General features: G+C 63.8%; 56 protein-coding genes (1 of these 56 only partly in view). 16 read left to right on the forward strand and 40 right to left on the reverse strand.

The genetic code is table 11. From position 1 onward, the window contains the following. Positions 1-259: 259 nt before the first annotated feature. Positions 260-487 (reverse strand): sulfurtransferase TusA family protein, encoded by a 228-nt coding sequence (locus Q8R75_RS00045; RefSeq protein ID WP_069039466.1) that lies wholly within the window; start codon positions 485-487, stop codon positions 260-262. A gap of 68 nt (positions 488-555) precedes the next feature. Continuing rightward, positions 556-2,007: a M48 family metalloprotease gene (locus Q8R75_RS00050; protein ID WP_305626948.1), complete on the reverse strand. Its 1,452-nt coding sequence runs from the start codon at positions 2,005-2,007 to the stop codon at positions 556-558. 182 nt (positions 2,008-2,189) lie between these two features. On the opposite strand from Q8R75_RS00050, the gene Q8R75_RS00055 reads away from it, so the two are divergent. From Q8R75_RS00055 to Q8R75_RS00070, 4 genes are all read left to right on the forward strand, one after another. Next, entirely contained in the window at positions 2,190-2,660 is a 471-nt protein-coding gene (locus tag Q8R75_RS00055; RefSeq protein ID WP_069039464.1) for a response regulator, read from the forward strand. 10 nt (positions 2,661-2,670) lie between these two features. Beyond that, the gene (gene moaC / locus Q8R75_RS00060; protein ID WP_305626950.1) at positions 2,671-3,177 is read left to right on the forward strand and encodes a cyclic pyranopterin monophosphate synthase MoaC; all 507 of its coding nucleotides are present in this window, start codon (positions 2,671-2,673) and stop codon (positions 3,175-3,177) included. 94 nt (positions 3,178-3,271) lie between these two features. After that, on the forward strand, positions 3,272-4,759 hold the full coding sequence (locus tag Q8R75_RS00065) for a CYTH and CHAD domain-containing protein (protein ID WP_305611990.1): 1,488 nt from the start codon (positions 3,272-3,274) through the stop codon (positions 4,757-4,759). A 78-nt stretch (positions 4,760-4,837) separates the two neighbouring features. Next, positions 4,838-5,299 carry a histidine phosphatase family protein gene (locus tag Q8R75_RS00070; RefSeq protein ID WP_305611989.1) on the forward strand — a complete coding sequence of 154 codons (462 nt, stop codon included), beginning with the start codon at positions 4,838-4,840 and terminating at the stop codon, positions 5,297-5,299. A gap of 216 nt (positions 5,300-5,515) precedes the next feature. Here Q8R75_RS00070 and Q8R75_RS00075 read toward each other — a convergent pair whose 3' ends face one another. From Q8R75_RS00075 to Q8R75_RS00140, 14 genes are all read right to left on the reverse strand, one after another. Further along, positions 5,516-6,904, reverse strand: a complete 1,389-nt coding sequence (locus tag Q8R75_RS00075) for an O-antigen ligase family protein (RefSeq protein WP_305611987.1) — start codon at positions 6,902-6,904, stop codon at positions 5,516-5,518. Positions 6,905-6,908: 4 nt separating this feature from the next. Continuing rightward, complete coding sequence (locus tag Q8R75_RS00080; RefSeq protein WP_336623609.1) at positions 6,909-7,547, reverse strand: prepilin-type N-terminal cleavage/methylation domain-containing protein; 639 nt, start codon at positions 7,545-7,547, stop codon at positions 6,909-6,911. Between the two features lie 18 nt (positions 7,548-7,565). Then, on the reverse strand, positions 7,566-9,197 hold the full coding sequence (locus Q8R75_RS00085) for an HD domain-containing phosphohydrolase (protein WP_305611985.1): 1,632 nt from the start codon (positions 9,195-9,197) through the stop codon (positions 7,566-7,568). 28 nt (positions 9,198-9,225) lie between these two features. Beyond that, positions 9,226-11,601 (reverse strand): GspE/PulE family protein, encoded by a 2,376-nt coding sequence (locus tag Q8R75_RS00090; RefSeq protein WP_305626953.1) that lies wholly within the window; start codon positions 11,599-11,601, stop codon positions 9,226-9,228. A gap of 69 nt (positions 11,602-11,670) precedes the next feature. Next, positions 11,671-12,438 (reverse strand): 3',5'-cyclic-nucleotide phosphodiesterase, encoded by a 768-nt coding sequence (locus tag Q8R75_RS00095; protein ID WP_305611981.1) that lies wholly within the window; start codon positions 12,436-12,438, stop codon positions 11,671-11,673. Between the two features lie 22 nt (positions 12,439-12,460). After that, on the reverse strand, positions 12,461-14,698 hold the full coding sequence (locus tag Q8R75_RS00100) for an adenylate/guanylate cyclase domain-containing protein (RefSeq protein WP_305611979.1): 2,238 nt from the start codon (positions 14,696-14,698) through the stop codon (positions 12,461-12,463). A gap of 117 nt (positions 14,699-14,815) precedes the next feature. Beyond that, positions 14,816-15,601: an FHA domain-containing protein gene (locus Q8R75_RS00105; RefSeq protein ID WP_305611977.1), complete on the reverse strand. Its 786-nt coding sequence runs from the start codon at positions 15,599-15,601 to the stop codon at positions 14,816-14,818. A gap of 12 nt (positions 15,602-15,613) precedes the next feature. Then, entirely contained in the window at positions 15,614-16,387 is a 774-nt protein-coding gene (locus Q8R75_RS00110; protein ID WP_305611997.1) for a Stp1/IreP family PP2C-type Ser/Thr phosphatase, read from the reverse strand. Between the two features lie 113 nt (positions 16,388-16,500). Beyond that, positions 16,501-19,113 (reverse strand): serine/threonine-protein kinase, encoded by a 2,613-nt coding sequence (locus Q8R75_RS00115; RefSeq protein ID WP_305626956.1) that lies wholly within the window; start codon positions 19,111-19,113, stop codon positions 16,501-16,503. 213 nt (positions 19,114-19,326) lie between these two features. After that, positions 19,327-20,280, reverse strand: coding sequence for an ornithine cyclodeaminase family protein (locus Q8R75_RS00120; protein ID WP_305612215.1), 954 nt, complete (start codon positions 20,278-20,280; stop codon positions 19,327-19,329). A 6-nt stretch (positions 20,281-20,286) separates the two neighbouring features. After that, a complete protein-coding gene (locus Q8R75_RS00125) occupies positions 20,287-21,030 on the reverse strand; it encodes a TerC family protein (protein WP_305612214.1) in 744 nt (247 codons plus the stop codon). Positions 21,031-21,157: 127 nt separating this feature from the next. Further along, positions 21,158-22,051: a succinate--CoA ligase subunit alpha gene (gene sucD / locus Q8R75_RS00130; RefSeq protein ID WP_305612212.1), complete on the reverse strand. Its 894-nt coding sequence runs from the start codon at positions 22,049-22,051 to the stop codon at positions 21,158-21,160. A 14-nt stretch (positions 22,052-22,065) separates the two neighbouring features. Beyond that, positions 22,066-23,232: an ADP-forming succinate--CoA ligase subunit beta gene (sucC, locus tag Q8R75_RS00135; RefSeq protein ID WP_305612210.1), complete on the reverse strand. Its 1,167-nt coding sequence runs from the start codon at positions 23,230-23,232 to the stop codon at positions 22,066-22,068. A 190-nt stretch (positions 23,233-23,422) separates the two neighbouring features. Continuing rightward, positions 23,423-24,121 carry a fumarylacetoacetate hydrolase family protein gene (locus Q8R75_RS00140; protein WP_305612208.1) on the reverse strand — a complete coding sequence of 233 codons (699 nt, stop codon included), beginning with the start codon at positions 24,119-24,121 and terminating at the stop codon, positions 23,423-23,425. Positions 24,122-24,332: 211 nt separating this feature from the next. On the opposite strand from Q8R75_RS00140, the gene Q8R75_RS00145 reads away from it, so the two are divergent. Then, a complete protein-coding gene (locus Q8R75_RS00145) occupies positions 24,333-26,486 on the forward strand; it encodes a hypothetical protein (protein ID WP_305626958.1) in 2,154 nt (717 codons plus the stop codon). 15 nt (positions 26,487-26,501) lie between these two features. On the opposite strand, the gene Q8R75_RS00150 is transcribed toward Q8R75_RS00145, so the two are convergent. Continuing rightward, on the reverse strand, positions 26,502-27,248 hold the full coding sequence (locus Q8R75_RS00150; protein ID WP_305612204.1) for a Nif3-like dinuclear metal center hexameric protein: 747 nt from the start codon (positions 27,246-27,248) through the stop codon (positions 26,502-26,504). Between the two features lie 27 nt (positions 27,249-27,275). Here Q8R75_RS00150 and Q8R75_RS00155 point away from each other — a divergent pair, with 27 nt between their 5' ends. Beyond that, a complete protein-coding gene (locus Q8R75_RS00155) occupies positions 27,276-28,478 on the forward strand; it encodes a Do family serine endopeptidase (RefSeq protein WP_305612202.1) in 1,203 nt (400 codons plus the stop codon). Here the strand turns inward: Q8R75_RS00155 and tatC are convergent, their stop codons facing one another. From tatC to hisB, 10 genes are all read right to left on the reverse strand, one after another. Continuing rightward, positions 28,479-29,225, reverse strand: a complete 747-nt coding sequence (gene tatC, locus Q8R75_RS00160; protein WP_305612200.1) for a twin-arginine translocase subunit TatC — start codon at positions 29,223-29,225, stop codon at positions 28,479-28,481. 10 nt (positions 29,226-29,235) lie between these two features. Further along, complete coding sequence (gene tatB / locus Q8R75_RS00165; RefSeq protein WP_069039444.1) at positions 29,236-29,691, reverse strand: Sec-independent protein translocase protein TatB; 456 nt, start codon at positions 29,689-29,691, stop codon at positions 29,236-29,238. Between the two features lie 81 nt (positions 29,692-29,772). Then, a complete protein-coding gene (tatA, locus tag Q8R75_RS00170) occupies positions 29,773-30,000 on the reverse strand; it encodes a Sec-independent protein translocase subunit TatA (protein ID WP_305612198.1) in 228 nt (75 codons plus the stop codon). A 2-nt stretch (positions 30,001-30,002) separates the two neighbouring features. Continuing rightward, positions 30,003-30,362, reverse strand: coding sequence for a histidine triad nucleotide-binding protein (locus tag Q8R75_RS00175; RefSeq protein ID WP_305612196.1), 360 nt, complete (start codon positions 30,360-30,362; stop codon positions 30,003-30,005). 72 nt (positions 30,363-30,434) lie between these two features. Continuing rightward, the gene (locus Q8R75_RS00180; protein ID WP_305612194.1) at positions 30,435-30,758 is read right to left on the reverse strand and encodes a phosphoribosyl-ATP diphosphatase; all 324 of its coding nucleotides are present in this window, start codon (positions 30,756-30,758) and stop codon (positions 30,435-30,437) included. Beyond that, complete coding sequence (gene hisI, locus Q8R75_RS00185; protein ID WP_305612192.1) at positions 30,755-31,144, reverse strand: phosphoribosyl-AMP cyclohydrolase; 390 nt, start codon at positions 31,142-31,144, stop codon at positions 30,755-30,757. The genes Q8R75_RS00180 and hisI overlap by 4 nt, the downstream gene beginning before the upstream one ends. Beyond that, positions 31,141-31,911: an imidazole glycerol phosphate synthase subunit HisF gene (gene hisF, locus Q8R75_RS00190; RefSeq protein WP_305612190.1), complete on the reverse strand. Its 771-nt coding sequence runs from the start codon at positions 31,909-31,911 to the stop codon at positions 31,141-31,143. The genes hisI and hisF overlap by 4 nt, the downstream gene beginning before the upstream one ends. 33 nt (positions 31,912-31,944) lie before the next feature. Then, positions 31,945-32,691 (reverse strand): 1-(5-phosphoribosyl)-5-[(5-phosphoribosylamino)methylideneamino]imidazole-4-carboxamide isomerase, encoded by a 747-nt coding sequence (gene hisA / locus Q8R75_RS00195; protein WP_305612188.1) that lies wholly within the window; start codon positions 32,689-32,691, stop codon positions 31,945-31,947. A gap of 73 nt (positions 32,692-32,764) precedes the next feature. Next, entirely contained in the window at positions 32,765-33,400 is a 636-nt protein-coding gene (gene hisH / locus Q8R75_RS00200) for an imidazole glycerol phosphate synthase subunit HisH (RefSeq protein ID WP_305612186.1), read from the reverse strand. A gap of 57 nt (positions 33,401-33,457) precedes the next feature. Next, positions 33,458-34,045, reverse strand: a complete 588-nt coding sequence (hisB, locus tag Q8R75_RS00205; protein ID WP_305626961.1) for an imidazoleglycerol-phosphate dehydratase HisB — start codon at positions 34,043-34,045, stop codon at positions 33,458-33,460. Positions 34,046-34,195: 150 nt separating this feature from the next. Between hisB and Q8R75_RS00210 the strand changes: the two genes are divergently transcribed. The 3 genes from Q8R75_RS00210 (at position 34,196) to Q8R75_RS00220 (ending at position 36,852) form a co-directional block, all read left to right on the forward strand. Next, positions 34,196-35,272, forward strand: a complete 1,077-nt coding sequence (locus tag Q8R75_RS00210; RefSeq protein WP_305612182.1) for a histidinol-phosphate transaminase — start codon at positions 34,196-34,198, stop codon at positions 35,270-35,272. Positions 35,273-35,340: 68 nt separating this feature from the next. Next, entirely contained in the window at positions 35,341-35,946 is a 606-nt protein-coding gene (locus Q8R75_RS00215; RefSeq protein ID WP_305612180.1) for a hypothetical protein, read from the forward strand. A 177-nt stretch (positions 35,947-36,123) separates the two neighbouring features. After that, the gene (locus tag Q8R75_RS00220) at positions 36,124-36,852 is read left to right on the forward strand and encodes a hypothetical protein (RefSeq protein ID WP_305612178.1); all 729 of its coding nucleotides are present in this window, start codon (positions 36,124-36,126) and stop codon (positions 36,850-36,852) included. Between the two features lie 24 nt (positions 36,853-36,876). Here Q8R75_RS00220 and Q8R75_RS00225 read toward each other — a convergent pair whose 3' ends face one another. From Q8R75_RS00225 to Q8R75_RS00285, 13 genes are all read right to left on the reverse strand, one after another. Then, positions 36,877-37,686 carry a DUF2189 domain-containing protein gene (locus Q8R75_RS00225; protein WP_305626965.1) on the reverse strand — a complete coding sequence of 270 codons (810 nt, stop codon included), beginning with the start codon at positions 37,684-37,686 and terminating at the stop codon, positions 36,877-36,879. Positions 37,687-37,785: 99 nt separating this feature from the next. Next, a complete protein-coding gene (hisD, locus tag Q8R75_RS00230; protein ID WP_305612174.1) occupies positions 37,786-39,090 on the reverse strand; it encodes a histidinol dehydrogenase in 1,305 nt (434 codons plus the stop codon). Then, entirely contained in the window at positions 39,087-39,728 is a 642-nt protein-coding gene (gene hisG / locus Q8R75_RS00235) for an ATP phosphoribosyltransferase (RefSeq protein WP_305612173.1), read from the reverse strand. The genes hisD and hisG overlap by 4 nt, the downstream gene beginning before the upstream one ends. A gap of 64 nt (positions 39,729-39,792) precedes the next feature. Next, on the reverse strand, positions 39,793-41,055 hold the full coding sequence (murA, locus tag Q8R75_RS00240; RefSeq protein WP_305612171.1) for a UDP-N-acetylglucosamine 1-carboxyvinyltransferase: 1,263 nt from the start codon (positions 41,053-41,055) through the stop codon (positions 39,793-39,795). Positions 41,056-41,062: 7 nt separating this feature from the next. Next, positions 41,063-41,296 carry a BolA family protein gene (locus Q8R75_RS00245; protein ID WP_257080517.1) on the reverse strand — a complete coding sequence of 78 codons (234 nt, stop codon included), beginning with the start codon at positions 41,294-41,296 and terminating at the stop codon, positions 41,063-41,065. 1 nt (position 41,297) lies between these two features. Then, a complete protein-coding gene (locus Q8R75_RS00250; protein WP_305612167.1) occupies positions 41,298-42,056 on the reverse strand; it encodes an ABC transporter permease in 759 nt (252 codons plus the stop codon). Next, positions 42,053-42,973 (reverse strand): ABC transporter ATP-binding protein, encoded by a 921-nt coding sequence (locus Q8R75_RS00255; RefSeq protein WP_305612166.1) that lies wholly within the window; start codon positions 42,971-42,973, stop codon positions 42,053-42,055. The genes Q8R75_RS00250 and Q8R75_RS00255 overlap by 4 nt, the downstream gene beginning before the upstream one ends. A 42-nt stretch (positions 42,974-43,015) precedes the next feature. Next, positions 43,016-43,312, reverse strand: coding sequence for an STAS domain-containing protein (locus Q8R75_RS00260; RefSeq protein WP_305612164.1), 297 nt, complete (start codon positions 43,310-43,312; stop codon positions 43,016-43,018). Next, the gene (locus tag Q8R75_RS00265) at positions 43,309-43,929 is read right to left on the reverse strand and encodes an ABC transporter substrate-binding protein (protein WP_305612163.1); all 621 of its coding nucleotides are present in this window, start codon (positions 43,927-43,929) and stop codon (positions 43,309-43,311) included. Before Q8R75_RS00265 ends, Q8R75_RS00260 begins: the two co-directional genes overlap by 4 nt. Before the next feature lie 89 nt (positions 43,930-44,018). Next, a complete protein-coding gene (locus Q8R75_RS00270) occupies positions 44,019-44,843 on the reverse strand; it encodes a VacJ family lipoprotein (protein ID WP_305612161.1) in 825 nt (274 codons plus the stop codon). Positions 44,844-44,913: 70 nt separating this feature from the next. Continuing rightward, positions 44,914-45,390 (reverse strand): outer membrane lipid asymmetry maintenance protein MlaD, encoded by a 477-nt coding sequence (mlaD, locus tag Q8R75_RS00275; RefSeq protein ID WP_305626970.1) that lies wholly within the window; start codon positions 45,388-45,390, stop codon positions 44,914-44,916. Continuing rightward, positions 45,387-46,175 (reverse strand): lipid asymmetry maintenance ABC transporter permease subunit MlaE, encoded by a 789-nt coding sequence (gene mlaE / locus Q8R75_RS00280; protein WP_305612158.1) that lies wholly within the window; start codon positions 46,173-46,175, stop codon positions 45,387-45,389. Before mlaE ends, mlaD begins: the two co-directional genes overlap by 4 nt. Next, positions 46,172-46,993: an ABC transporter ATP-binding protein gene (locus tag Q8R75_RS00285; protein ID WP_305612157.1), complete on the reverse strand. Its 822-nt coding sequence runs from the start codon at positions 46,991-46,993 to the stop codon at positions 46,172-46,174. Before Q8R75_RS00285 ends, mlaE begins: the two co-directional genes overlap by 4 nt. 105 nt (positions 46,994-47,098) lie before the next feature. On the opposite strand from Q8R75_RS00285, the gene Q8R75_RS00290 reads away from it, so the two are divergent. The 7 genes from Q8R75_RS00290 to Q8R75_RS00320 all read left to right on the forward strand — a co-directional run. Continuing rightward, positions 47,099-48,550, forward strand: a complete 1,452-nt coding sequence (locus tag Q8R75_RS00290) for a sigma-54 dependent transcriptional regulator (RefSeq protein ID WP_305612156.1) — start codon at positions 47,099-47,101, stop codon at positions 48,548-48,550. A 1-nt stretch (position 48,551) separates the two neighbouring features. Further along, positions 48,552-50,024 (forward strand): AAA family ATPase, encoded by a 1,473-nt coding sequence (locus Q8R75_RS00295; protein ID WP_305663466.1) that lies wholly within the window; start codon positions 48,552-48,554, stop codon positions 50,022-50,024. A 217-nt stretch (positions 50,025-50,241) separates the two neighbouring features. Then, a complete protein-coding gene (locus Q8R75_RS00300) occupies positions 50,242-51,888 on the forward strand; it encodes a pilus (MSHA type) biogenesis protein MshL (RefSeq protein ID WP_305626974.1) in 1,647 nt (548 codons plus the stop codon). Further along, positions 51,885-53,129 (forward strand): tetratricopeptide repeat protein, encoded by a 1,245-nt coding sequence (locus Q8R75_RS00305; protein WP_305626976.1) that lies wholly within the window; start codon positions 51,885-51,887, stop codon positions 53,127-53,129. Before Q8R75_RS00300 ends, Q8R75_RS00305 begins: the two co-directional genes overlap by 4 nt. Positions 53,130-53,133: 4 nt before the next feature. Further along, a complete protein-coding gene (locus Q8R75_RS00310) occupies positions 53,134-54,873 on the forward strand; it encodes a GspE/PulE family protein (protein WP_305626978.1) in 1,740 nt (579 codons plus the stop codon). Between the two features lie 2 nt (positions 54,874-54,875). After that, positions 54,876-56,078, forward strand: coding sequence for a type II secretion system F family protein (locus Q8R75_RS00315; protein ID WP_305626979.1), 1,203 nt, complete (start codon positions 54,876-54,878; stop codon positions 56,076-56,078). Beyond that, positions 56,078-56,760, forward strand: the start of a protein-coding gene (locus Q8R75_RS00320) for a hypothetical protein (protein WP_305626981.1). The gene runs 841 nt beyond the window's last position; only the first 683 of its 1,524 coding nucleotides appear in the window; the start codon lies at positions 56,078-56,080; the stop codon falls past the right edge of the window. Before Q8R75_RS00315 ends, Q8R75_RS00320 begins: the two co-directional genes overlap by 1 nt.

Here is a 56,760-nt window from a genome sequence, read left to right on the forward strand (position 1 = left end):
AGATCCAGGCGCAGTGTGCGCTCATGCGCAAAATGCTCACCGGCATCTGGGCTTGCATCCGCAACAACACACCCTTCAATTCCGCGTCACTGTTCTCAAATCCCTCTACAGTGACTTGACGGCAAACGGAGTATCTACGAAAGGCAGGCCGCACAGCGGTTTTCGTAGGAGCCGTTCCACGGGCGGCGAGCCGTGCTCGCCGAGATCCCCGCTCCGCCCCCGCAGGCGATTCCGGTCGTAAACGTGCGATTCGCGTGTCTTACTTGCGGCGCAGCAGGAAGGCAAATTCCTTGTTTGCGTCGCTGCTTTCGAGCAGCGTGTTGCCGGTCTGGCGTGCAAAGGCTTCGAAGTCGCGCACCGCACCGGGGTCGGTCGCGACCACACGCAATACCTGACCGCTGCTCATTTCGGACAGCGCCTTCTTCGTGCGCAGGATGGGCAGCGGACAGTTCAGGCCGCGCGCATCGAGTTCCTTGTCGAATTCCATGTCTGCTCCGGTCGCTCGGGTCGCGATGAAAGTAGATCGAGTCTACACCTGTCGGCCCGAGCCGGTGTTCACAGCCCGTCGCGCTTGAGTTCGGCCAGCTTTTCACGCAGTTCGCGCAGCCGCGCGTCGACGACAGACTGCTGATAGAAGTCGCCATCGGCGGCGCGCTGAGCGATTTCGAGCTGCTCGATTGCCGCCTGATACTGGCCATTGAGCGCGTAGGCCTCGGCCTGCGAGCGATGCTGCGCCAGCCGCTGGTCGAGCAAGGCATGGCTGCGGGCCTGATAGCGATACAGGCGCGGGTCCTGCGTGTAGGCCAATACCTCGTCATTGATCAGTGCGAGTGCTTCGGCCGCGCGCCGGTCGGCGAGCAGCGCCTCGATCAGGCCGTAGGTGAGCGCGCGCGAACGCGAACGCTTCAGGCCGTCGCGAAAGCGCTCGACGGCGCCCTTCGCATCACCCGATTCGAGACTGATCAGGCCGGCAAGGTTGTCGAGCATCGGCGACTCGAAGCGCTCGGCGCGCAGGCCATCCACCTCTTGCTGCGCACGGGCGAAATCGCGCTTGCGCAATGCAGCATGTGCCAGCCCGAACCGCGTGGCGAGCCGGATGCTGCCTTGCACGTCGCGCAAGCGGTTGTCGAACTCGGCCAACGCCTCCCTTGCATCGCCTTCGTAGGCCCGCAGCTTGGCGCGCACCAGCAGAAAATCGAGGCTGTCCGGCACCTGCCGGTAGGCGGTTTCCTCGATGCGCGCGCTGGCGTCGGTGATGCGTTCGACGGTCAGCGGGTGGGTGCGCAGATAGGCCGGCGAATTGCTTTCATAGAAACGCGCCGAACGCTGCATGCGTTCGAAGAAGGCCGCCATGGCTCGCGTGTCGAAGCCCGCGCTGTCGAGCATCTGCAGGCCGATGCGGTCGGCTTCACGCTCGAAATCGCGTGTGTAGGCAAGCTGCGACGCGACGGTCGCCGCCTGCCCGGCAATGAGGGCGCCCTGCGCGACCTGCGAGTTACCGCGCGCGGCCAGCACCGCAATGACCAGCGATGCCAGCGCAAGGATGGTCGATTGGCCACGATTGGAGAACTGGCGCGCGATATGGCGCTGTGTCACGTGCGAGATTTCGTGCGCAATGACCGATGCCAGCTCGGATTCGCTCTGCGCGGTGACGATGAGGCCGCTATGCACGCCGATGAAGCCACCCGGCCAGGCAAAGGCGTTCAGGCTCGGATCTCGCAGCGCAAACAGTTCGAAGTCCTGCGTCGATCCGGGCAGCTTTTCGGTGAGCCGATCGGCGAGGTGATTGAGATAGCCGTTGATTTCCGGGTCATCGATGTACGCGCGCTCGCGCACCCGCATGTCGCGCCATAAAGCAAGGCCGATGCGGTTCTCCAGTGCGGGTGACAGGTCAGCCTGGGCCGAATCGCCCAGATCGGGCAGCGGCTGCGCGGGCACGGACAACGGCAGCACAAGCAGCGCGACGACGACGGCACGCAGCCTGCGGCGGGTGAAGAAGTGACTCATGGCGATGCTATGATAACGAAGCAAAGTGAACGATCGTTCGGTTCCGGTACGCTGGCCTGCTTCGTAGCCGGGACGGGCCACTGAACAACCGGCAGCGCGCCCGGCAACCGCAGGGTGTCATCCGCCATGTGACGCGGGCATCGCCAGACAATCATCCTCACCCATTCACGCCTACGCTCCCGATGTCATCGATTCCGGTTGGTTCGCACGCACTGCTGCTGATTGAAGACGTGCCCGAGGATGTGAAGCTCATCACCACGGCACTGCGCACCATCGTGCCGGCCGACCAGATCAAGGTCGTACCGTCGGGCGAGGAAGCGCTCGACTACCTTTTCGGGCGCGGTAACTACGCAGGACGCGACACACGTTACCAGCCTGCCCTCATCATGCTGGACCTCACGCTACCGCGCATCAATGGCATGGAAGTGCTGCGTCTGGTGCGCGCCGACCCGCAGACGCACGTCTTGCCGGTAGTCGTCGTGTCGGCCTCCTCGCAGCAGCGAGACATCCGCACCGCGGCCCAGCTTGGCGCCAACAGCTTCGTCCGCAAGTCGCTCGACTTTGTGAGCTTTTCCGAAACGCTGACGCTGCTCGCGCGTTACTGGCTCGAACTGAACATCCAGCCGCCGCATCCGTCGGCGATGGCGCGCTGAGGCCACGCCCATGAGTGCCGACAATCCCCTTATCCCTCAGCAGACATCGCTGACCCATTTCGACGCCGAAGGCCAGGCCCACATGGTCGATGTCGGCGACAAGGCGCTCACCGCGCGCGTGGCGCGCGCCGCCGGGTCGATCACCATGCTGCCGGCCACCTTCGAACTGGTGCGCGACGGCACGGCGAAGAAGGGCGATGTACTGGGCGTGGCGCGGATTGCCGGCATCCAGGCTTCCAAGCGCACGTCCGATCTGATTCCGCTGTGCCACCCGATTGCACTGACCAAGGTCAGCGTGGCATTCACGCTCGATGCAGCCGGCAGCGCCGTGCATTGCGAAGTCACCGCACGCACCACCGGGCAGACCGGCGTCGAAATGGAAGCGCTGACTGCAGTCAGCGTGGCCCTTCTGACCATCTACGACATGTGCAAGGCGGTAGACCGCGCCATGCAGATCGGTGGCATCCGCCTGCTGGAAAAGGCCGGCGGCAAATCCGGGCACTGGCAGGCCGACTGAATCGCGCCGCGCCGCCGCAAGGTGACGAAGCCGAGGCTTTTCGTTCTACCATCGTCCTCTTCCGGGCAGTGACGCCCGATGCGACAGGACAGTCATGGGCCGGGAAACGGAACTCAAGCTGGCGCTCGCCGAACACGGATGGCGGGCCTTTTCGCGGCACCCCTTGCTTCGCCAGGCGATCGCCGCGCCGCAGACGCACACCTTGCGCAACCTCTATTTCGACACGCCGGATTTCCGCCTGCGCGAGCAGCGTGCCGCGCTGCGGCTGCGCCGCGTCGGCAGGCGATGGCTGCAGACGGTGAAATGCACCAGTGCTGCCAGTGCCGGCCTCTCCTCCCGCCCGGAGTGGGAACAACCTTTTACCGGCCTGTTCGATTTTTCGCAGGTGGATGACGCGGCATTGCGTCGGCAGCTTGAAGGCATGCGCGACCGCGGCTTGCTGGCGCAGGTGTTCGAGACGAATTTCGAGCGGCGCGAGTGGCGCTTCGCTGCAGGCGACGGCGAACTGCTGCTGATGGCCGACCGCGGCATGATCGAAGCAGCCGGGCGGCGCGACAGCATTTCCGAACTGGAACTGGAACTGGCCGGCGCGCCGATCGAAGCGCTGCTCGACCACGCCGACACATTGGTGCGCACGCTGCCGCTGCGCGCCGAATCGCGCAGCAAGGCACAGCGCGGATACGCGCTGATCGAAGACAAGGCGTGTCAGCCGGTGCGTGCCACGCGTTCGCCGGTCGATCCGCACGGCGGCGCGCGGCAAGCCTTCCGCGCGGTCGCGCAGGACTGCATCCAGCACTATCAGTCCAACGAAGTTGGTGCGCTGCAGTCCGATGCGCCGGAATTCATCCACCAGATGCGGGTGGCGCTGCGCCGCCTGAGAAGCGCGCTGCGTCTGTTCGCGCCGTCGTTGCCCGACGGCATGGTGGCCGATCTCGCATTGCCGCTGCGCGCGCTGGCCGGTGATCTCGGCGAGTTGCGCGACCGCGACGTACTGCAGTCCGAACTGCTTGCGCCAGTGCTTGCGCACAACGCTGACGATAATCTGCACGCACTTGATACGGCACTGCATGCCACCCGGCAGCAGGTGCGCGACCGCGTGCAGAAAGCGCTGCAGGACGGCCGGCAAGCCAGACTGATGATGGCGCTGCTGCGCGCGCTGCACGAACTGCCGCCGGATGACGACGGCGATCTGCGCACGCTGGCTCACAAGCGACTCGCCCGCGCCCACGCGCGCATGGTCGACGGCTGCCGGCACGCATCCGACGGCGACATCGCGGCATTGCATGCGCTGCGCATCGACATCAAACGCCTGCGCTATGCGATCGAGTTCTTCTCGCCGTTGCTTGGCCCGCGCAAGACAAAGCGGGCGATCGGCGCGCTGATGCAGGCGCAGGAAGATCTCGGCTTCCTGAACGACCTGAGCCAGGCCGGCCCGCGCCTGCTCGCCGCCGCCGGCGACGACCCTGACCTCGTGGCGGCCGTGGCGCTGATCGCACGTCATCACCGGTCGCGCTACCGCAGAATCGTCAGCGACGCGCCGAAACTGCTAAAACGCCTGTCGCGCATGCCTTTGCCGCGCTGACATCGGCGTGAATTCATTCCACTGTCACGCCCGGCACGCACACTGTTGCGCGCCCTGAAAATGATGGAGGAGACAGACATGGAATTGATACTGTGGCGCCACGCCGAAGCGGTCGACACGTTGCCCGACGCCACGCGCCGCCTGTCGAGCCGGGGCGAACGCCAGGCCGCGCAGATGGCCAATTGGCTCAAGCCGCGACTGCCGAAGCAGACGCGCATTCTGGTCAGTCCGGCCACCCGCTGCCAGCAGACCGCACAGGCGCTCGGCCTCGATTTTGAAACGTCCCGCCTGTTGTCGACCGACAACTCGGTCGCCGACCTGATCGCCGCCTCCGAGTGGCCGACCGGCGGCGGCGCCGCACTCATCGTCGGCCATCAACCCACGCTCGGCCAGCTCGCCGCGCTGCTGCTGTCCGGTCAGGAAGCGGACTGGACGGTGAAGAAGGGCGCGGTATGGTGGTTCAGCAACCGGGTGCGGGACGGGGAGACGCAGACGGTGTTGCGCTTGAGCATTTCGTCTGAAGCGACGGAAACAAGCTGAACGACGCAAGTTGGGCGCCTGCCTTTTCGCACTGCTGGCGAGTGGCCCGGGGGACTGAACTGAGTTCGCCGTAATGAGGTCCAGCGCCGCAATGTTCTTGTTCCTGGATCACCGGCGTGGAATCTTCCAGCGCCGCATGCCGCTGCCGCGGGTTGCATCAGCCGCCGCCGTTCGACCAGCCAGCCCGGGCCAGAACCATTTTTCGGCTCGCCTCGACTAGTCCCAGCCCGGGAAGATCACACCTTGCAGCCAGAAGCGCGGCTGATACATCGGGACACCGGTCGCAGCAAGGCTTTCAGCCTCCCATTCGAGGAATCGCGACAGTTCGGGCCACATCAGGAATAACTGCGCGGCAGCAAGTGACAGGATGCCAACCGAAAGATAAAAGTGGCTGCCAGGCAGCCCGTTTCCAGCCGGCAACTTCTGTTCGAGCTGTAGCGAACAGAGCATGGCGCAAACCAGAACGAAACATACCTGCGAAAAGGGCATGATCAGAATGCCGTCCACCTGGGCTTGCGCAAGTCCGCCCACGATGACCGCAAGCAAGGCAAGGTGCAGCGGATCCCTTCCATCTTGGCTGATCGCGCGCCGAATCTGCAGCAGCAGCATCCGTGCAATCAGCGCAGCAATCGCGCATGCCAGCGGAATCCCCCATTCGTACGCAATCTGGAGCAGCAGATTATGGGGATGCCGCGCATAGGTATCGTCGGTTATAGCGTAGGACATGGGTCCGTTACCGAGCCAGGGTCGTGCCTCGATGCCGTCCAGTGCAAACAGCCAGAGAGTGCCCCGGCCCGAAGAATGCGCGCCTTCCAGCGCACGGCCCACGCCTGGCAGGGCTGTCTGGATACTTCCAGTCATCCACGGCAGCAGCACGAACATCGCCGTGTAGGCAACAGACCCTATTGCGATACAGCGTATCAGTCGCAACGCGAACGCCCGCCCGCCCTTTCCGCAAACAGCAACTACGGCTATCGCAAGCGCCAGAGCAATCCACGTCCCGCGCGTACCGGATGCCAGTGCGAACGATACCCATGCGCCCATCGCAACATCGAGCACCCACGGCGAACGCGTGAGCGCGGCGAGGCGGTCGCGCGCCAGTACTACCATCGGGAGCGACAAGGTTACCCAGTGACCGAAGAAGCGCTGGTTCGAAAAGCCGAAATAGAATTCCTGGGGGTGGAACGGCAAACCTTCAACAATGACGGCAGCCCAGCGTGGGAGCATCAGAACCAGATAACACACTGCGACCCCGGCATACACTTGCGGCAGGGCAGATTCCGGACGCTCACGGAGCGATGTCGTCCATACGGAGAACAGGGCGAGCAGCAGAATCAGGTGAACGGATTCAATCAGCGCCCAGCGACCACTGGCCAGCCCGAATCCCAGCATTGCTGCGACCACAACCATCCAGCGCCACGAGACGGCGTATCTGAGCTTGAAGGAATGGAATCCTGCAACCACGAACAGGGCCCATTGGCAGATGCGCTGCGCGTCGTGTTCTGAAAGCCCGGTTGCGGGGAATACGAAGAGCGGTACAACGGAAAACAATAAAAAAAAGCTCCCGACCATCGGGAGCTTTTTTCCATGCAGGAACCCCAGCAACAAATCAGGTGCCTACGCCTGTCTTGGAGCGACCACAACCGGCAACCGGGGCGTTGCTCGCAACCCACCGAACCGTTGCCAGATTGGACGCTCCAGTAAGTAACACGCGGCAGGCAGGCGTACCCAACTGGCCCGCACCCGTAATCTGGATGGCCGGAGCGCCGCCTTCGCCAGCGATTACCGTCATCGAACCATTGTTCGTATTCACAGGATCAGCGTTTGACGGAAAGAAGCCATTCGTGTTCAGTTCAGGAATCGAGTCGCAGTCAGTCACGACTCCCCCACGATTCTGCAAGCATTCGCCGATCGCCATTTTGAGCGATCCAGCGCTGGAAATATTGTCCGACCAGCGCGCACGCGTCACGTAATCCTGATACTGCGGAATCGCGATCGCGGCCAGAATGCCGATGATGGCTACCACGATCATCAGTTCGATCAGCGTAAAGCCTTGTTGAACCTTCTTCATATCACTCTCCTGAAATTTGAACGGAACGGGCGCCTGTGCGCTCAGGGTGATATCGAGCAAGGCGGGTGCCAGCTTTAGCGATTTTTTACAAATGCTTGATTTACAGTATTTTTTATTTCCGCTTGTGCTGACACAGTCCGAAACAGATGCCTGCGTGCTGACGCGCACAGGCAGCATGTGACGCAAATTGTCAGTTCAGGGCTGGAAGCCGGGGATGGCCGACAGGTCGACGTCGTCGATCTGTTCCGGGTCGAGGAAGGTTTCGGCGTACTTGAGATACACCTTCTGGCGCACGAACACGTCGAACAGGTCGGGGTCGATATGGCCGTTCAGGCGGAACTTGCCGAGGATGTGCAGGGCTTCCGACAGCCGCATCGGGCGTTTGTACGGCCGGTCCTTCGCGGTCAGCGCCTCGAAGATGTCGGCGATGCCCATCACGCGCGCCTGCACGCTCATCTGGTCGCGCGCGAGCCCGCGCGGATAGCCCTTGCCGTCCATGCGCTCGTGGTGACCGCCGGCGTACTCGGGCACGTTGGTCAGGTGGCGCGGCCAGGGTAGTGCTTCGAGCATGCGTATCGTCGATACGATGTGGTAGTTGATGATTTCCCGCTCGGCGCCGGTCAGCGTGCCGGCGCGGATGGTCAGGTTTTCGACTTCTTCCTCGCTCAGGCAGGACCGTTCGATGCCCTGTGAATCGGTCCAGCGCCAGCGGCGGGCGATCGCGTGCACCCGCTCGACGTCGGCATCGCTCATGCGTTCGGAACCGATGTTGGCGTGATGCAGGAAGGCGCGGTCTTCGTCGATATCGCGCAGCCGGTCTGCACCGTGGCGTTCGATCTGGGCCAGCACGGCCGGCGTGGCATTGAGGCCGGCGGCAAAGCGGCTGTTGAGTGTGGCCAGTTCGATGTCGCGCCGGATCAGTTCGAAGCGGGTATCGATCAGTTCGATGCGGTCGAAAATGGTTTGCAGCTTGGTCGCCTTGTCGACCACGTGCACTGGCGTCGTGACTTTGCCGCAGTCGTGCAGCAGACCGGCAATCTTCAGTTCGTAGCGGTCGGCCTCGGTCATCGTGAAACCGGCGAGCGGGCCGTCCTGCGTGTCATTCACCGCTTCGGCCAGCATCATCGTCAGCGTCGGCACGCGCTGGCAGTGGCCGCCGGTGTAGGGCGACTTTTCGTCGATCGCGTTGTTGATCAGCGTGATGAAGGATTCGAACAGCGCTTCCAGCTGGCTCACCAACTGACGGTTGGTCAGTGCGATGGCGGCCTGCGAGGCGAGCGATTCGGCGAGCTGACGGTCCGAGCCGGAAAAGATCCCGACGGCGCCGGTGACCGGATGCACGGCGTTGATCAACTGCAACACGCCGATGACTGCGCCCTCATGGTTCATCATCGGCACGGTCAGGAAGCTGGTCGAGCGGTAACCGGTGCGCGCATCGAAGGCGCGCGTACCGGAGAAGTCGAAACCTTCGGCGCGATAAGCATCGGCGATATTGACCGTCTGCCCGTTCAGCGCGCTGTAGGCGGCCACCATGGACAGGTTGGGCGAGCCGTCGTCGAGATGCAGCGGCAACGGCGGAAACGAGATGGGCTTGCCGGTGCTGCCGCCCATCGCAATGCCCAGCGAGTCGGTACGCATGATTTCGAAGCGCAGGTGTTCGCCCGCTTCGTCGATGCGATACAGCGTGCCGCCATCGGCATGGGTGATGGTTTTGGCCGCCAGCAGGATCTTTTCGAGCAGCGCATCGATATTGCGCTCGTTCGACAGCGCGCTGCCGACCTCGTTGAGCTGTTCCAGGCGCCGCAGCAGATCGTCGAGCGTGTCCATGGCGTGCGTCCCGGTCAGCGGCCGTAGCCTATTTGATGCAGACCGCGCGAACCTGCTTCATGTCGGTCGCGCCCGACAGCACCTTTTCCATGCCGTCCATCTTCAGTGTGCGCATGCCTTCCTGCAGCGCGGTCGCCAGCATGGTGGCCACGCGTTCGCGCTCCTGGATGTGCTTCTTGATCGCGTCGGTACCGATCATCAGTTCGTGCAGGCCGAGCCGCCCGCGGTAGCCGGTTTCACCGCATTCCGCGCAACCCTTGGCGCGGTAAAGCGTGAAGCGGCCCTTGTCGTCGGCATAGGCTTTTTTCCATTCGTTGAAGATGCGTGCCATCGCACCTTCGGCATCGACCACGAAATCCGGCGTGTGGCGCATTTCCTCGCAGTACTCCTGCAGGAAGTGCTTCATTTCGTCGTCGCTCGGATGCCAGGCTTCCTTGCACACCGGGCACAGCCGCTTGGCGAGGCGTTGAGCCAGCACGCCGAGCAATGCGTCGGCGAAGTTGAACGGGTCCATGCCCATGTCGAGCAGGCGCACGATGGATTCCGGCGCGCTGTTGGTATGCAGCGTCGAAAACACAAGGTGGCCGGTGAGCGAGGCTTCGATGCCGATCGCCACCGTTTCCTTGTCGCGCATTTCACCGACCATGATCACGTCCGGGTCGGCCCGCAGGAAGGCGCGCATGATGGCCGGAAAGTCCAGCCCCGCCTTCTTGTTGATCTGTACCTGCCGCAAACCTTTCTGCGTGATTTCGACCGGATCTTCGGCGGTCCAGATCTTGGTTTCCGGCGTGTTGATGTGGCCAAGTATCGAATGCAGCGTGGTGGTCTTGCCGGAGCCGGTCGGGCCGCAGACGAAGAACAGGCCGTAGGGCTTGCTTACCGCGTCCTTGAGCCGGCCGAGATTGGCCGGCAGCACGCCAAGCTTGTCCATCGGAATCGGCTCGCCGGCGGCCAGGATACGCATTACCACGTCTTCCACCCCGCCGGCGGACGGGATGGTCGCCACCCGCAGTTCGATGTCGAGCGGACCGAACTTGCGGAACTTGATCTTGCCGTCCTGCGGTTTGCGACGCTCGGAAATGTCGAGATCGCACATGATCTTCAGACGCGTGACCAGCGCACTCCGGTAGCTGGCAGGCACCTCGATGTAGGGGTGCAGCGTGCCATCCTTGCGGAAGCGTACGTGGGTCTTGTCCTTGCCCGGCCGCGGTTCGATGTGGATGTCGGACGCGCCCTGCTGGTAGGCATCGATGATGATCTTGTTCACCAGCCGCACCAGTTCGTTGTCGGCGGCGGCGCTGACGTCGTCATTTCCTGAGTCCTGCGCAGATTCGTCCTCGCCCAGCATGTCCGACAGCAGGTCGCCGACGCTCGTTTCGTCCATCGTCGAGCCATAGAACTGGTCGAGCGTCTGCACGAATTCCTTCGTCGTGGTGACGCGGAACAGCAACTTCGATTTCGGAAAGATGTTGTTGACGACGCGCGCGCCCTTGACCTTTTCCGGGTCGAGCGCCATCACGACGATGCCGTCCTTGCCCTCTTCCACCGGTACCCACTGCTGTTCTTCGAGATACTCGCGCTTGAGATTCTTGATCAGGTCGAACGGCTTGATGCGCTCGGGCCGGAAGTGTTCATAGGCGACGCCGAAGAACTTGGACAGCGACGCGCCGATCGCCTGCTGCTTGACCTGGAAGTCGCGCGCCAGCACGTCTTCGACGTCGACGCCCTTGCGCCGCGCGGCTCGCGACGCCAGATCGAACTCCTGCGGCGACATGACGCCGTCGACCACCAGGTAGTCGTATTTCGACTTCACGACGTGGGTGACCCGGTTGCGCTGCTGGAAAGCGACCGCCAGCGTGTGCGCCATACTGAGCAAGCCCTCTTCGGCAAGTGCCGAGAAGGGCTGGCCGGACTTGTTGTTGATCAGCTGGACGACACCGAGCAGATCCTTCTTTTCCGGATCGAGGATGGGTGCGACCAGCATCTGCTTGGTGCGGTAGCCCGTCTTCTTGTCGACGCCGTCGAGAAACCGCAGGCTGGGCGAGTGCGACTTCAATTCTTCTTCGTCGTACACGTCCCGCAAATTAAGCAGGTTACGGCTCATGCCGACGAAACCGGCCACCGACTGCTCGGTCAGCGGCAACCGGAGGTCCTTGAAGGAATTGAGGCCGGTCTTGACCTTGGACACGATGGTGGACTTGTCGTCGCCCAGCACGTAGATGGTCAGACGATCTGCGTTGAACAGCGCAGAAATCTCCTGCGACAGCTCAAGCATGATTTCGTCGATGTTCGTGGTGGCGTGAATCTTCGTCGTGACGCCCTGAAGATTCTTGAAGAAGGCCAGCCGGCTCGATACATCGCTCATGGCGCCCAGATCACTCGCCGGCGGCAACACTGCACTCATTCGATCACCTCGTTTCCGCCGGCCGGCGCACCCCGCGCGACGGCGCCGCGCAGAGGTGCTGCCAGCCAGTCAGAAGTCGAAAACATGATTGTTGCGCAACATGCGCGGTTGGAGTGCGCCCAATGTTTCGGCGATCTCTCGCATGGTCATGATCATCTGGCTTGGTTTCAGATGCGTGATGTAGATCTCAGCAGGATGTTCGAGCTTCTGGAGCTCGCCCGCCAGCATGTCCGGGCATAGATGGCGCGACATCACCGCCAGTTGGCGGTCACGGTCAGGGAACGCGGTTTCGATGATGAGGTAGCGCAGGTCGGGCAGCGCGTTGACCGCCGACCAGAATTCGTCGCACACCGTGGTATCCCCGGAGAACGCCAGCGTGCCGCCCGCCGAACGCACGGCGTAGCCGACGGCCGGAACGGTGTGTTGCGCAGGGAGTGCCCGGATGGCGCGTCCACCCAGCTCGATCTCGTCGCCGACGCGCAGTTCGCGAAAGCGCATGAAGGGCTTTTCGGCAGACGGAATCTCGGTGAAATCGGGCCAGATCGACCAGTTGAAGATGTGGCGTCGCAACACTTCCAGCGTCGGACCTGTCGTCCACACGGTCAGCGGCGTGTCGCGCAGTTCGCCTACCGTGTCGACCATCAGCGGCAGACAGGCGATGTGATCGAGATGGCTGTGCGTGACGAACACATGGTCTATGCGCGACAGCTCGGCGATCGAAAGGTCGCCCACGCCCGTGCCGGCGTCGATCAGGATGTCGTTGTCCACGAGCAGCGAGGTGGTGCGCAAATTTGCACCACCAATACCGCCACTGCAACCGAGCACCCGTATCCTCATCAGTTCCTTATCCAGCAAAACACTACTTCGTTTCAAATGTCCGCACGCCGTCCCAGTCCTTGCCGGGCGGGTGACGGCGGTAGTCGGCAATCTGTTCGGCGTACTGCCGGTATAGCCCGCAGTCCGGCGCGATGCGTTGCAGGTTGTACAACGTCAGTTCGGCCTGATCCCACTCCTGGCCGCGGAACTGCCGCAACGCGAGATTCCACAATTTCAGTTCCTCGACCCGAGTGCGGTCGAATTCACTTTCGAAGGCGAGTGGTTCGAAAATCGACACCGGCTCGTCCTTGCCCTTCACCCGCACCCGGTCGATTTCGCGAAAAACGACATCCTTGACCGCACGTCGCGTAGCTTCGCCAACCAGTACGCCAACGCCGTATTGCTTCGTGAGCCCCTCCAGCCGGGACGCCAGATTCACCGCGTCGCCCATGACAGTATAGGCTTTGCGTACTGGCGACCCCATGTCTCCGACCGTCATCGGGCCGGTGTTCAAACCCACGCCTATCTTCAGTTCCGGCCAGCCTCGCGCCATCAGCGAACGGTTCAGATCGGCCAGCGCGGCGTGCATTCGCAGGGCCGCCGCCACGGCGTGCCGGGCATGTTCGGCGTCATCGACCGGCGCGCCCCAGAACGCCATGATGGCGTCGCCGATGTACTTGTCGAGCGTCCCACGCTGATCCTGAATCACCGCAGTCATTGCGCCCAGGTAATCGTTCATGAGCTGTGTCAATTGTTTCGGTTCGAGGCCTTCCGAAATGCTGGTGAAGCCCCGGATGTCCGAAAACAGAACGGTCAGCTCGGCATTTCGGCCTTCCATACTGTAGTGCTCGGGGTTGCGGCTCATTTCCTCGACCAGTTCGGGCGGCACGTACTGCCCGAACATGCGGGTGAATTGGCGCTTCGAACGTGACTCGAAAAAATAGCCATACGACATGTTGAGCGCGTACAGCCCGACCACGAGCAGCACCGATGCCGCCAGCGGCAGAACGAAGTCGGCAAACTGCCAGAAGGCGAAGTTCATGCCGATCAGTGCGAGCAGCGCGGCACCGGCCAGCAGCGTCGCGTTCTGTGGCGACAGCCGAGGCAGTGACCAGATCAGCAGGCCGCCGATCATGAGCAGCACGATCACATCGAAACCTGTGACGTACTGTGGGCGATGCTTGATGCGGCCATCGAGCATGCCGGCGATCAGGTTGGCGTGGATTTCCACCCCGGGATAGGTGCTGCCGACCGGCGTCGCACGCAGGTCGAGCAGCCCGGGCGCGGTGGTACCGAGCAGCGCAATCCGGCCTTTCAACGCATCGACCGGCGTGCGACCGGCGAGTACGTCCGCCAGCGAGTGGTATACAAAACTGCCTTGCAGGCCGCGATAGGGAATGAGCGCGGCAACGTTTTCATCGACCGGCACGCGCAGCGTACCCTTGCTGGTCGGCAGTTCCAGCCATTCGAGTCCGGCGTAATCACGGCCGGCCGAGGAGAAGAAGCCGCTATCGGCGTATCCAGGTGCCAGGTTCGGACTGCCCAGCAGCGTGCGGACGATGGCGAGCGACAGCGATTCGTAATAGGCCCCCTTGTGTTCCACCAGCATCGGAACACGCCGGTTCAAACCGTCGAAATCGGGCAGCGGATTGAAGTGTCCGGCACCGAGCGCTTCCTGCTGGAAGCGCGGCAGGTTGGCGCCAAAGCTGTTGAAGGTCGCGAACGCGATGTTGCGGCCGCGGAAGGTGCCGGCCGGCAAGACCGGTTCCGGCAGCGCGCCGCTGTTCAGACCGTCATCGCGATTGCCGAAGTAGTAGCCCAGCAGGACGGGTCGGTTTTTCAGGGAAGCCGCAAACCGCTGGTCGAAGTCGAGCTGCGGCCTCAGCGCGTCGAGCGATGCGCGGAAATCGGCGTTGTCGACCAGCACGCCTTGCGCGAGGCCTTCCAGCGCCTGCAGGCCCGAACTGGTGTCCGGTTCGGCGAAAACAACGTCGACGCCAAGCAGGCTGACGCCGTAGCGGTCGAACAGCAAGTCCATCAGCACTGCGAGCCGTTCCCGCCCCCATGGCCAGCGCCCGACTTCGGTCAGCGACTTTTCATCGATGTCGAGAATGACCACCCGGTCATCGACACTCCCCGGCATCGTCAGCGACAGCTTGGTGTCGTAGGCGATGTGATCAAGGTTGCCCAGCACCGGTATCTGGTACAGGCGGGCGGCATGGCCGAGCAGGATCAGCAGGAACAGCAGGCCGATACCGTAGCGCAGAGCGTTCTGGTTCATTGCACACGCCCGGCAGCACACCCCGATGCAGGCAGCGCCTCATCCGGCACATGCCCTGGAGGACGGCGGACGGCAGGCGCCGGACGCGGCAGCATGACAGGCTCGGGCGGGGAGTCGTCAGCGCTTGATGAAGAACTCCATCTTCACGCCAGCGATTTCGATCACGTCGTGATCCTCGAGCGGATGCGCCTGGGCGTCGAGCTGGCGACCGTTGACGATCGGCATGTTCGCGCCTTCGACGTGGGTGATGAAATAACCCTGAGGGCGACGTGTGATGACGGCGACCTGCAGCCCCGGTTTGCCGAGCGTGGTCAAGGTCTTCGTCAATTCAAGTTCGCGCCCGGCATTGGCACCGTTGAGAATCTGGATCGCACCGACCTGATTGGCGCTTGCGGCCGGCGGCGGCGGTGCCAGCGGAGGCGGCGGCGGTGGCAGGCCCGAGCCGCCTAGCGACGAACCGGCCGGCATCGACTGGCCGGGGCGGAAACCGGTCTGCGTATCGGTCTGGCTGCGCGCGGGTGCCGGTGCGGGCGGTGCATCGGTCGGCGCCTTGCGCATCATGTCCGGGCGCAACACCATGGTTTTTTCGAAATCAGGCGACTGCGCGACAGTCGGCGTTTCGTTGATGTACTTGAGCCGGTACTTGCCGAGCTCGACCACGTCGTTGTTCTGCAGGAAGTGCTTCTTGATCGGCTGCCCGTTTACATACGTGCCGTTCGTGCTGTTCATGTCCTCAAGGAAGGAATCGTTGAGGATGGTGACGATGACCGCGTGCTCACCGCTGATCGCAAGATTGTCGATCTGGATGTCGTTGTGCGGTTTGCGCCCAATGGTGGTGCGCTCCTTGGCGAGCGGCAACTCCTTGAGGACCAGTCCATCCATGCTCAGTATCAGTTTTGCCATTTTCCAGTCCCTTTACTTCAACCATGCGAGCAGGCGCGCAAGCAAGCCGCGTTCGGTGGCAGGAAAGGCCTGCAGCACCCTGACCAGTATCACCGACACATTGTCGCGTCCGCCGTTGTCGTTCGCCATCTGTACCAGTTGTTCGGCTGCCAGATCGAGGTTGGCGGACAACGCCTGAAGCGTGAGCGCGATGTCGTCGTTCTCGACCATGTCGTTCAGTCCGTCGGAACAGAACAGATATACGTCTCCGGGAACCACTTCATAGGTGTGTATTTCGGGCTCGACTTCCGGATCGACACCCAGCGCGCGCGTCACGAGGTTCTTGTTCTGGGACCGGCGAGCGTCCTCTTCCGTAATCATGCCGCTGTCGATTTGCTCCTGCAACAGCGAGTGATCACGCGTGACGCACTCGAAAGCGCCGTCGCGCAGCCGGTACATGCGCGAATCGCCGATATGCGCGACGGATATGTGATTGTCGCGGAATACAGCCATGACCAGCGTCGTACCCATGCCCGAATACTGCGGCTGGCTCTCGGCGGCCTGATAGATCGCGCTGTTGGCGCGGCCGATGACCGATTCCAGCAGTTGCGACACGCCGTGTTTCGCTTCCTGCAGACCCTGCGCAAGCTCCGCGCCGATGACCGCTGTGGCCATGCCGCTCGCCACTTCGCCAGCGTTGTAGCCACCCATCCCGTCGGCCAGTATCGCGAGGCCGACGCCGGGCTGCGCAAACACCGCGTCTTCGTTGTGGGTGCGCACCATGCCGGAATGGGTGCGGCTGACCATCTGCAGCGCCTGACCGAGATCCCAGGTCATGTCAGTACTGCCCGGGCGAGCAGATACACGGACACATCCCCTCCGGGGACGGCAGGTGGCGTGGGCATGCGGACTGTGTCATGTCAGATATCGAAATCAACTTGGGTGATGGATTGTGTCAGGTTGCCGGCGCAGGTACGCAGGTCGGCCGCCATGTCTCCACCCGACTGATAACGCGCCTCGACTTCCTTGGCGAGCGCGCGGTCGATGATGGCCGACAGGCAATCCGGAACGTCAGGGCGGATGTCACGGATGTCCGGATGTCCTTCGTTCGCAATGCGAAACATCAATTGCGCCATGGAATCGCCTTCGAAGGGCAGCTTGCCGCACACCATCTGGAACAACATGACACCCAGCGAAAACAGATCGGACCGACCGTCAATCTTCTTGCCCGCCAGCTGTTCCGGCGACATGTAGGACGGCGTACCAAGCACCATGCCGGTCTTGGTGCGTGACGAATCGGTGATGCGCGCGATACCGAAATCAGTCACCTTCACCTGGTCCGATTCCGGCTCGAACATGATGTTTGCCGGCTTCACGTCACGATGCACGACATTGTTGCCGTGTGCGTAGGCAAGCGCTTCGGCCACGCGAGCCACGACGTCCATCACTTTCGGCAGCGGCAGCAGCTGGCCCGGCTTGGTCTGCGGCACCAGATCGCGCCCCTTCAGGAACTCCATCGCGATGTAGGCGAGGTCGTGCTCTTCACCGGCATCGAAGATGGTGACGATGTTCGGATGATTCAGGCGCCCGGCAGTTTCGGCTTCGCGGAAGAAGCGTTCCTTCACGTCGGCCAGCTCTTCTTCGTCGAATTCCTGCGACAGGGCCATCGTCTTGATCGCCACGACACGATTGATCTTCGGATCGCGCCCGAGATAGACGACGCCCATGGCGCCCTTGCCCAGTTCCTTCTCGACCTGGTAGCGCCCGAGCATCGGCTTTTCGACCGTGCCGTCCTCGAGGATGCTGGTATTCGTCCGGCCACCGCCACCGCCACCGAGCATCACCGTTTCGGACATCGCCTTGGCGCGCTTCACCCGTGTTTCCAGATCGCGGAACTTCGGATTGAATTCCGCCATGTGGCGGAACACGCTTTCCGCCTTGTTGAACTGGCGCTTGCGTTCGAAATCGAGCGCCAGGTTGTAGAGGTTTTCCATCACCGCATCCGAAAGCGGTACCTGGCGGAACTTGTCCCACGCCATGTCGAGCTGCCCCTGGCCCTGGAAGGCCAGCGCCAGCATGCGGTTCGACTCGGCCGACTGTTCGTCGGACTTCACCTTGCCGCGCTCGGTCACCAGGAAGCGCTTGGTGGTGAGCAGCAGGTGGCCGACCAGCAGCAGTGCGGCCGGCAGCATCAACTGCAGCCAGACGAGCTGGCTGGTCATCAGCACGAAATGGGTCGCCAGCAGTGCAACGAAGATGGCAGCGGTGACGCCGGCACCCAGCCCGGCTTTCAAGCGCGGCAGCAGCACGATGAGGTAGAGCGCCACCAGCAGGAACACGCCGAACTCGGCCGCCACCGACCACGGCGGCGACACGAAGAAATGCTCCTGCAGGATGCTGGACAGGCCGTGCGCCATCACCTCCACCGACGACATGGCCGGCGATACCGGCGTGGCGTAGAAATTGCCGATACCCGGTGCGGTCTGCCCGATCAGCACGATGCGGTCGCGGTACTTGTCGAGCGGAATCTTGCCGCTCATGACGTCGAAGAAAGAATCGACCGGAAACGCCGGCTTGCCGCCTTCGCCGCGGTAATAAAAGCTGTACATGCCCAGACTCGGGTCGGTGGCCACGTTCAGCCGGGCCAGCGACACCGATTCGCCCAGCGTAACCTTGATGTCGGACACACCCAGATTCAGGCTCTTCGCCGCAATCAACAGCGGCAATGACGGGTACAACTGGTCGAAATGGGTCATCACCAGCGGATGCAGCCGCAGCCCGCCGTCGCGGTCGATCGACGGATTCAGGTGGCCGACCGCTGCGGTGACCGTTCCCAGCTGCTCGATGACGCCGGCCGATACATCCAGTGTCAGCGGCGGCAGGGGCTCGGTACCACTCACATTCGTCAGCGCGGTAGCGCGCACGAACTCCGGCAGAGGCTTGTCGGGGCGGCCTTGCGGCTCGCCGTCGAGGAACAGCATCGGCAGCGCCACATTGCCCGCCTTCTTCATGCTGTCGGCGAGCTGACGGTCAGTGTTCAGGGCCGCCTCGGCCTCGCGCAGGGTTGCGCCGAAAACATCCAGCGGATTGACGGCCTGCGCGGGTGGTTCAACGAACACGTCGCCTTCCGCAGGCGGTTCGACAGCCGCCGCTATTTCGATCTGGTCACGGGCCTGCTGCTCCAGTGCAAGCAACCGGTTGATATAGACAAGGCCCGGATCGAGTTGCGGCTCGGCGAAGAAGATCGTTGTACCGACCACCTTTGCCTGTGCCTCTGCCAGCTTGTCGATCATGCGGGCATGCACATCACGCGGCCATGGCCAGCGGCCGATGTTGTCGATGCTCTGCTGATCGATTGCGATGATCGCAATGCGCGGGCTGGGGCTGCGGTCGGTCGCAGCGACACCGACGTCATACGCCTTGCGTTCGAGGCTCTGGATGAGGTCGGTCTGGGTGGAGAAAAGGAACAGCAGGCTGATGATGACGCCCAGGAACCAATCCGTCTTCCATACAGCGGCTTTGGCCACGCTCACCCCCGAAAAATTGTGGCTTCCTGATTGCTGGATGCCGGTGACCTGCTTGTTGTTGTGTGATCTACCTGATTTTCCCGCCAAACCAAGTCTCGCGAGAAAACAGTCATCTGTCACATATTCTTGCAGTTCAGCCTCAACTCCGTCAAACGGGGCTTCAGCCTGCGCGGTGGAATATCACGCTGAACGCATTCAAATCGTCATGTTGCGGGGGCATCAGTACGGCAGTTCGCGCCCCAGGCCGGCAATCCGGGCCTTCTCAAGCAGGCGCGTTGCCAGCGTGAGGTCCTGGATGGCCATGCCCTGCGATTCGAACAGCGTGATCTGGTCATCCGACTGGCGCCCTGGCCGCATGCCATTGAGCAGTTCGCCCAGTTCCACCATCCCGTACTCCGCCAGTCGCCCTTTCTCGAGCGCCGGCAGCAGGTCACCGGATTCGCGCAACGCCGTCGCGCGCGAGTCGACGGCGACCACGGCAGCGCGGCGGATGACCGTTTCGTCGATTTCACGACGGATCAGCGCGTTTGATCCGGCGGCCGTCACGTGCGTGCCGGGCTTGAGCCAGCGCCCGTCGAACAGCGGCTCGCTGGCGGTGGTGATGGTTACCACGATGTCCGCCGATTTCACCATTTCCTCGGCACTGGCAGCGGGACGAACCGTACGGCCGAGCCGAACCGACTGCTCGGCGCAGAAGGCTTCGAGTTTGTCGCGCTTGCGGGCGAACACCTGAACCTCGTCCACTTCGCGTACCGCACACAGCGCCGCGATCTGGCTCTGCGCCTGCCAGCCGGCGCCGAAAACGCCTGCATGCTTCGATGCCGGATTCGACAGCAGGCGGGCCGCCACACCGCCGGTTGCGCCGGTGCGCATCATGCCGAGGTAGTCCGCTTCGATGACCGCCAGTGCGCGACCGGTAGCCGCGTCAAACAGATGGATCCAGAAGCGCGCTGCCTCGCGGCTGGTCGTGTAGCTCTTGTAGCCGATCACACCCAGCGGCAGCACGGCGCCGTGCAGGATGTGCAGCGCCGATGCCGGCGTGCGGCTGCGCGCGCGCGGCGTGTCTAAGGCCTCGCCGGTAGCGTGCCAGCGGTGTGCATCTTCCACCGCCGAAAGCGCATCCTCCAGGGTCAGCACCTGACGGATGTCGCTTTCGGTGAGGTAGAGCGCCATGGTCGGTTACTGGATCGGGTAGTCGACCGGCTTGTTGCGCGCGCCGAGGAACTTGCCGAGCGCGAGCACGAAAATCGCGCCGGCTATGCCGGCACCGTAGCGCACCACGGCAATCGCTTCCGGCGCCACCGTCTTTGACGAGGGCTCGATCAGCGGCAGATAAGGCGTGATCGCCGGGTCACCGACCGCCATGGTGCCGGCGATCCAGCCAAGCAGCATTGCACCGAACGTGATGATGACAGGGTATCGGCTCATGAGGCCGAGCACGATCTGGCTGCCCCACACGATGATGGGAATCGACACGACCAGCCCGAACACGACCAGTGCGAACTGGTGGTCGGCACCGGCGCCTTCGGCCGCGCCGGCAATCGCAATCACGTTGTCCAGGCTCATCACGAAGTCGGCCACGATGACGGTTTTCACCGCTGCCCACAGCTTGTCGCTGGGGTTGATGTTGGCGTGGTCGTCCTCATCATCGGCCATCAGCAGCTTGATGCCGATCCACAGCAGCAAGAGCGCGCCGATCAGCTTCAGGAAAGGGAGTTTGAGCAGCGTCAGCGCAAACATGATGAGCACGACGCGCAGCACCACGGCGCCGGCGGTGCCCCACATGATGCCCAGACGACGCTGCGCGGGCGGCAGCTTGCGGCAGGCCAGCGCGATCACGACGGCGTTGTCGCCGCCGAGCAGGATGTCGATCATGATGATCTGACCGACAGCGAGCCAGAACTCGGGAGAACTGAAATCCATGATGGTGGTGCATTCGAATTGCGGAAGCGCGGATTCTACCGGTGCGGCCGCATGACGAGCACAAATGAAAAAGCCACCGCCGAAGCGGTGGCCTTCATTGTCACGTCTGTCTGTCAGTGCGCCGGAATCAGAGCAGGTCTTTGAGCAGCCTGGCCATTTCCGACGGATTGCGTGTCACGGTGAAGCCGCACGCCTCCATGATTTCCAGCTTGGCATCGGCCGTGTCGGCACCACCGGAAATCAGCGCGCCGGCGTGACCCATGCGTTTGCCGGCCGGGGCGGTGACGCCGGCAATGAAACCGACGATGGGCTTCTTCATGTTGGCCTTGCACCACTCAGCCGCTTCCGCTTCATCCGGACCGCCGATTTCACCGATCATGATGACCGCGTCGGTGTCCGGATCGTCGTTGAACAGCTGCATCACTTCGATGTGCTTCAGTCCGTTGATCGGGTCACCACCGATGCCGACTGCGCTCGACTGGCCGAGGCCGATCTCGCTCAGCTGACCGACGGCTTCGTAGGTCAGCGTGCCGGAGCGGCTGACCACGCCGATGCGGCCCTTCTTGTGAATGTGGCCCGGCATGATGCCGATCTTGATTTCGTCCGGCGTGATCAGGCCGGGGCAGTTCGGGCCGAGCAATCGCGTGCGCTTGCCGCCAGCGGCTTCCTTGGCCTTCATCCGGTTGCGCACCATCAGCATGTCGCGCACTGGAATGCCTTCGGTGATGCAGATGACGAGATCGAGGTCGGCTTCGACCGCTTCCCAGATCGCCGCCGCCGCGCCCGGGGGCGGCACGTAGATGACCGACACCGTTGCGCCGGTGGCAGCCTTCGCGTCAGCGACCGTGGCGTGGATGGGGATGCCTTCGAAGTCCTCACCGGCCTTTTTCGGATTGACGCCGGCGACGAAGCAGTTCTTGCCGTTCGCGTAGTCGCGGCACATGCGGGTGTGGAACTGGCCAGTCTTCCCGGTGATGCCCTGGGTGATGACCTTGGTGTCCTTGTTGATCAGAATCGACATGTGTTGTGTTCCCCTCAGTGTCCGGCCACGGCGGCCACGATCTTCTGTGCCGCATCCGCCATGCTGTCGGCCGAAATGATGGGCAGGCCCGAATCCTTCAGGATCTGCTTGCCCAGGTCTTCATTGGTGCCCTTCATGCGCACCACCAGCGGCACCGTCAGGTGCACTTCGCGCGCCGCGGCGACCACGCCGGTCGCAATGGTGTCGCAGCGCATGATGCCGCCGAAGATATTGACCAGGATGCCGCGCACATTGGGATTGCGCAGCATGATCTTGAACGCCTCGGTCACCTTCTCGGTCGTGGCACCACCGCCGACATCGAGGAAGTTGGCCGGTTCGGCGCCGTACAGCTTGATCACGTCCATCGTGGCCATGGCCAGACCGGCGCCATTGACCAGACAGCCGATGTTGCCGTCCAGCGACACGTAGGACAGATCGAACTTCGACGCCTCGATTTCCGCCGGATCTTCTTCGTCCAGATCGCGGAAGGCCACGATGTCTTCGTGACGGTAGAGCGCGTTCGAATCGAAATTGAACTTGGCGTCCAGCGCCTTGATATTGCCGTTGCCTTCGAGAATCAGCGGATTGATTTCCGCCAGCGAGGCATCGGTTTCCATGTAGCAGGTGTAGAGCTTCCTGAAGGTATCGATCGCCTGGGCCTGCGACGCCGCCGGGACGCCGATGCCGTCGGCCAGCAGCTTGGCCTGCGCATCGGTCAGTCCGATCAGCGGATCGACGAACACCTTGATGATCTTCTCCGGCGTGTTGTGGGCGACTTCCTCGATGTCCATGCCGCCTTCGCTGGACGCCATCAGCGCCACCTTCTGGGTGGCGCGGTCGGTCAGCGCGGCAACGTAATATTCCTTCCGGATGTCGGCGCCTTCCTCGATCAGCAGGCGGCGCACCTTCTGGCCAGCCGGGCCGGTCTGGTGGGTCACCAGTTGCATACCCATGATCTGATTGGCGAATTCACGTACTTCGTCGAGCGACTTGGCCACCTTGACACCGCCACCCTTGCCGCGGCCACCGGCGTGAATCTGCGCCTTCACCACCCATACCTTGCCGCCCAGCGACTCGGCCGCTGCCACTGCCTGATCGGCTTCGAAGCAGGGCACGCCCCGCGGGGTCACTACACCAAAACGGCGCAATACCTCTTTCGCCTGATACTCATGGATCTTCATGCGTATTCCTCGCCTTGTTATCCGCACTGTTGCTGGAATGCCTGCCCGGCGCGTTCCACCGGACAGGTCCTTCAGGCACGGGACGCCGGTTGGCGCACCATCCAACGGGGCGGCGTGCGCACCACCTCGTATAATCCATAATTATACAGCTCATAAGCTTCACTGAAACCTCGGAACGGCAAATCGCCGATCAATTTTGCGGCGGCGCAATATCCACCCTCAATTCGGCAACGCCTTCCACACGCGCACTGACGCAGTCACCGGGGTGCAGTGCCGCAACACCCGCCGGCGTGCCGGTGAACAGCAGATCGCCAGCGCGCAGTTCGACCAGCTGCGACAGCCTGACCAGAAGCGTGTCCACATCGAGAATCATGTCGGCCAGATCGCCCCGCTGACGCATCTGCCCATTCACCGACAGTTCGATCTGCCCGGCGCGCGGATGTCCGCACACAGTGGCCGGCACCAGTTGCGACACCGGCGCACTCTGGTCAAAACCCTTGCCCATATCCCATGGCTGCCCCTTGTCGCGAGCCGCACGCTGCAGATCACGCCGGGTCAGGTCCAGCCCGACGCCGTAGCCGAAAATGCATGCGCGCGCCTGAGCAGGATTCAGCGCTCGGCCGCCACCGTGCAGCGCTACCACCAGTTCCACTTCATGCTGCAGGTCACGTGTCGCAGGCGGATAGGCCACCGCAGCGGGCACGTTCACCACTGCATCGGCTGGCTTGGAAAAGAAGAAAGGCGCTTCGAGCGCCGGGTCATGCCCCATCTCTCTCGCATGCTCGGCGTAATTTCGCCCGACACAGTAGATGCGCCGCACCGGAAAAAGCGCCTTTTCACCCTGTACCGGAAGCGTCGGTACAGGTAACGGAAACAGCATCAGCGGCATGGCTGGCTCCTGCAGGGTTGTCGTGACAGACAAGTTTGCCTGCAGCGGCATCGCTTGGCACGGCGCGGCTCCAGCCGGGTTGCGCCATTAAAGTAAAGTTTCCCCTCGCGCGGCCGAAAGAACTGACAACGACCATTACTCTCAGGCGAATGCAGGTTCGGAGATCCTTGTGACCCCTCGACGTCCGCTACATCCACGCACGCTTCATTACTTGCGCCCGACCCTTCTGGCAGCCGCGTTGCTTGCCGCAGGTCTGCACGCACAGGATGCGCTCGCACTCGGATTGGGTGCGATCAGGACCAAATCGGTCATCGGTGAACCGTTCCGGGCAGAAATTACCGTGCTCGGTGAAGGTGAAGCCGTTCCGGCCAGCACCTGCTTTTCGATCGACGCTCCGGCCACGGCTGCCGCAGACGATCTACCGTGGCTGTCGAGTGCGCGCATCCGCACGCAGGGCCGCACCGTTTTCATCAGCAGTTCGCAGGCCATCAACGACCCCATCCTGATGGTCGGGCTGCGCCTCAGCTGCGGTTTCGAACTGGCACGCGAATACGCCGTGCTCATGCAGCCGTCCGGCGCCCTGCGGATCGAGGACACCGTGGCGCCCGCGCCGCCTGCACCCGCAGTGGTCCCGGCGCGCCGCACTGCGGCAACCGCCCCGATCGACGCCCGGGCTGCATCCGTGGCCGACGACCGGCCCGCGCAGCCAAAGCCGGGGCCGGAACGCAAGCCGCGGCGCCAGAAGGAAGCTGCGACTGTCGACCGCCTGTGGGTGGCGCCGAACGCAGACGCCGGGAACGGACTGAAAATGTCGGGCGGGCTTTCGCGTCGGGCCGAAGCCAGTGAAGCCCAGCGCGAGGTGCTGCGCACGGAGCAGCGGCTGCTCGCCGCGCTCGATGAACAGATCGCGACCCATCTCGCCATCGCTGACAAGGTCAAGCAGCTCGAGGCACGCATGGCGGAACTGCAGAAGCAGCTCGGCCGGACCGAAGCATCGATGGACACCGCCTTGCCGCCGCAACAAACCGCCACTCCCGTCACTGCCAGGCCTGACGTCACATCGGCAGCGCCGACGGCATCCGCGGTCGAAGCAGATGACGTGACTGGGCAGGCGCCTGCCGGCGACAGCCCGGCGATCGAGTCAGCCACGGTGGAGGCACCGTCAATCCCGGATAGGATTGTCGCGCCGCCCGCCGGGTTGACCAACGAACCGGTGCGCGTCATCAACAAGCTGCCACCCGATACCGTGCCGGAGACCCCCGAGGCGAGCGGCGTGAACTGGCTGGTCGCAGCACTCGGTGCGCTGGCCGCCGGTTCCGTACTGGGCGGCGCCTGGATATGGCGCCGTCGCGCCCGCAAGCTTGCGGCTTCAGCAGCCTTGCGCAGCCGCCATGCCGAAGAGGCCATCACCCGCATGATGATGAGCCAGACACTGTCGCCGGTGGTTGCGGACTCGCCGGCCGCACAGGACGATGTGGATACGATGTCGTGGAAGCCGCCACGCCAGCAGGACCCCGAATATCCGGTCGGCCCGGCAGCACGCGCGCCCGAAGCCGCATCGTTCAAGCATGTTCCCGGTGAAGCACCCGCCGAGAACATTCAGGACCTGAATACTGCGCAGCAGCACCCGGTCCTTGACACGTCAACCGAGGCGGATGCGCCGGGCGTCGATTTCGAACTGGGGCAGGTCGACGGAAACGAAGCGGATACGCCGATTCGGCTCGACCTCGAATTCGACAGCTTCACCGGTTCGGCGAGCAGCCTTGGCGCCTCCGAAACCAGCGCTGCGCCGCCCGGGCCGAGGTTGGTCAGCAGTACAACCACCCCACCTGCTGCCCTGAGTTTCGATCAGACTGCCCGACCCGCCAACGAAGAAGCACCGCCGTCTTCCGAGCATGTGCTCGAACTGGCCGAAATCATGATGTCCTTCGGTCGTGCCGAGGGCGCGGCGCAGACACTGTCCGAATTCCTGCGCGATTACCCGAAGGAATCGATCATTCCGTGGCTCAAGCTGCTCGATCTTTACCACTCAAGCGGCCGGCGCGGCGAATACGACGATCTGGCGCCCAAGCTGAATCGCGCATTCAATGCCAAAGTGCCGGACTGGGAGCATTTCTGCGGCCCCACGACGTCGGAGTCGGTCGAGCAGTTCGGACACATCATGGCGCGCATCAGTGCCAGCTGGCCGAACCAGGATTGTCTGGACTACCTTGCGGAGTTGCTGCGGGACAACCGTGCCGGGGCTCGCGTCGGCTTCCCGCTCGGTGTGATCGACGACATCCTGCTGTTGAAGGCCATTCTCGAATGGCTGATTGCCAACCCGTCGATCACCGAAACCCAGACGTCCCGGCTGGCACTGCTGTAAGACAGCGCACCCGCATCAAGCCGGGTTGTCGATATCGACGAATTCGATCGTCAGCCCGAACCGTTCGGCCAGATGCGCGCCCAGCGCCTTGACGCCATACCGCTCAGTCGCATGATGACCGGCGGCGATGTAGGGCACCCCGGACTCGCGCGCGAGATGGGCGGTCGGCTCGGAAATTTCTCCGGATATGAACAGATCGACGCCGGCGTCGATGGCCTGCTCGAAAAACCCCTGCGCTGCACCGGTGCACCAGGCGACGCGTCGCACTATGCGCTGCGCGTCGCCGACCAGCAGGGGCTTACGGCCCAGCACGCTCTCGGTTCGCATGCACAGCTCGGCAGCCGTGGCCGGCTGTTCAGGTTCGCCCAGCCATATCAGACCCTGCTCTCCGGTCGTGCCGGTCGGCCGGAAATCAAGCAGACTGCCGAGGCGAGCGTTGTTGCCCAGTTCGGGATGCGCATCCAGCGGCAGATGATAGGCAAACAGGTTGATGTCATGCGCCAGCACGCGCGCCATCCGGGCGCGTCGGGTGCCGGTCACCCGGCCATCCTCACCGCGCCAGAACCAGCCGTGGTGCACCAGCAGGGCCTGCGCGCCGCGCTCGATCGCAGCTTCGATCAGGGCCAGGCTGGCACTGACACCGCAGACGATTTTCGACACCTCTGACGCGCCTTCCACTTGCAGTCCGTTTGGGCAATAATCCTTGAAGCGCGCGGCATCCAGCAGTTCGTCGAGATATCTTTGCAGCTGCGTCGTGTCCATTTTCCCCCCGGTTTTCATTTCCTGATTATGCAGCGTCTGTGGCTTGTCTTTGCTCAATCGGTCACGGCCGCGCTGGCCGTGCTTTTCGTCATTGCGACGCTGCGCCCCGACTGGTTGCCGGCACGCAACGGCCAGACTGGCGGCAACGCAGCGGTATCTGCCGCTCAGGCGGCCTTGTTGCCGGATGTGGCGATGCCACCCGCGCGTGTCGAAGCCGCCAGGGTCGTAACCTACGCCGACGCGGCGCAGAAGGCGCTGCCTTCGGTGGTCCACGTGTTTACGACCAAGGCGGTGAAGACCCCGCAGCACCCGCTGATGAATGATCCGGTGTTCCGGCATTTCTTCGGCGACCGGCTTGGCAATCAGCCGCAGCGCCAGATGGGACTCGGTTCCGGCGTCATCGTCAGCGAAGATGGCGTGGTGCTGACCAACAACCATGTGGTCGAGGCAGCCGACGAAATCGAGGTATCGCTGAACGACGGCGGCAAGTATCCGGCCACGCTGATCGGCAGCGACCCCGAATCCGACCTGGCGGTGCTGCGCGTCAAGGCGCCGACCAAATTGCCGGCGGCCAGTTTCGGTGCAACCGACGGTCTGCGCATCGGCGACGTGGTGCTGGCCATCGGCAACCCGTTCGACGTCGGGCAGACCGTCACGATGGGCATCGTGTCGGCGCTCGGCCGCTCGCAGTTGGGCATCAACACCTTCGAGAACTTCATCCAGACCGACGCCGCGATCAACCCGGGCAATTCGGGCGGCGCACTGGTCGATGCTGACGGCAATCTGGTCGGCATCAACACTGCGATTTACTCGCGCAGCGGCGGCTCGCTGGGCATCGGCTTCGCGATTCCGGTCAGCACGGCGCGCAGCGTGATGGAACAGATCGTCGCCAACGGCTCGGTCACGCGTGGCTGGGTCGGTGTGGAGGTGCAGGAACTGACGCCCGAACTGGCTGAAAGCTTCAAGGTTCCGGCGGCTGGCGGCGCGCTGATCGCAGGCGTGATGCGTGGCAGCCCGGCCGATCGCGGCGGCGTCCGGCCGGGCGATGTGCTGCTGGAGGTCGATGGCAGGAAGGTGAAGGACGCTTCCGGCATGCTGCAGCTGATCGCGGCACTCGTGCCCGGTCAGCAGGCAACGCTGAAAATCTACCGCAGCGGCGGCGAAAAGGATCTGGGAGTCACCGTGGGCAAGCGCCCGGTCACCGCGCAGGCGCAGCGCCGCGACGAGTGATCAGGCGTCCTGAGCCGCCTTGCTGCGCTCGGGTGACGCCTTGATGAAGCGCGAAAGCAGGATGCCGAGCTCGTACAGCAGGCACAGCGGTATCGCCAGCAGCAACTGCGACACCACATCAGGCGGCGTGACGATCGCCGCCACGACGAAGGCGCCGACGATCACGTAGGGGCGGGCCTCCTTGAGCTGCGCAATGGTCACCAGCCCGAAGCGCACCAGCACGATGACCACGATGGGTACCTCGAAGGTGACGCCGAACGCGGTAAACATGGTCAGCACGAAGGACAGGTATTGCTCGATATCCGGCGCCGGCGTGATGCTTTTCGGTGCGAATTCCGCGATGAAACTGAATACAACGCCGAAAACGAGGAAGTAGCAAAACGCCATGCCGACGATGAACAGCAGCGTGCTTGCAATGATCAGCGGCAGTCCGAGCCGCTTCTCGTGTGCGTACAGACCGGGCGCAATGAAGGCCCAGACCTGGTAGAGCACCACCGGCAGCGAGATGAGGAAGGCCAGCATCAGCGTCACCTTCACCGGGACGAAGAACGGCGTCACGACACCGGTGGCGATCATCTTGGTGCCTTCCGGAAGCGCCACCATCAGCGGATGAGCAAGGATGTCGTAGATGTCCGCCGCCCAGGGCATCAGGCACACGAACACCACGACCACTGCAATGACGGCGCGCAGCAGCCGGTCTCGCAACTCGACCAGATGAGATACGAAGCTTTCGGTCTGTTCGTTCATGCCCGGCTTCTCATGCCTTTTCGCGATTCGCCGGCTCGATCGCGCCGGGCGGCGGGATGTCGAGCGACAGCTGGCCGGATGCAGGATCTTCGGCCGGCACGGCGGGGTTGGCCGGCGGGGGCGGGTCCATCAGGGTGTTTTCGACAGCGGCGTATTTGTCCTGCTCGGCCATCGCTGCGCGCATCTGGTCACTCAGCCCGGCCGCTTCGTTATTGACGCCGGCCGCGGTTTCATCGACCTGGCGCTCGACATCGCGCACCTGCTGTTCTACCTGGGCTTGCAGCTTGCGCAGTTCGTCCAGCTGCATCTCACGCGAAATGTCCGACTTCACATCGCTCACGTAACGCTTCAGGCGACCGAGCAGGTGCCCGGCCGTGCGCGCGGCACGCGGCAGCCTTTCAGGGCCGAGCACCAACAGCGCGACGACGCCAATGATCAGGAATTCGGAAAAACCGATGTCAAACATGGACTGGACGGATGAGGCTCCGGGTACTGCGCCCCGGTGGCCGTGTGGCGACGCGACCCGGCAAGCGGCCGGGCACAGGGGTCAGGACTTGACCTTCTCTTCTGCCTTGACGTCGATGGTGCGGCCCACGTGCTGGGTCGGCTGCTCCGTTGTACCAGCGGCGTCGTTCTCGCCACCCTTGACGCCGTCCTTGAAACCCTTGACCGCTCCGCCGAGGTCCGAACCGATGTTGCGCAGTTTCTTCGTGCCGAAGATGAGGAGCACGATGACCAGAACGATAAGCCAGTGCGTAATGCTGAATGAACCCATGATTACCTCTCGAAAACGAGCATGGGCGGCAGGGGATCCGGCCCGCCCACGACATGCATATGAAGATGATACACCTCCTGCCGACCCACCCTTCCGCAGTTGATCAGCGTGCGATAGCCGTCGGTACATCCGGCTTCGCGCGCCAGCTCGCCGACTTTCGCGAGCATGCGACCCAGCGCTGCCTCGTGCGCCGCACTCGCATCCGACAGCGTCGGAATGTGGGCTTTCGGAATGATCAGGAAATGCACCGGCGCGACAGGGTTGATGTCGTGGAACGCATAGATCAGATCATCTTCGTACAGCTTGCGCGACGGAATCTTGCCGCTGATGATCTTGCAGAAAATGCAGTCGTTGTCGTGCATGGCGTCAGTGTGTCCGTTAGGAGCGCATTCTGGGATACGCGTATTACCGTATTGTGTGCCTGCAACAGTGCTTCAGGTTGTGCGCGAACGTTTTTCGTCCAGGCCGGAAATGCCTTCGCGGCGACGGAATTCGTGCAGCACGTCATCGACCGTCAGGCCGTGGTGCGCAAGCAGCACCATGCTGTGGAACCAGAGGTCGCACACCTCCTTCACCAGATGACCGGCGTCGCCATCCTTCGAAGCCATGATGGTTTCCGCGGCTTCTTCGACCACCTTCTTGCAGATCGCGTCGGTCCCCTTGTGCAGCAGCGACGACACATACGACGAGCCGGGTTCGGCCGCCTGCCGTTCGGCAATGGTCTGCGCCACTCGATGCAATACTTCAATGTCGATCATTTGTAGATGTCGTCCGGATTCTTGAGTACGGGCTCGGTTGTTTCCCAGCTGTCGCTCGTCAAGGCATGGAAAAAGCAGCTGTGACGTCCCGTATGGCAGGCGATACCGCCGGTTTGTTCAACTTTCAGCAGCAGTACGTCGCGATCGCAGTCGAGGCGGATGTCCAGCACCTTCTGCGTGTGACCCGATTCCTCGCCCTTGTGCCACAGCCTGCCGCGCGAACGCGACCAGAAAACGGCTTCGCGCAATTCAGCCGTGCGGACCAGCGCTTCACGGTTCATCCAGGCGAACATCAGCACATCGCCGCTGGCCGCCTCCTGCACGATGACCGGCAGCAGGCCGTTGGCATCCCACTCGACTTCGTCTGCCCAGGCCGGCCCGCTCACAGTCTGACCTCGATGCCACGGCTGCGCATGCGTTCCTTGGCTTCGCGCACCGTATGTTCGCCGAAGTGGAAGATGCTGGCGGCCAGCACGGCATCTGCACCCCCATCAAGCACACCGTCGACCAGATGGTCGAGCGTGCCGACACCACCCGAAGCGATCACCGGGATGCGTACCGCGTCCGACACCGCGCGCGTCAGCGCCAGATCGAAACCGCTCTTCGTGCCGTCGCGGTCCATGCTGGTGAGCAGGATTTCGCCTGCGCCAAGTGATTCGACCTTCTGCGCCCAGGCGATCGCGTCCAGCCCGGTGGCGTTGCGGCCGCCGTGGGTAAACACCTCCCAGTGCGGCTGACCGTCGCGGTCGGCCACACGCTTCGCATCGATAGCCACCACGATGCACTGCGAACCGACCTTGCCGGATGCCCGGGCGACCAGTTCGGGATCGTTGATCGCCGCCGTATTCATGCTGACCTTGTCGGCGCCGGCATTGAGCAGGCGGCGCACGTCTTCGACCGCGCGCACGCCGCCGCCCACCGTCAACGGGATGAACACCTGATCAGCCACCCGTTCGACGACGTGCAAGATGATGTCGCGCGCGTCCGAACTGGCGGTGATGTCGAGGAAGGTCAGTTCGTCAGCGCCCTGTTCGTCGTAGCGACGGGCGATTTCAACCGGATCGCCTGCGTCTTTCAGTGCAACGAAATTGACGCCCTTGACCACGCGGCCGGCGTTGACGTCCAGACAGGGGATGATGCGCTTGGCCAGCATGGAACTCCCGCGCCGCGCGCGACAGAAAGTGGATCAGGTGTCGCCGTTCAGGCGGTCGACTTCGGCCTGGGCCGCCGCGAAATCCAGCGTGCCCTCGTAGATGGCGCGTCCGGTGATGGCGCCCATGACGCCTTCGTCCTCGACGGCGCACAGCGCACGGATATCGTCCATATTGGTCACGCCGCCCGAGGCGATGACCGGAATGCGCAGCGCCTGCGCGAGCTTGACGGTCGCTTCGATGTTGACGCCACCCAGCATGCCGTCGCGGCCGATGTCGGTGTAGACGACCGCTTCGACGCCCTGATCCTCGAACTTCTTCGCCAGATCGACCACGTCGTGACCGGTCATCTTCGACCAGCCATCCACTGCGACCTTGCCGTCGCGCGCGTCCAGCCCGACGATGATGTGGCCGGGAAAGGCGCCGCAGGCGTCATGCACGAAACCCGGACTCTTCACCGCCGCCGTGCCGATGATGACGTAACTGATGCCGTCATCCAGATAGCGCTCGATGGTATCGAGGTCACGAATCCCCCCGCCGAGCTGGATCGGGATTTCGTCTCCAAGCTCGCGCACGATGGCCTTGATGGCCGCTTCGTTCTTCGGCTTGCCGGCCACGGCGCCGTTCAGATCGACCAGATGCAGGCGGCGCGCGCCGGCATCCAGCCAATGCCGGGCCATGGCAGCCGGGTCTTCCGAAAATACGGTCACCACCTCCATGTCGCCTTGCTTCAGGCGTACGCAGTGGCCGTCCTTGAGGTCGATGGCAGGAATCAGCAGCATGGCACGAGGTCGGGTCGAGTCAGATAAGGGAGAGAGGCAGTCAAGGTCGGGCAGCACTGCCCGGCTTCGTCCATCAGGGCGTCCAGTCGATGAAGTTGGCCAGCAGGCGCAGTCCGGCGTGTGCGCTCTTTTCGGGATGGAACTGAACGGCGAAAATATTATCTCGCGCTATGGCGCTGGTAAAGGGCGCGCCGTAACAGGTTTCACCTGCGGTCACGTCAGCGTTTCGCGGCACCACATAGTAACTATGCACGAAATAGAAGCGTTCTTCATCTGGAATACCCGCCCAAAGCGGGTGTTTTGCGGTCTGGCGGACGCCGTTCCAGCCCATGTGCGGGACCTTGAGCCGCGCGCCGCTCTCCGGATCGACCGGATCGTCAAAGCGACGGACTTCGCCACCCAGCACTCCGAGACCGGGATGATCACCCTCTTCGCTGTGTTCGAACAACATCTGCAGGCCGATGCAGATGCCGAGGAAGGGTTTGTTCGCGGCGGCATCGATCACGGCACTGCGCAACTGGCGCAAATCGAGTTCGCGCATGCAGTCGGGCATTGCGCCCTGCCCCGGAAACACGATCCGGTCGGCCGCTGCGACATCGCGCGGGTCGCTGCTGACGACGACGTCAGCGGCCGGCGCGATGTGCCCGATCGCCTTGGCGACGGAACGCAGGTTGCCCATACCGTAATCGATGATGACAACGCGGGTCATGAGTGGCGCAAAGAAGAGTGGAACGCGAAGTTTTCGGGTTCGAAATCAGGCGGACGCTCAGAGCGTGCCCTTGGTCGACGGCATCTGGCCGGACGCGCGGTCATCGCGCTCGCTGGCCGCACGCAAGGCTCTTGCGAAGGCCTTGAACACGGTTTCGCACTGATGGTGGGCATTGATTCCGCGAAGATTGTCGATGTGCAGTGTGACGAGCGCGTGATTGACGAAACCCTGGAAGAATTCGCGCACCAGGTCGACATCGAAATCGCCGATGCGCGCCCGCGTGTAATCGACGTTGTAGACAAGGCCCGGACGGCCGGACAGATCAACCACGACGCGCGACATCGCTTCGTCGAGCGGCACATAGGCGTGGCCGTAGCGACGCAGCCCCTTCTTGTCGCCAACTGCCCTGGCGTAGGCCTGACCCAGCGAGATGCCGACATCTTCCACCGTGTGATGGGCATCGATCTCCAGATCGCCCTTCGCGCTGACTTCCAGATCGATCAGGCCGTGGCGAACGATCTGGTCGAGCATGTGGTCAAGGAACGGGATGCCGGTATCGAGCTTGCCCTGGCCGCTGCCATCGAGATTGATGCGCACGCTGATCTGGGTTTCGAGCGTGTTGCGCGTGATGTCTGCTTGCCGCATGGATGGTCGGATCGCCGTCGGAAAATCGCCCCGGCGCAGCGCCGGAATCGCAAGTGCCCGATGATAACATCGACTCGGACCCGGTCATTTGCGGCGCTCGTCGCGCCGGCTGCCCGTTCTCCGTTTCAATACGTCACCACCTCGATCACCATGAGCCAGTTCTGGAGCCCCGTCGTCAGTACCCTGTCGCCCTACACACCGGGCGAGCAACCGAAGATCGAAGGCCTGATCAAGCTCAACACGAACGAGTGCCCCTACCCGCCCAGCCCGCGCGCCGTTGCAGCCATACAGGCTGAACTGGGCCGCGACGGCGACCGGCTGAAGCTGTATCCGGAACCGTCAGGGCAGATTCTGCGCGAGGCGATCGCCGCACGTTTCGGTATCGGTCCGGATCAGGTGTTCGTCGGCAACAGTTCCGACGAAGTATTGGCGCACACCTTCATCGGTCTGCTGAAGCATGACCGGCCGTTGGTTTTTCCGGACATCACCTACAGCTTCTACCCGGTCTACTGCCAGCTGTACGGCATCGCCTTCGAGCGCGTGCCGCTGGACGCCCAGTTCGCGATCCGCGTCGACGACCTGATCGCCCGTCGGCCCGGCGCGGTGATCTTTCCGAATCCAAACGCACCGACCGGCTGCCTGCTGCCGCTAAAAGACATCGACCGGCTTGCTTCGGCGCTGCCTGATTGCCCGGTGGTGATCGACGAGGCCTACATCGACTTCGGCGGCGAGTCATCGGTGGCGCTGATCGATCGTCACGCCAATCTGCTGATCACGCAAACGCTGTCGAAGTCGCGTTCGCTGGCCGGGCTGCGCGTGGGTTTCGCCGTGGGTCACCCGGCATTGATCGAAGCGCTGACGCGGGTGAAGGACAGCTTCAACTCGTACCCGCTCGACCGGCTGGCCCTCGTTGGCGCCACAGCCTCGATCGAGGACGTCGAATGGTTCGACCAGACGCGCCGGCACGTCATGGCAAGCCGCGAAGCGCTGCGCGCCGATCTGGATGCGCTGGGCTTCGACGTACTGCCTTCAGCGGCCAACTTCCTGTTCGTTCGCCATCCGGCGCACGACGCTGCCGCGCTGGCACTGGCACTGCGCGAGCGGCGCATCCTGGTGCGCCACTTCAAGGTAGCGCGCATCGAACAGTTTCTGCGCGTCACGATCGGAACCGATGCGCAGTGTGCATCGCTTGTCGCCGCGCTGCGGGAAATCATCAAGACTTCCTGACCTGATGTCGAACTTGCGGAGCGCTTCTTGCTAGAGCTTCCCGGCCCACATCCTCCGGTCGTTCAGTCATGCATCGCTTTGCCCGCACCCTGCTCCAGTCCGCCCTGATTGCCGCGCTCGCCGGCTGCACCGGCATTTCATTCAAGCAGGGCGCCGGCGGCGAAGACTTCCGCCGCGCCGAAGCCGAATGCAGGAGCACCACTTCGGAGCGCAACGCATTCTCCCGGTGCATGGACGAAAAGGGGTGGTGGACGCGGTCGATGGAAGAACTGTCACAACTCGGTTTCGCGCCGGTGGATGAAGATGCCGCCGATATCGAGGATGAGGCTGCCGTGCCGGTAGCCGCCGCGGCAGCTACCGGCACGGCCGCAGGTTCGAAGCCGGCGGCGGCACCCTCTTCCGGCGCAGCTCCGGCAGAAAAGCAGGCGGGCGCAGCCCGTCCGGCGGCGGCAGTTGCCGCCAAAGCGGCAGTACCGAAAGATCCGCTGTCGCGCCTCACCATTGCCATGTGGGCCAAAGCCGGGGCCGACGGCTCGGCGCTGATGGTTTCACAGGCAGCCTGCCTGTCGACACTCGGTGCCGGCCACGAGCCCGATCCGATCGCCAAGACTGTCACCCGCGGCCTGTACGACTGCCTGCGCAAGGACGGCTGGACCGGCATGACCTTGCGCTGACTGCGTCCTGCGTTACCCGTTACCGCGTTTGATCATTTCATTCGTATGGAATACTCTTGCGCCGGGTGTATGCACAACGAATAATTCAAACAGCGGCATTTGAACGGCTGCCAGGGACACACCCGAAGAAATCCGCCCTCACCGGGGCGGCTCGTCACATTTTCCGAGGAGAGTCCCATGTTGTCAGCACGCAAGCTTCTTGCTGTCTCGCTGTGCCTGTCGGCGCAGCACACGTTCGCACTGAGCACCGGTGACATTGCGTTCACCGCACTGAATACCGATGAAGACGGTTGGGCCATCGTGGCCCTAACCGAACTGGCGGCTGACAGCACGATCTACTTCACCGACAGCAACTGGGGCGGCAGCGCATTTTCAAGCGCCGAAGGCTTTCACACCTGGAACACCGGCGCTGCATCAATTGCCGCCGGCAGCGTGATCCGCTTCAGCCAGATCGATCAGGCAAGCCGCGCGGCATCGATCGGCGCACTGACGTCGTCGGGCAACCGCGCGCTGAGCAGCACGGCCGAAACCGTGTATGCCTACCTCGGCACGGCCGCCAACAGCCCGACCACCTTCCTCGCCGCGGTGTCGTCCGAAGCAAACGCCGCCGCCACGAACGCGCTCGCTGCCGCCGGGTTGCAGGCCGGCATCAACGCCGTGATTCTGCCGGCCAGCACCGACTTCGCGGAATACACCGGGCCGCGCAGTGGCGAAGCAGATTTCGCTGCCTACCGGCTGCTCGTCAATGCTGCTTCGAACTGGACCGGCTTCACTGACGGCGACCACGCAAGCGCGCAACCTGACCTCGCGGCGTTTTCGATTTCGGTGTCGCCGGTACCTGAAGTATCGATGGGCTGGATGATGTTGGCAGGCCTTGCGCTAATGGCCGCGCGCCTGCGCCGATAACGCGCTGACACCACGCGAGAAACCTCAGGGCGCTGGCAGGGGTTCGATCAGCGCCCTGTAGGCATGCCAGGTTGCGTGCCCGATCAGCGGCATCAGCACGATAAGGCCGAGGAACAGGGTGGCGAATCCGGCTACGGTCAATAGCACGATCAGCATGGCCCACACCAACATCGGACCGGGGTTGCTACCGAGCACGATCAGGCTCGCCAGCATCGAAGTCACGGCGTCCTGCCGCCGGTCAAGCATCAACGGAATGGCGACCACGCTGGCACCGAACACGAGTGACGCAAAGATGGAGCCGACCAGCGCATAGGCCATCAGGAACTCGACGTTCTCCAGACTGACAACCTGTTCGACGAAGCGGCCGACGGAAGGCATCTCAGAGGTGTAGAACAGCGCGAATACGACCAGCGACGCGCGCGCCCATACGAGAAAGATGATGATCAGCACGACGGCGAATACGCCGATTGCCCCGGCATTGTGCTGACCGGCGGTGAGCGAGTGCGCAAGCATGGGCGATTCGCCCGCTTCGCGCCGACGCGACAGATCGTACAGGCCGAGCGAAAGAAAAGGGCCCAGCAGCAGAAAGCCGCAGACCAACGCCGAGGTGAGATGATACGCGTGGCTGAACACGACTGACAGCAGCAGACCCATGAAGGCAAAGCAGCCACCGTAGAAAATGCTGGCGGCCGGATTGCCGGCAAGGTCCGCAGCGCCCTTGGCAAGCCAGTCGAACGGCGCGAACATTCCGACTTCACGGACAACCGGGAACGGAAGTTCCTGTGCATCACCCCGGGCCGGACTTTCTCCGGTCGGCAGTTCCGATGGCTGCATGCATCCCCCTCATCCGCATCACCGCATTGATGCGCGCCGACCACCCTGCCGACGCGTGACCCGGCGCCACTGTACGCCGAGTCACTGCAGCCGGGGGAATCAGTCCTTCAGGCGCATTTCCGCCGAACGAGCGTGTGCCTGCAGGCCTTCTCCGTGTGCCAGCACCGACGCGATGCGACCCAGCTTCTGGGCGCCTTCAGCGGAAATCTCCAGAATCGATGTGCGCTTCTGGAAATCGTACACGCCGAGCGGACTGGAGAAGCGCGCACTGCGCATGGTCGGCAGCACGTGATTCGGGCCAGCGCAGTAGTCACCCAGCGCCTCGACCGAGTAGTGGCCAAGAAACATCGCACCCGCGTGACGGATGCGATCCACCCAGTCGCGCGGCGTTTCGGTACAGATTTCCAGGTGCTCCGGGGCGATCCGGTTGGCGATGTCGCACGCTTCGCACAGATCGCGCACCTTGATCAGTGCGCCCCGGTTGGCGAGCGACGTGGCGATGGTGTCGCGTCGCGGCATGCCGGGCAACAGGCGGTCAATCGACGAATGAACGCGGTCAATGAAAGCAGCGTCGGTGCACAGCAGGATGGACTGGGCAAGCTCGTCGTGCTCGGCCTGGGCGAACAGGTCCATCGCCAGCCAGTCCGGATTGCCGTGGCCATCGGAAATGATCAGCACCTCGGACGGACCGGCCACCATGTCGATGCCGACCGTTCCGAACACGCGGCGCTTGGCACTGGCCACGTAGGCATTGCCCGGGCCGACAATCTTGTCCACCTGCGGGATACTTTGCGTGCCGTAGGCGAGCGCGCCGACCGCCTGGGCGCCACCTATCGTGAATACGCGGTCAACCCCGGTGATGGCGGCGGCGGCAAGCACCAGCGCATTGCGCTCGCCACCCGGCGTCGGCACAACCATGATCAGTTCCGATACGCCCGCCACCTTGGCCGGCACGGCGTTCATCAGAACAGAACTGGGGTAGGAGGCACGGCCGCCCGGTACATACAGGCCGACGCGGTCAAGCGGCGTCACCTTCTGGCCCAGCGTCGTGCCGTCCGCTTCGGTGTACTCCCACGACACCTGCTTCTGGCGCTCGTGATACAGGCGCACGCGGTCGGCGGCCTCGACCAACGCCGCGCGCTGCTCGTCTCCGAGGCTGGCATAGGCCTCGTCGAGCACGCTGCGCGGCAGTTCAAGCTCCACCATCGACGCGGCGTTGAGGCGGTCGAAGCGGCGCGTGCAGTCGAGCACGGCTTCGTCGCCGCGCGCGCGCACGTCACGCAGGATGCCGGCCACGGCCGCCTCGATGGCGTCGTCGGTCGACGCATCGAATGCAAGCAGCGCATCAAGCTGTTCGATGAAATCCGGCGCGCCGGAATCCATGCGTCGAATGGCGGTACTCATTGCACCGCCCCGGCGATCGCCTCGAGTATCGGTGACAGCGCATCGTGCTTCACCTTCAGTGATGCCTGATTGATGATGAGACGGGAGCTGATGTCCATGATGTGTTCGACCTCGACCAGATTGTTCGCACGCAGCGTGCCGCCACTGCTGACCAGATCGACGATGGCGTCGGCCAGGCCCACCAGCGGCGCCAGTTCCATCGATCCGTACAGCTTGATCAGGTCGACGTGGACGCCCTTGGCGGCGAAATGTTCGCGCGCCGTATGCACATACTTGGTCGCCACCTTGAGGCGTGCGCCGCGGCGAACTGCCTGCTCATAGTCGAAACCGGCCTGTGTCGCCACGCTCAGGCGGCAGCGCGCAATCTTCAGGTCGATCGGCTGGTACAGGCCGGCGCCGCCGTGCTCCAGCAGCACATCCTTGCCGGCGATGCCGATGTCGGCCGCACCATACTGCACATAGGTCGGCGTGTCGGATGCGCGCACGATGACCAGGCGCACATCCGACCGGTTGGTGCCGATGATGAGCTTGCGCGACGTTTCCGGATCATCGGTCGGTTCAATGCCTGCCGCAGCAAGCAGCGGCAGTGTTTCTTCGAAAATGCGACCCTTGGACAGGGCGAGGGTGATGCCTTGCACGGTGTGCCTCGTTAGCGGTTGGATCGGCGGCGGATGATTCGGCCGCGGGAGAGTCGATCGCAGATCAGGAAAGGCGCCTGACGGTGGCACCGAGCGCAGTCAGTTTCTGTTCGATGCGCTCGTAGCCGCGATCCAGATGATAGATGCGTTCGATCACGGTTTCGCCGCGGGCCACGAGGCCGGCGATGATGAGTCCGGCCGATGCGCGCAGATCGGTCGCCATGACGGTGGCCCCGTCGAGCTGCGCCACGCCCTGCACCACCGCGGTATTGCCGTCGATGCGGATGTCCGCGCCCAGCCGGGCCAGTTCGACCGCATGCATGAAGCGGTTCTCGAAAATCGTTTCGCGGATGATGGAGGTGCCTTCGGCCAGCGCGTTGAGTGCCATGAACTGTGCCTGCATGTCGGTCGGGAAGGCCGGATAGGGGGCCGTGCGGATCGACACCGCCTTCAGGCGTTGCGGCGCCCGCAGCACGATGGCTTCGAACGACGGCGACTTTTCGGTACGGATGTCGCAGCCGGCATCCATAAGCTTGTCGACCACGGCATCGAGGTAGGCGGCCGACGTTCCGGTCAGACGGATTTCACCACCGGTGGCCGCCGCGGCACACAGATAGGTTCCGGTTTCGATGCGGTCCGGCATGATGCGATGCGTTGCGCCGTGCAGCCGCTCGACGCCCTGGATACGGATCACGTCGCTGCCCGCGCCGGAAATACGCGCGCCCATGGAGACCAGACAATTCGCCAGATCGACGACTTCGGGCTCGCGGGCGGCGTTCTCGATCACCGTTTCGCCTTCGGCCAGCACAGCCGCCATCATCAGGTTTTCGGTGCCAGTCACGGTCACCATGTCGGTGAACAGCCGCGCGCCACGCAGGCGCGACGTGCGCGCGACGACATAGCCGTGTTCCACCGCAATGTCGGCACCCATCGCGGTCAAACCCTTGATGTGCTGATCGACCGGACGCGCGCCGATGGCGCAGCCACCGGGCAACGACACCTTTGCCTCTCCGCAGCGGGCTACCAGCGGGCCGAGCACCAGAATGGACGCCCGCATGGTTTTCACCATTTCGTACGGCGCCAGCGGGTTGTTCAGCCCGGACGCGTCCAGCGTCACGACAGAGCCATCGCGCTGCACGGCTACGCCCATCTGCGCCAACAGCTTGAGCATGGTGCCGATATCGTTGAGCTGCGGCACATTGGTCAGCGTCAGCGGCTCGCGCGTCAGCAGTGCTGCGCACAGGATGGGCAGCGCTGCATTCTTCGCGCCCGACATTTCGGCTTCACCCTGCAGACGATGGCCGCCTTCGATCAACAGCTTGTCCATCGTGCGTTCAGGCCTTCCACTCGGCCGGCGTCAGCGTCTTCATCGACAGCGCGTGGATCTCCTCGCGCATGCGATCGCCCAGCGCTGCGTAGACGAGCTGATGGCGGCGGATGCGGGTCAGACCGTCAAAGGCGGCAGACACGATGACAGCCTCGAAATGCTGGCCATCGCCCGATACCTGGCAGTGATCACAGGCGATACCGGCTGTGATGGAGGATTCAATGCTTTGCGGAGTGACCATATCAACTTCTCAATTTGTAGCCGCGGGCCAGCATGTTCAATGTGGCATAGGTCAACGCCACGAAACTGCCGCCTGCGACGAGGGCACTGATCCACGGCGAAACATCCGACTGGCCGAAAAAGCCGTAACGGAAACCATCGATCATGTAAAAAAACGGATTGACGTGCGACACCGTCTGCCAGAAAGCCGGCAGCGAGTGGATGGAGTAGAACACACCAGACAGGAAGGTGAGCGGCATCACGACGAAATTCTGGAACGCCGCGAGTTGGTCGAACTTGTCGGCCCAGATGCCTGCGATCACACCCAGGCTGGCCAGAATGGCACCGCCCAGCGTGGCGAAGAACAGTATCCACAGCGGGTGCGCATACGGCAATTCGACGAACCACAGCGTGACCAGCCAGACGCCTGCGCCCACCACCAGCCCGCGGATGACCGCCGCCAGCACATACGCTGCGTAGAACTCGCGATACGAAATCGGCGCCAGCAGCACGAATACGATGTTGCCGGTCACCTTGGACTGGATCAGCGACGAGGAACTGTTGGAGAACGCATTCTGCAGCAGGCTCATCATTACAAGACCGGGCACCAGGAAGGCCGCGTAGCTCACGCCGCCATAGACTTCGACATGACGGTCGAGCACGTGCGAAAACACCAGCAGGTAGAGCAACGCGGTCAGCACCGGCGCGCCGACCGTCTGGAAGCCGACCTTCCAGAAGCGCAGCACCTCTTTATATAGAAGGGTTCGCAGCGCAATGCTCACGCGGCCTCCCGCATGATGGAAATGAAAATGTCTTCCAGATCCGGACGGACCAGTTCGATTTCTTCCAGTCCGACGCCGGCCGCATGCAGTCGGGCGAGGCAGGCGCTCACCGCATCGGCGTTTTCGAGCGCAAGCGCGACGCGTCCGTCTGCCGTCGCACGCGCCACGGCGCGCAGATCTGCCGGCAGCGCGATGTCGCCGCGCAGGCGAAGACGGAGTGTCTGGTGGATCGGCCGCGCCAGCAGACTGGTCGTGTTGTCGAGTGCGATCACCCGCCCCTGCTTCAGCATGGCGATGCGCCCGCACAGGCTTTCCGCTTCTTCCAGATAGTGGGTGGTCAGCACGATGGTGTGGCCTTGCCGGTTCAGATCGCGCACGAAGGCCCACAGGCCCTGGCGCAACTCCACGTCGACACCGGCTGTCGGCTCGTCAAGCACGATGACCGGCGGCCGGTGCACCAGCGCCTGAGCGACCAGCACCCGCCGCTTCATGCCGCCGGACAGCGCGCGCATGTTCACCTCTGCCTTCGTGTGGAGATCGAGGTGATGCAGGATTTCGTCTATCCAGTCATCGTTGCGGCGCAAGCCGAAGTAGCCGGACTGGATGCGGAGCGTTTCGCGCACGGTGAAGAACGGATCGAACACGAGTTCCTGCGGCACCACACCCAGATTGCGCCGTGCATCGCGATAGCCGGCAACGACGTCGTGCCCCATCACCCGAATCACGCCGGAGTCGGCGCGTCCAAGCCCGGCGAGCAGGGATATCAGCGTGGTCTTGCCGGCACCGTTCGGTCCAAGCAGGCCGAAGAATTCGCCCTGCCGCACGGTCAGCGACACGTGATCGAGCGCCTGAAGCGAGCCATATCGCTTGCAGACGCCATCTATCAGCAAGGCGGCGGACGGATCAGAGATGGACATGCATCGGGACGGGCACCGGAGCGGTGCCGGGGAAAACAGCAGTCAGCGTGCAGCCGACGCGGCGTCAAGTCCGCAGAACGACGACACTTCGTACAGATTGGACAGGCTGAGCAGTCCTTCGGGGGCACCGACGACCGGCAGCGGGCCTGCCGAGCCGGACGACGCGCGTTCCCAGGCAAGCAGAACGGCGATCGCGGCCGAATCCACTTCGCTCACTCCGGACAGATCGATCGACCTCGCCGAGCCGATCAACGCGAGACCGGCGTCGCGCAGACTGACTGCCTCGGCCAGACGCATCGCACCTGTCACCCTCAGCACGTCTCCATCCAGAGCGATCATTTTGCAGCGGCTGCCGGAGGATAATTCTTGGTGCGCAACGACTTGACAAGACCATCGACGCCGCCGGCGCGAATTTCGGCGGCAAAGGTTTCGCGATAATTGGTCACCAGGCTGACGCCAGCGACGCTCACGTCGTAAACCTTCCAGCCTTCACCGTTCTTTTCGAGGGCGTAGTCGATCGGGATCGGACGGCCGCCTGCGCGAACGACCTTGGTCTTGACCGTCACGTCGGTCTGCTCCGGCGCCATGCGGAACGCGTCGTACTCGACCGTCTCGTTCTTGTAGCTGGTCAAGGCGTTCGAGTAGGTGCGAACCAGCAGCGTACGAAACTCGGTGACCAGCTGACCCTTCTGCTCGTCCGATGCATTCGCCCACTCGCGGCCCATGGCCAGCTGCGTCATGCGCGAAAAATTGAAGTGCGGGATTACCTGGGTTTCCACCAGTTCTGCCGCGCGCTTCTTGTCGCCCGCCTTGATGGCTGCGTCTGTCCTCAGGGTGTTCAACACCTCTTCGGTCACTTGCTTCACGAGCGTGTCGGGCGTCTTCGCGACGTTCGCCTGGGCGCCGGCGCTCAGTGCGAAAGTCAGCAAAAACAGTTGAAATATGCGTTTGAACATGTGTTCTCCCAGATGAAAAAGGCCTGTCGCCACGCGACAGGCCGTCATGACCATGCCACCTCGCCCGACCGGGCGAGGCAATGAATCGATCAGTTCGACGCTACGGCAAGCTCTGTCGAGGTCTGCGCACTCATGGTATTAACGCCCATGGTGGCAGGGGTGCCGACAAGCATGAAGCACCAAGTTGATTCAATCGGTAACATGGTCATCAGGTTCTCGCTCGGCGAAAGCTGTGCGAACGGGCTTTCTCGCGGTGCGTTTCCGTCAAAGATCAGGCTGCGGCGACGTTGCAGATATGCATCGCGCACATAGGCGTACTTGTCGAGTGCGGCAGCTTCAATGGCGCTTTCGGCCTTCAGGAAATCGGCGCGCATATCGACGGCGCGCAGCACAAGGGCGGAATTGCGGACCGAAACCGGATCATGATTGGCGACCGGATCGATCCAGACATCGACCAGGAAACCACCGGTGTCCCGCAGAGTACGCGGCCCGAAGATCGGCAGCACGACATAGGCACCGTCGCCGACGCCCCAGCGGCCGAGCGTCTGGCCGAAATCTTCCTCGTGCTTTTCGAGGCCCATACCGGTGGCTACGTCGAACAGCCCGACGATGCCGATGGTCGTGTTGATCACCACACGCCCGACGTCAGACAGTGCTTCGCCCGGCTTGCCCTGGATCAGGTTGTTGAAACCGATCCACAGATCGGCAATGTTGCCGAAAAAATTCGACACGCCGGTCTGGACAGGCGTCGGGGTAATGTAGTCGTAACCCTGCGCGACGGGCTTGATGAGCGCTTTGTCGACCGTTTCGTTGAACGAAAAGACAGCGCGGTTGAACCCTTCGATCGGATCCTTCGGATTACCCGAGGTCGCACAACCGGTCATCAATGTTGCAGCAATGGCTGCAGCGAGCACCGGTCGAAAATTGGATATCTGCTTTTTTGTATGAGTCATCTGGCGAGCTTCCCGGCTATGCGTTATGCCATCACTGCTCGGGAGCCTGCGGGCTCTCGGCAGCCTTGTTGAACATGAACTGACTGATCAGCTTTTCAAGCACTACCGCAGACTGCGTTTTCGTTATCGTCGCGTCGGCGGCGAGCATTTCCGTATCGCCACCGACTTCAAAACCGATGTACTGCTCGCCAAGCAACCCTGACGTCAGGATGGTCGCAAACGTGTCACGCGGGAAAACATACCGCTTATCGACATCCATCTTGACCACCGCGACATAAAGAGTGGGGTCAAAGGTGATTTCCGTCACCCGCCCGACCACAACGCCCGAGCTTTTCACGGGCGCACGCGGTTTCAGGCCACCGATGTTATCAAAGTTGGCTTGCAGCCTGTATGTCTCGCCTATGTTAGCGGACGCCAGGTTGCCGACCTTTAGTGCCAGAAACAACACTGCAGCCACGCCGATCGCCACGAACACACCGACCCAGAGGTCTAGCACAGTACGGTTCATCCGATACCCCTGAACATGAAGGATGTGAGCACAAAGTCCAACGCCAGTATGGTTAGCGCCGAATTGACAACAGTTCGCGTGATGGCACGCGACACGCCCTCGGCGGTCGGGGCCGAATCGTAGCCTTCGAAAACCGCGATCAGCGACACCGCAAAGCCGAACACGATGCTCTTGATGATGCCGTTCACGATGTCGTAGCGAAAATCGACCGATGCCTGCATCTGCGACCAGAAGGCCCCGTCATCGACGCCGATGAAAACGACTCCGATGAACCAGGCGCCGAACACGCCCATCATCGAAAACAGCGCTGCCAGCAGGGGCATCGAAATGACGCCACCCCAGAAGCGCGGTGCCACGACGCGCGCGATCGGATCGACCGCCATCATGTCCATCGCCTTGAGTTGCTCGGTCGCTTTCATCAGGCCTATTTCTGCCGTCAGCGCCGAACCGGCGCGGCTCGCGAACAGCAGGCCGGCAACCACCGGACCAAGCTCGCGCACCAGCGACAACGCCACCAGAATGCCCAGCGCCTCGCTCGAACCGTAGCGCTGGAGCGTTTCGTATCCCTGCAAACCCAGCACCAGTCCGACGAAAAAGCCGGACACCATGATGATGATCAGCGACAGCACGCCGGTCGAATACACTTCGCGAATGGTCAGCGAGAAACGCGAGAAAGCGGTGCCTGAGCGCATCAGCACGGCGATGAAGAAGCGGCTGGCAAAGCCCAGCCGCCAGAGTCCGTCCAGCGTGCGTGCGCCAATCGAGCGAAGCACCCGCGCGATCATGCGTGCGTTTCCATCAGGGTTGTCCTGTAGTCGTCACCCGGGTAATGGAACGGCAGTGGCCCATCGATTTCCGCATTGACGAACTGATGCACGAATGGGTCGGTCGAGGCGCGGATCTCATCCGGCGTCCCTTCGGCCACCACCTTGCCGGCCGACAGAAAATACAGGTAATCGACGATCTCGAGCGACTCGTGCACGTCGTGCGTCACCATGATCGAACTCGCTCCAAGCGCGTCATTGAGCCTGCGGATGAGCTGGCCGACCACGGCAAGGGAAATCGGATCGAGCCCTGCAAATGGCTCGTCGTACATGATGAGCATCGGGTCGAGCGCCACCGCACGGGCCAACGAGACGCGCCGCGCCATGCCGCCGGACAGTTCGGCCGGCATCAGCTTCCACGCGCCGCGCAACCCGACTGCATGAAGCTTGGTCATGACCAGGTCGCGGATCATGTCGGGAGGAAGATCCGTATGCTCGCGCAACGGAAAGGCCACATTGTCGAACACGTTCAGATCAGTAAACAGCGCGCCGAACTGGAACAGCATGCCCATGCGCCGTCTCGCTGCATACATTTCACGGCGTGACAGCCGCGCAAGCTCCTGTCCGTCCACCGTCAGATGGCCCGCCGTCGGTTTGAGCTGGCCGCCGATCAGGCGCAGCAATGTCGTCTTCCCGCAGCCGCTGCCGCCCATGATGGCGACCAGCTTGCCGCGCGGAATGCGCAGATTGATGCCGGACAGGATGGGCCGCGTGTCGTAGGCAAAGTCGACGTTCTTCAGGTCGACCAGGATGTCTTCGGCCGGAGGGGACAGTGACACGAGAACAGTGTATGCGGGCAAGTAAGGAGCGCGATTGTAGCAGAGGCGCTCCTCAGGCCGCAGCGACGCCACCTGGCATGTCAACGGCGTGCGCTATCATCGGTCATGACTTTCGCAAACGCTGCCCGCCCGACGAAAACCGAAGCGCCGCGGCCCGGACTGCTGATCGTCGACGACGATCCGCTGATTGCCGATTCACTCAGCTTCATGCTCGAGGCGGATTTTCTGGTCACCAGCTGCGCCTCGCGCGGTGCGGCCATCGCGTGGCTGCGTGAGCAGCCGGCGCCGCCGAAACTGGCGCTGATCGATCTCGGACTGCCGCCCTGTCCGCATCGGCCGGATGAAGGCTACGCATTGATCGCCGACTTGCTGGCCCACGCGCCGGACACCCGCATTGTGGTGCTGTCCGGCCAGGGAGAGGAAGGCCTCGCGCGCCATGCCCGGGCCCTCGGCGCAACGGAATTCGTGTCCAAACCGGCGCAGCCTGCGGCGCTGCATGCGCTGCTGCGGCAACTGGCCGAAACCTGCAACCCGCCGCCACCCGACCTGCCGGCGCTGATCGGCGACAGTGAACCGGTGACCCGGCTGCGGGCGCAGATCGTGCAGTATGCCGACCTGCCCTATCCGGTACTGGTAGAGGGCGAATCGGGGACCGGCAAGGACATTGTCGCCAACTGCCTGCACACCGGCACGACACGTGTCAGTCAGCCCTTTCTGGCGCTCAACTGCGCCGCCATTTCACCCAGTCTCGTAGAGCCGACGCTGTTCGGCCATGCACGCGGCGCGTTCACCGGCGCACAGACGGCACGCGCCGGCTATTTCGAGGAGGCCGCGTCGGGCAGCCTGTTCCTCGACGAAATCGGCGAACTGCCGCTCGACCTCCAGGCCAAGCTGCTGCGCGTGCTCGAGAACGGTGAGTACCAGCGGGTGGGCGAAACGCAGTTGCGCCGTTCTAACGCGCGCATCATTGCAGCCACCAATCGCGATCTGAGCGTGGAAGTCCGTGCCGGACGCTTCCGGTCGGATCTGTATCACCGGCTCAGTGTGTTCACGATCACCCTGCCAGCCCTGCGCGACATGGGCAGCGACCGGCTGCAACTGCTCGAGCACTTTCGCGGCCAGTTCTGCGCCCAGCTTGAACGACTGCCGTTTTCGCTGTCGGCCGACGCGCGTGCGGCGTGGCTGGCGTACGGTTTTCCCGGCAATGTGCGCGAACTCCGCAACATCGTCATCCGGCTTTCGACCAAGTATCCGGGTCGCGAAGTGGGTGTAGCCGATCTGCAGGCGGAGTTCGACCCGGCCGGGAGCGCTCCGTCTGCGCCGGGCATGCACGACGAGCAGGCGCGCGAATTGTCGGATGTCGCACTCGACGAGCTGCGCGCCGGCGGCTTCCGGCTTGACGCCCGGCTGCGCGAATGGGAAAGCGCCTACATCGAAGCTGCCCTGCGCCTGGCGCGTGGCAATGTGAGCGCGGCGGCACGTCTGCTGGGCATCGCGCGCACGACGCTGTACCACCGGATGGATGCGCCGGATGCCGATGCCGGGCGCGGCGACTGACATGTATCTCGACCATTTCGGCCTGCGCGAATCACCGTTCCGCATCACCCCGCACGCCGATTTCTTCTTCGGCGGTGCGAACCGCCGGGCACTGCTCGACGCGCTGGTCTATGCGCTCGGACGTGAAGAGGGGCTGGTCAAGGTCAGCGGCGAGGTTGGCACCGGCAAGACCATGCTGGCGCGGGTGCTGATCGATCACCTTCCCGCCCATCTGCGCGCCATCTATCTCGCCGACCCGCTGATGAACCGCGGCGAACTGCTCGCAGTGCTGGCCGACGAAATGGGCTGCGCGCCTGCCACCGGCAACGATGGCAGCGCGCACCGCCTGCTGCGTGCGGTGCAGGAAGCGCTGGTTGCCGAATTCGCCGCCGGCCGCCAGATCGTGCTGCTGATCGATGAGGCGCATGCGATGCCGGCGGAAACGCTGGAACAGATCCGGCTGCTGTCCAACCTCGAATCCGAACGCCACAAGCTGATCAAGATCGCACTGTTCGGCCAGCCGGAGCTGGACGACCTGCTGGCGCGCACCGACATGCGGCAACTGAAGGACCGCATCACCCAGCACTTCCGGCTCGACCCGTTGCAGCCGGACGACGTCGGCACCTACATCGATTTCCGCATGCGTGCCGCCGGCTATCGCGGACCGAACGTGTTCGACGCCGCCTCGGTGACACGCATCGCGCGTGATTCTGGCGGCCTGACACGACGCATCAACATCCTGGCCGACAAGGCACTGCTCGCGGCGTTTGCGCGCGGCGCCCACGGCGTCACGGCCGCCGACGCCGCGCGAGCGTTCGCCGACACCGAACTGCGCGTGCCGGCACCGGGCGGCGTCACGCCGACCCGGCTGGCGCTCGCGGTCGCGGCATCTGTCGTGCTGCTGGCCGCGGGTTTTCTGCTCGGACGCAGTATCGACCGAGCTCCCCCCGAAACAGCCCCCCCGGCAGCGACCGCCGGCGGCACGACGGCCGCCGCCCCGGCCGGCCGTGCGCCGGAGCCGCCGCCCGCCGCCGCTCCGGAGGCTGGACAGGCCCCACCGGCAGCCCCGGCAGGTGAACCCTCCGTCCCGCCGGTTTCCGCGATGCCGGACGCCATCGCTTCAGCCCCGCCCCACGCTGCACCGGAACCGGCTGCGGAGCCCCCCGCGCCTGCCGACGACCTGACGTCGCTGCTGGCATCGAGCAAATCATGGACAACCTCTGCGCCCGATGACCGCTGGTTCATCCAGTTGATGTCGGCCCCGGACGCCCAGGGCGAACAGGTCGAGCGCTATGTCCGGCGCGCCCGCCGCACCCTCGATGCACAGCAGTTGCGGGCCTATCGCGCAGACACTGCAGGCGGCACCAAGCTGGCGGTGATCTACGGCGACTTCCCGGATCAGCGCACTGCGCAGCAGGCGCTCGCCACGCTGCCCGACTGGATCGCCACCGCGCGGCCGATTGCGCGGCAGGTACGCAGCCTGCGTCAGCCCTGAAAATGCCAGAGGCATTGACGGAACAAGGCCGGCTGCGCATCATGTTGATCGACCCCGGATTCCGCGTACCATCCGAATTCAGTTTCATTCCGAGTCACCGTCCGTCTCCGTGCCCATGACAGCATTGCTGCGCCCCGTTCTGCCCTGCGCCGTGATTGCGGCCCTGCTTGCCGGTTGTGCGGCGCACCCCCCCCAGCCGATGTCGGATGCACACGTTGTGGCGAAGAAGGCTGACGGCGCGGCCAGCGCGGCGCGCGAAGGCATCCCGCCGCCGGTCGCCCGCCCGCTGTCGCCGCCCCAGCCGCAGCCGCGGCACAAGTCGGAAACCTACAGTGTGGTGGTCAACCGGGTGCCGGTGAATGAACTGCTGTTCGCGCTGGCGCGTGACGCCAAGGTGAATGTAGACATCCACCCCGGCATCGAAGGTGCGGTCACGCTGAACGCCATCGACCAGACGCTGCCGCAGCTGCTCACCCGCATCGCCACCCAGGTCGACATGCGGTTCGAGCTCGACGGACCGAATCTGGTCGTGATGCCCGACGCGCCCTACCTGCGCAGCTACCGGGTCGATTACGTCAACATGTCGCGAGACGTCACCGGTGCGGTGTCGATCAACACGCAGATCGCCTCGACCAGTTCGGCGGCCGTCACCGGTACCGGCGGCACCGCCAACATCGCAGCCCAGACCGGCACTGCCGGCAACAGCTCCAGCACCCGCATCGAAAATGTCGCGAAGAACCGCTTCTGGGAATCGCTGGAACGCAACATCCGCGACCTGCTGCACGAAACCGACAAGCTGATGCCGGACACGATGCCCGAACCGGCAACCACTCCAGTCGCTGGCGCCGATCCGGCAGCTGCGCCGCCGCCGGTCGAGCGACGGGCCACCTTCCGCGAGGCGGCATCGGTCATCCTGAATGCCGAAACCGGCGTCATCAATGTGCGCGCCACCTCGCGCCAGCACGAAAAGGTGCAGGAATTCATCAGCCAGGTGACGCGCATCGCACGCCGCCAGGTGCTGATCGAAGCGACGATCGCCGAGGTGCAGCTGACCGACAACTACCAGCAGGGCATCGACTGGACCGCCTTCGCCGGCGGCGGCAAGCGCGGCGGTGCAACGGTGTCGCTCAACACCACCTCGACCGATCTGACGACCAATGCGCCATTCGCCATCGGTCTGGGCCGCAACCGCGAGCTGGTCGACAGCATCAAGCTGCTGGAAACCTATGGGGACGTGAAGGTGCTGTCCAGCCCCAAGCTGTCGGTGCTGAACAACCAGACCGCGCTGCTGAAGGTGGTCAACAACATCGTCTACTTTGAAATCAAGTCCGACGTGGTCGCCAATACCAACACGCAGGCCGTGCGCAGTTTCACCGCCACGCCGCGTTCGGTATCGGTCGGTCTGGTGATGGCGGTCACGCCGCAGATCAGCGCCGACGGCTTCGTGCTGCTGAACGTACGGCCGACCATTTCGCGCAAGGTCGGTGATGCGCAGGATCCGACGCCCGACCTCAGCTCGCCCAATCTGGTGCCGGTCATCCAGACGCGCGAACTCGAATCGGTCATGCGCGTGGCCAGCGGCGAAACCGCGGTGCTTGGCGGCCTGATGCAGGACGAACTGAACTACCGCCGCGACAGCATTCCCGGCGTGTCGGCGCTGCCCTTCATCGGCGCACTGCTGTCGGCGCGCAACGAAACATCGCGCAAGACCGAACTGGTCGTGCTGATCCGCCCGGTCGTGATCGAAGACGCCAGCCTCGACGGCGACTACCGTTCGCTGGTCGATTCGCTGCCGGACGAGCGCTTCATGAGATCGACCTTCCCGCTGCCCGGCGCGAACCGCAAAGTGGAGCCTGCGCAGTGAGCCTGCTGCTCGAAGCGCTGAAGAAGGCCGAGGCCGCCAAGCGGCGCGAGGAAGACCCCGCAGCTGAAAGCGAAGCCGCGTCGACAGCGGTCGCGCCACCGGCGCGCATTACGCCGGCCCATGAACTGGAACTGATCGACGACGAATTCGCGCAGGCTGCGCGCTTCGCCGGGCTCGACGTACCGGAGCCGCGCCCGGCCACGCCCCCCCCAACTCAGCCGGGCGCCGAAGCAGCGCGCGTGCTGTTCGACGCCAAGCGACCGGCACCTCGCGGCAAGTCGCCGCTGACCTGGCTGCTCGGCGCAGCCGGTGTGCTGCTGCTCGGCATCGTCGGCTGGGTCATGTGGCAGATCGGCCTGCTGGACAGCGGCCGGGCCCTCGCACCGACCGCCTCCCTGCCGCCGCCGGCGACGCGCATCGCGGCGCCCACGCCGGTACCCGCTCCTTCGCCTGAACGACCCACGGCGTCCGCCACCGCGATCGCACCGTCGTCCCTGGCTGCGGGTGCACCCGTGACCGCCCCCGCAGCACCGCCCGATGACGCATTGGCGGCAGCGCCGTCGAGCCGCTTCCTGTCCGGCCAGGTCGCCGCCGATGCACCGGCAACGACACCGGCACCCGCCGCAGTGCCCGTTACGCCGCCGATCCGCATCACCCGCAATGCGCCGGTCATTCCGCAGGACATCAACGAAGGCTATGCAGCGTTCAACGCAGGCGAGTACGACCGCGCGCGCGTCGCCTACGAACGTGCGCTGCGTGCCGATCCGCGCAATCCCGACGCGCTGCACGGCTTGATGGCGCTGGCCGAGGTACGGGGCGATGCGCAGCAGGCGCGCATGCTGTTGCGGCGCATCGCCGAAATCGATCCGGCCGACCCGTCGGTGCAGGTGGCGATGAGTGAAAACGTCGATCCGTCCGCGCACGAGGCGCGGTTGCTCAACATCGCCGCGGCGCAGCCGCAATCGGCTCCCGCTGCCTTTGCGCTCGGCAATCTTTATGCCGGACAGGCGCGCTGGCGTGAAGCACAGCAGGCTTATTTCAATGCCTGGACACTGGCACCCGATCAGCCCGACCACGCCTACAACCTGGCGGTGAGCCTCGACCAGCTGCGCCAGTCGAAGCTCGCACTGCAGTACTACCGCGAAGCTGTGACGTTGCGCAGCCAACGCTCGGCCGCCTTCGACGCAGACGCGGTGGCCGCCCGCGTCGCCGCGCTGCAGGCCGCGCAGGATGGGCCCTGAGCACATGAACTCGCCGGCCAACGCACCGCGCCGCCCGCTCGGCCAGTTGCTGCTGGCGCAGGGGCTGGTGACCGAAGACCAGTTGCGCATCGCGCTGCAGGAACAGCAGAAGCTGAACATTCCGATGGGCCGGCTGCTGGTGCAGCTGGGCTTCGTCAGCGAAGCCACGTTGCGCGAAGCACTTGGCGTCACGCTGGGCAAGCGAACGGTCGACCTGTCGCATGCGCTGATCGACGCCGACGCCCTGAGACTGGTGCCGCAGGCGCTGGCCAAGCGGCACCGGCTGTTGCCGCTGAACTATCTGGCCAGCGCGCGCAAGCTGACGGTCGCCGTGTCCGACGTGAACGACATCGTCGCGCTCGACCAGTTGCGCGCGCTGCTGCCGGAAGGCGTCGAGCTCGAAACCGTACTGGCCGGCGAGACTGAAATCGCGCACGCGATCGACCAGTCCTACGGCCACGAACTGTCGATCGAAGGCATCCTGACCGAGCTGGAAACCGGTGAGGTCGATTACCGCGCACTGGCCTCGTCGGCCGACGAGTACAGTCAGCCGGTGGTGCGCCTGATCGACGCGCTGCTGACCGATGCGGTCAAGCGCGGCGCATCCGACATCCACTTCGAACCCGAAGCCGGCTTCCTGCGCATCCGCTACCGCATCGACGGCCTGCTGCGGCAGATCCGCGCGCTGCACCGCTCGTACTGGCCGGCGATGGCGGTGCGCATCAAGGTGGTGGCCGGCATGAACATCGCCGAAATGCGCGCGCCGCAGGACGGGCGCATTTCGCTCACCATCAGCGGCCGGCCGGTCGATTTCCGCGTGTCGTCGCAACCGACGCTGCACGGCGAGAACATCGTGCTGCGCATCCTCGACCGGGCGCGCGGCATTGTCGCGCTCGATGAACTGGGGCTGGCCGATTCGCAGCTCGACCAGCTGAAGCTGATGATCGCGCGGCCCGAAGGCATCATCCTTGCCACCGGCCCGACCGGCAGCGGCAAGACCACCACGCTGTATTCGGTGCTCAACCACATCAATTCCGAGGGCGTGAACATCATGACCCTGGAAGATCCGGTCGAATACCCGATGGCGCTGATCCGCCAGACTTCGGTCGCCGAAGCGGTGAAGCTCGATTTCGCAAATGGCGTGCGCTCGATGATGCGGCAGGATCCGGACATCATCCTGGTAGGCGAAATCCGCGATGCCGAAACCGCCGAGATGGCCTTTCGTGCCGCGATGACCGGTCACCAGGTGTATTCCACGCTGCATACCAACTCGGCACTCGGTGCGATCCCGCGCCTGCTCGACATCGGCATCCTGCCCGACATCATGGCCGGCAACATCATCGGCGTGATGGCGCAGCGCCTGCTGCGCAAGCTGTGCCTGTATTGCCGGAAGGCGCGACCGGCCGAGGCGCACGAACTGCATCTGCTCGGTCTGCGCGAGGACCGCGCCGCGCCAGACATCCACGACGCGGTCGGCTGCCCGGCCTGCGATTTCACCGGCTACCGCGGCCGGCTGGCAGTGATGGAACTGCTGCGTATGGATTCCGACCTCGACGAACTGGTGGCCCGGCGCGCCACCGCGCGCGAACTGCGCAATGCCGCCCGCGCCAAGGGTTTCCGCTCGCTGGCCGAAGATGGGCTGCGGCGCGTCATCGACGGCTCGACTTCGCTCGACGAGCTGGCGCGCGTGGTCGACCTCACCGAACGCATGGCCCAGAGCGGCCCTGACTGGTACGCGCGCTGACGATGGCGATGTTTTCGTACAAGGCGATGAACACGCAGGGGCGCATGGTGTTCGGCCGCATGGACGCCGCCAATCTGGTCGACCTCGAAATGCGCTTGAAGCGCATGCAGCTCGATTTCGTCAATGGCCAGCCGATGAAGCACGCGCAGCCGCTGTTCGGCCACAGCCTGCCGCGGCTTGAACTGATCAATTTCAGCTTCCACCTCGAACAACTGGTGCGCTCCGGCGTGCCGCTGATCGAGGCGCTGACCGATCTGCGCGATTCGACCGAACACCCGCGCATGCGCGAAATCGTCGCCTCGCTGGTCGAAAGCATCGAAGGTGGCCGATCGCTGTCGCAGGCCATGGCCGAACATCCGGCCGCGTTCAGCAAGGTGTTCTGCGCGCTGGTGCGCGCCGGCGAGCTGACCGGCAATCTGGCCGAGGTGCTGCGCGAACAGATCGACGCATTCAAATGGGAAGACGAGCTGGTGTCGCAGACACGACGCCTGCTCACCTATCCGGCCATCGTCGGCAGCTTCCTGCTGTTCGTCATCGCGGTGCTGATGCTGGTGGTGGTACCCGACCTCGCGCGCTTCTTCCGCAACACCGGGCTGGAGCTGCCGCTGCAGACGCGCATCCTGATGGGCACGTCGGAATTCCTGCAGGCATGGTGGCCGGCCGTGCTGCTGCTCATCGTCGCGGCGACCGTCGGCGCCGTGGCGCTCTTGCGCTACAACCCGGTCGCCCGGCAGCGCTTCGACGGCTTCAAACTGTCGGTGCCGGTCATCGGCCCGATCCTGCACAAGGTCGTGCTGTCGCGCTTCGCCAGCATGTTCGCGATGATGTACGGCGCCGGCATTCCGATCATCGATGCGGTGCGCACGTCGGAAGATGTGGTCGGCAACGAAGCGGTGCGCGATGCGCTGGCGCGCGCCGGCGCGCTGATCAGCCAGGGCCAGAACGTGACAGCCGCGTTCCAGAGCGTCGGGCTGTTTCCGCCGCTGGTCGTGCGCATGCTGCGTGTCGGCGAAAGCACCGGTGCGCTCGACCGCGCGCTACGCGAGGTGTCCTATTTCTACACGCGCGATGTGCGTGAATCCATCGCGCGCGCACAGGCCGCGATGGAACCGACACTGACGCTGGTGCTCGGACTGCTGCTGATGGCCGTGGCCTTCGCGGTGCTCGGCCCGGTGTACGACATGCTGACGAAGTTGAAGACCTGATGCCGCGCCGCCACGTCCTCTATCTCGACGCGACGCAGCTTGTCGCCTATGGTTGGCGCGCTGGCGAGGTGACCGAGCACGCCCGCTTCGCCCCTACGAGCGACGGTGTGGCGGCGTTCGCCGACTTCCTGCGCACGCAGCACGACGGCCTGTACCTGATGCTGTGCGATCTGGCGGACGAAGCCTTCATCGCGGAAATGGTGCCCTTCGTGCGTGGCGGCGACCGTGCGGCGCTGATCCGCCGCAAACTCGGCCAACTTTTTTTCGGTACCACGCTCACCTGTGCCCGCTCGCTCGGGCGCTCGCACGCCGGCCGGCGCGACGAACAGATGCTGTTCTGCGCGCTGACCCGGCCGGCCCTGCTCGAACCCTGGCTGGCCGCCCTGCGCGATGCCGACGTCGCACTGAGCGGCATCCACAGCGTGGCACTGGCCAGCGAGCCGGTGCTCGATCGGCTGCACATCGCGCAAGGCAGCACGCTGTTGCTGGCCATCACGCGCACCGGCGTACGGCAGAGCTTCTTTGAAGACGGCCGCTTGCGCTTTTCGCGCCTGACGCCGCTCGGCACGCTGTCGAGCAACGACCTGCCGCGCGCCTGCGCCGAAGAGGCACGGCGGCTGCACCCCTATCTGCTGGGCCAGCGCCTGGTCACCCGCAACGCCCCGCTGAGCGTGCGCGTGCT

The organism is Methyloversatilis sp. (assembly GCF_030696805.1).
Taxonomy (GTDB): domain Bacteria; phylum Pseudomonadota; class Gammaproteobacteria; order Burkholderiales; family Rhodocyclaceae; genus Methyloversatilis.

Bases quoted from the DNA above. Each gene is read 5' to 3' on its own strand.
- Q8R75_RS00055 (WP_069039464.1), top strand. From the start codon at position 2,190: ATGTCATCGATTCCGGTTGGTTCGCACGCACTGCTGCTGATTGAAGAC.
- sucD (WP_305612212.1), bottom strand. From the start codon at position 22,051: ATGTCGATTCTGATCAACAAGGACACCAAGGTCATCACCCAGGGCATC.
- Q8R75_RS00090 (WP_305626953.1), bottom strand. From the start codon at position 11,601: ATGAGTGCAGTGTTGCCGCCGGCGAGTGATCTGGGCGCCATGAGCGAT.
- Q8R75_RS00295 (WP_305663466.1), top strand. From the start codon at position 48,552: ATGTATCTCGACCATTTCGGCCTGCGCGAATCACCGTTCCGCATCACC.
- hisF (WP_305612190.1), bottom strand. From the start codon at position 31,911: ATGCTGGCCAAGCGCATCATCCCCTGTCTGGACGTCAACGCCGGCCGC.
- Q8R75_RS00310 (WP_305626978.1), top strand. From the start codon at position 53,134: ATGAACTCGCCGGCCAACGCACCGCGCCGCCCGCTCGGCCAGTTGCTG.
- Q8R75_RS00290 (WP_305612156.1), top strand. From the start codon at position 47,099: ATGACTTTCGCAAACGCTGCCCGCCCGACGAAAACCGAAGCGCCGCGG.
- tatA (WP_305612198.1), bottom strand. From the start codon at position 30,000: ATGGGTTCATTCAGCATTACGCACTGGCTTATCGTTCTGGTCATCGTG.
- Q8R75_RS00120 (WP_305612215.1), bottom strand. From the start codon at position 20,280: ATGGCGCTCTACCTCACCGAAAGCGACATCCGTCAGGTGCTGACCCTG.
- tatB (WP_069039444.1), bottom strand. From the start codon at position 29,691: ATGTTTGACATCGGTTTTTCCGAATTCCTGATCATTGGCGTCGTCGCG.
- hisD (WP_305612174.1), bottom strand. From the start codon at position 39,090: ATGAGTACCGCCATTCGACGCATGGATTCCGGCGCGCCGGATTTCATC.
- Q8R75_RS00100 (WP_305611979.1), bottom strand. From the start codon at position 14,698: ATGAACCAGAACGCTCTGCGCTACGGTATCGGCCTGCTGTTCCTGCTG.
- Q8R75_RS00255 (WP_305612166.1), bottom strand. From the start codon at position 42,973: ATGTCCATCTCTGATCCGTCCGCCGCCTTGCTGATAGATGGCGTCTGC.
- Q8R75_RS00095 (WP_305611981.1), bottom strand. From the start codon at position 12,438: ATGAGGATACGGGTGCTCGGTTGCAGTGGCGGTATTGGTGGTGCAAAT.
- Q8R75_RS00110 (WP_305611997.1), bottom strand. From the start codon at position 16,387: ATGGTCAGCCGCACCCATTCCGGCATGGTGCGCACCCACAACGAAGAC.
- Q8R75_RS00265 (WP_305612163.1), bottom strand. From the start codon at position 43,929: ATGTTCAAACGCATATTTCAACTGTTTTTGCTGACTTTCGCACTGAGC.
- sucC (WP_305612210.1), bottom strand. From the start codon at position 23,232: ATGAAGATCCATGAGTATCAGGCGAAAGAGGTATTGCGCCGTTTTGGT.
- Q8R75_RS00125 (WP_305612214.1), bottom strand. From the start codon at position 21,030: ATGGATTTCAGTTCTCCCGAGTTCTGGCTCGCTGTCGGTCAGATCATC.
- Q8R75_RS00315 (WP_305626979.1), top strand. From the start codon at position 54,876: ATGGCGATGTTTTCGTACAAGGCGATGAACACGCAGGGGCGCATGGTG.
- mlaD (WP_305626970.1), bottom strand. From the start codon at position 45,390: ATGAACCGTACTGTGCTAGACCTCTGGGTCGGTGTGTTCGTGGCGATC.
- Q8R75_RS00085 (WP_305611985.1), bottom strand. From the start codon at position 9,197: ATGGACACGCTCGACGATCTGCTGCGGCGCCTGGAACAGCTCAACGAG.
- Q8R75_RS00210 (WP_305612182.1), top strand. From the start codon at position 34,196: ATGAGCCAGTTCTGGAGCCCCGTCGTCAGTACCCTGTCGCCCTACACA.
- Q8R75_RS00155 (WP_305612202.1), top strand. From the start codon at position 27,276: ATGCAGCGTCTGTGGCTTGTCTTTGCTCAATCGGTCACGGCCGCGCTG.
- Q8R75_RS00150 (WP_305612204.1), bottom strand. From the start codon at position 27,248: ATGGACACGACGCAGCTGCAAAGATATCTCGACGAACTGCTGGATGCC.
- Q8R75_RS00050 (WP_305626948.1), bottom strand. From the start codon at position 2,007: ATGAGTCACTTCTTCACCCGCCGCAGGCTGCGTGCCGTCGTCGTCGCG.
- tatC (WP_305612200.1), bottom strand. From the start codon at position 29,225: ATGAACGAACAGACCGAAAGCTTCGTATCTCATCTGGTCGAGTTGCGA.
- Q8R75_RS00065 (WP_305611990.1), top strand. From the start codon at position 3,272: ATGGGCCGGGAAACGGAACTCAAGCTGGCGCTCGCCGAACACGGATGG.
- mlaE (WP_305612158.1), bottom strand. From the start codon at position 46,175: ATGATCGCGCGGGTGCTTCGCTCGATTGGCGCACGCACGCTGGACGGA.
- Q8R75_RS00245 (WP_257080517.1), bottom strand. From the start codon at position 41,296: ATGGTCACTCCGCAAAGCATTGAATCCTCCATCACAGCCGGTATCGCC.
- Q8R75_RS00220 (WP_305612178.1), top strand. From the start codon at position 36,124: ATGTTGTCAGCACGCAAGCTTCTTGCTGTCTCGCTGTGCCTGTCGGCG.
- Q8R75_RS00045 (WP_069039466.1), bottom strand. From the start codon at position 487: ATGGAATTCGACAAGGAACTCGATGCGCGCGGCCTGAACTGTCCGCTG.
- Q8R75_RS00080 (WP_336623609.1), bottom strand. From the start codon at position 7,547: ATGCTGCCTGTGCGCGTCAGCACGCAGGCATCTGTTTCGGACTGTGTC.
- murA (WP_305612171.1), bottom strand. From the start codon at position 41,055: ATGGACAAGCTGTTGATCGAAGGCGGCCATCGTCTGCAGGGTGAAGCC.
- Q8R75_RS00215 (WP_305612180.1), top strand. From the start codon at position 35,341: ATGCATCGCTTTGCCCGCACCCTGCTCCAGTCCGCCCTGATTGCCGCG.
- Q8R75_RS00260 (WP_305612164.1), bottom strand. From the start codon at position 43,312: ATGATCGCTCTGGATGGAGACGTGCTGAGGGTGACAGGTGCGATGCGT.
- Q8R75_RS00225 (WP_305626965.1), bottom strand. From the start codon at position 37,686: ATGCAGCCATCGGAACTGCCGACCGGAGAAAGTCCGGCCCGGGGTGAT.
- Q8R75_RS00180 (WP_305612194.1), bottom strand. From the start codon at position 30,758: ATGATCGACATTGAAGTATTGCATCGAGTGGCGCAGACCATTGCCGAA.
- Q8R75_RS00140 (WP_305612208.1), bottom strand. From the start codon at position 24,121: ATGCCGCTGATGCTGTTTCCGTTACCTGTACCGACGCTTCCGGTACAG.
- hisH (WP_305612186.1), bottom strand. From the start codon at position 33,400: ATGACCCGCGTTGTCATCATCGATTACGGTATGGGCAACCTGCGTTCC.
- Q8R75_RS00070 (WP_305611989.1), top strand. From the start codon at position 4,838: ATGGAATTGATACTGTGGCGCCACGCCGAAGCGGTCGACACGTTGCCC.
- Q8R75_RS00105 (WP_305611977.1), bottom strand. From the start codon at position 15,601: ATGGCAAAACTGATACTGAGCATGGATGGACTGGTCCTCAAGGAGTTG.
- hisA (WP_305612188.1), bottom strand. From the start codon at position 32,691: ATGCTGCTGATTCCTGCCATCGACCTCAAGGACGGCCACTGCGTACGC.
- Q8R75_RS00175 (WP_305612196.1), bottom strand. From the start codon at position 30,362: ATGCACGACAACGACTGCATTTTCTGCAAGATCATCAGCGGCAAGATT.
- hisB (WP_305626961.1), bottom strand. From the start codon at position 34,045: ATGCGGCAAGCAGACATCACGCGCAACACGCTCGAAACCCAGATCAGC.
- moaC (WP_305626950.1), top strand. From the start codon at position 2,671: ATGAGTGCCGACAATCCCCTTATCCCTCAGCAGACATCGCTGACCCAT.